Raw genomic sequence first — 56969 nt, 5'->3', positions numbered from 1 at the left:
GACAAGACTTGCTGGCCCGCATGTTGTACGGTGGGCGCATTTCGCTGGCCGTGGGGCTGGCCGCCATGCTGATTGCCATCACGGTGGGTGTGGTGGTGGGGGCGGTGGCGGGCATGTCCAAAGGCCCGGTCGATGTGTTCCTCATGTGGCTGACCGACTTGTTCTTGTCTTTGCCCCAACTGCCTTTGCTGCTGCTGATTTTTTACCTGTTCAATGACACGCTGAAGAAATGGGTGGGCACCGAGATGGGGGTGTTCATTTTGGTGGTGGCGGTCATTGGGGGCTTGCGCTGGATGCCGGTGGCCCGTCTGGTGCGTGCCCAGTTCTTATCGCTGCGCGAAAAAGAGTTTGTCGAGGCGGCTCGGGCTTTGGGGGCCAGCCCCTGGCGGCAGGTCACGGTGCACATCTTGCCCAATGCCATGGGGCCGGTGATTGTGGCGGCCACCATCGACGTGGCAGCGGCCATCATTGCCGAGTCCACCTTGTCGTTTTTGGGCCTGGGTTTTCCGCCCGACATCCCGACCTGGGGCCGCATTTTGTTTGACGCCAAGGACCACATGGACATTGCGCCGCACTGGGCCTTGTTTCCTGGCTTGTTGATTTTCATCACCGTGTTGGCCATCAACTACATCGGTGACGGTCTGCGCGATGCCTACGATCCGCGCCGCGTGCTTTAAAGAGGTTGACGGATGAGCCAAGCGTTGTTGAAAGTCCAGGACCTGCAGGTGCACTTTGACACCGATGACGGTGTTTTGCATGCCGTGGATGGCGTGAGTTTTCACATCGACCGCAGCGAGACGCTGGGTGTGGTGGGCGAATCCGGTTGCGGCAAAAGCGTCACGGCCATGACCATCATGAAGCTGCTGGCCATGCCACCGGGGCGCATTGCCCACGGTCAGATCTGGTTCGAAGGCCGTGACCTGGTGCAGGCCGATTCGGCGGCAATGCAAAAGATCCGCGCCCGCGAGATCGCCATGGTGTTCCAGGAGCCCATGACCTCGCTCAACCCGGTGCTCAGCGTGGGCGAACAAATCGGCGAGTCCTTGCGGCTGCACGAGGGCTTGACGGCCCAACAGGCCAAGGCCCGCGCCATCGAGATGCTGGGCCTGGTGAACATTCCCAAACCCGAGCAACGGGTTCATGACTACCCGCACCAGTTTTCGGGCGGCATGCGCCAGCGCGTGATGATTGCCATGGCTTTGTCGTGCAACCCCAAACTGCTGATTGCCGACGAGCCCACCACGGCGCTGGACGTGACGATTCAGGCGCAGATTCTGGATTTGCTCGATCGGCTCAAGTCGCAGATGGGCATGTCCATCTTGCTGATCACCCACGCCATGGGTGTGGTGGCCGAAACCTGCCAGCGGGTGGTGGTCATGTACGCGGGCCGTGTGGTCGAAGAAGCCTCGGTCGAAGACCTGTTTGGTTCGCCCGCCCACCCCTACACCCAGGGCCTGATCCGATCCATTCCCCGGCTGGACCTGGACAGTGCGCACAAGCAGCGCCTGCACGCCATTCCCGGCTCGGTGCCCAAGTTGATCCTTCCACCCCCCGGCTGCCGCTTTGCGCCCCGGTGCCCGCACGCCAACGCCCGTTGCGCGTCCGAGATGCCCGAGTTGCGCGAATTGACCCCCGGACACCGCGTGGCTTGCCACTTTGCGACATGACCCCAGACACTGCTTCCTTGTCCTCCGCTGAGCACTCATCCGGTGCGACCAGCCAAGCGCCCGACCAAGCTCCTGACCTCTTGCAGGTCAAGGGCCTGACCAAATACTTCCCGATCAAAGGGGGTCTGCTCAGCCGTGAAGTGGGCCGTGTGCACGCTGTGGATGGCGTGTCGCTCAGCATTGCGGCGGGGGAGACCCTGGGCATGGTGGGCGAGTCCGGTTGCGGCAAGTCGACCACCGGGCGCTGCATTTTGCGGCTGATCGAGCCCAGCGCGGGCGAAGTGCGCTTCAACGGGCAAGACGTCACCGCCATGAACCCGCAGGCGCTGCGCCAAGTGCGGCGCGACATGCAGATCATTTTTCAGGACCCGTTTGCCTCGCTCAATCCGCGCATGACGGTCGAGGCCATCATTGGCGAGGCGTTGACCATCCACAAGCTCACCAAGTCGGCCTCTGAATACCAGGCCCGTGTGGTGGATTTGCTGGAAACCGTGGGCCTGAACGCCGACCACATGCGGCGCTTTCCGCACGAGTTTTCTGGCGGGCAACGCCAGCGCATCGGCATTGCCCGCGCCTTGGCCGTGTCGCCCAAACTGATTGTGTGTGACGAGCCGGTGTCGGCCCTCGATGTGTCGATTCAGGCGCAGGTCATCAACCTGCTCGAAGACCTGCAGGCCAAAATGGGCCTGACCTATTTGTTCATCGCGCACGATTTGTCGGTGGTCGAACACATCAGCAACCGGGTGGCCGTGATGTACCTGGGCCGCGTGGTCGAGATCGCGCCCTCGCGCGATTTGTACACCCACCCCAAGCATCCCTACACCGAGGCCTTGCTCTCGGCCGTGCCCATTCCGGACCCCAAGGCCAAAAAGAAGCGCATTGTGCTCACCGGCGATGTGCCCAACCCCGTCAACCGGCCCACGGGCTGCCACTTTCACCCCCGCTGCCCCAAGGCCACCGAGCGCTGCAAGGTGGAAGAACCCGTGCTCAAAAACGTGGGCACGCAACACCAGGCGGCTTGCCATCTGAACGATTGATCGGATGACCATGCCAGCCCCGGTGACTTTGTTGGTGCATGGCGGTGCAGGCACCTTGACGCGTGCCAACCTGAGCCCGGCGCAAGAACTGGAATACCGCGAAGCCTTGGGTCAGGCCTTGAGGGCAGGGCAGTCACTGCTGCTGCGGGGGGCTTCGGCTGTTGATGCGGTGGTGGCAGCGGTGAGCGTGCTCGAAGACTGCCCCTTGTTCAACGCAGGCAAGGGCTCGGTCTTTACCCACGAGGGTCGCAACGAAATGGACGCCGCCGTCATGGACGGTGCCACGGGCCAAGCCGGTGCGGTGGCGGGTGTGGTGTCGGTGCGCAACCCGATTTTGGCGGCGCAGGCTGTCATGCAGCAAAGCGGCCATGTCCTGCTGATCGGCCAAGGGGCAGAAGCCTTTGCCCAGTCGCAAGGCTTGGCCATGCAAGGGCCTGAATACTTTCACACGGCGCACCGCTGGCAACAACTGCAAGCCGCTTTGGCGCACCAGCAGGTGATGCTGGACCACGACGGTCAGCACCCACAGGGCCAGCACGAACCGATTGACCGCAAATTTGGCACCGTGGGGGCCGTGGCGCTGGATGCGCACGGCCACCTGGCCGCTGCCACCTCGACGGGCGGCATGACCAACAAAATGTTTGGCCGCGTGGGCGATTCGCCCCTGATTGGCGCGGGCACTTATGCCTGCGACGCCACGGCGGCCGTGTCGGCCACCGGTGCGGGCGAATTTTTCATGCGCGGCGTGGTGGCGCACGACATCGCCGCCCGCATGGCCTACGGCGGCTTGAGCCTGGCCCAGGCCACCGAGGCCACGGTGCGCGAAAAACTCGACGCCACAGGCGGGCGCGGCGGGGTGATTGCGCTGGATCGGCATGGCCACTACCAGTTGGCCTTCAACACCGAGGGCATGTACCGGGGCGTGGTGCAAGGCGATGGCGCGCCGCAAATTTCGATTTATCGGGATTGAGCGGCCCCTCGATCTGACCTTTGTAGGAGCGGCGCCCCCGCCGCGATACCCCCCCGCAGACCACCCCTTTCTTTGTAGGAGCGGCGCCCCCGCCGCGATAGCCCCCCGCAGACCACCCCTTTCTTTGTAGGAGCGGCGCCCCCGCCGCGATAGCGCCCCGCAGACCACCCCTTTCTTTGTAGGAGCGGCGCCCTCGCCGCGATGGTCATTCAAAGCTCGCCGGTTCGACCGTGTGCTTGTCCCGTGGCAAGTCCAGTTCGATGCCGCCCAGTTGTTGGCCAATCGCCACCAAAGCTGAGCCCAAGCCGATTTTTGGGGCCACGGCATTTTCCAAAATCAGGCTAATTTCGGCCTCGGTGCTTCGGCCACGCTGGGCAGCGCGCAGCTTAAGGGCTCGGTGTGTCGCCTAGGGCAAGTTTCTGACAGTGACAGATGCCATGGCCTGTGCTCCTCAAAATGGGCCTGAATGATGTCAATCCATGGATTCGCGTCCCATTGAGCGACACCTTTCCATGGACTTAGCGTGCTTTGCTGCTTGTCGTTTTGCGTGGCTTTTTGGCAGGGCTGGCCGTCTCGGCGGGCTCCAGCATGGGGGCCAGGGCCAGTTTTTCGTAAAGCTTGAACAAATAGGCGACGCGGTGGGTGTCGTCGTTGCTTTCTTCGTAGCCATAGGCATCGTCCACGGCTTCGTCCACCGCGTCGTGCGCGGCTTGCAGGCTTTTGTTTTTGCGCAAGTTGTCGGGGTCGTACAGCCAAGCCAGGCTTTTCTCGGGGTTCTGGGCGCGGGCGTCCAGCACGGCTTGGGCAGCGGCTTCGATGTCGGCTTGCTGGGCCGCGTTGGGCGTGGGCCAGGGGTAGTTGTTGTAGACGATGGTGTTGGAGTAACGGTAATCGCTTTTGATACGACCGCAGACAGCACGGGTCCAAGCGTTGTGCATCGTTGAGTTCAACATGCCGAAGTGGTAAAGGGTAGCCTCGGGAATGAGCGAGTTGGCGTTGCTGCAGATGACGTCACTGTCAAAGAAACCCACCGGGATGAAGGAACGGTTTTCTGAGGAGTGCAAGGGCACCAACAGGTAGTTGCCCGCAGGTTGGCGAACTTCGCCAAACAAATGCGGCACGGCGGCCAGTTTTTGAGTGGGAACTTTGGGGCTGGCCAGGCGCATGGCTTTTACGCCCGCGATGCGTCTTTGCAATTCGGGCGATGCGGCCAAATCGGCGTTGGTCATGTGCGCCAGCCACAGGCAAAAGCGCGGCGTGTTGTTGATAAATTCTTCCGCGCCCAAGAAGGGCCGGATATAGCGCGCCGCAATCGGGTCGGTGCTGCGGATGGCTTGTTCGTCATCGGCGCTCAGCAGCAGGTGGCCGCCGTCGGTGGGTTGGCTTCCTTTGTTCATGGGCGACACCTTGCACAGTGGTTCGCGCCGATTGGACAGAAAAATGGCAGGCGCATCCACCAAATACGCATTGATCCGCCGCGTCTTTTGCAATTGCCCGTCACCGCCAATTTTCTGCCCGTAGTCCCACAAATCACACTTTTTGGGCTTGTCCAGACCAAAGCCCACGATCACGCAGTGGACCGCCGCCACGCCCGAGCCTTCGTTGCTCCACTTGAATGTGCGGTGCGCAAAGTGGATGTGCAGGCCTTGGTCAAACAGCGGTTGCCACAGCACCGAGACCTGTTCGCCTTGGGTGATGCTGTTGGTGGACACAAAAGCGGCTTTGATCTGCGGGTTGGCCTTGATTTGCTCAAAGGCTTTGACATACCAGGCGGTCACATAGTCCAGCACGCCGGTGCCTTGGGCTTTGCCAAAGATCAGGGCCATGTCGGCTTTTTGCTCGGCGCTTTGCTGGGTGTAGCCCAAAAACGGTGGATTGCCCACGATGAAGCTGACCTTGGGGGCCGCAATGACGGCGTTCCAGTCGACTCGCAAAGCATTGCCTTGGTGAATGTTGGCTTTGCTGGCCAGCGGGATGCGTTTGTAACCGTTGGCCCAGCGTTGGTTCATTTGGTGGTCGGTCAGCCACATGGCCACGGTGGCAATCTCGGCGGCGGTGGGGTCGATCTCGATGCCGTGAAACTGGTGTACGTTGCACAGGGGCATGGTTTGCTGTGCGCCGGGGGTGTTGTTCAGCTCCAGCAGGGTTTGCTGCTCCAGCCAGCGCAGTTCGCGGTAGGTGACCACCAAAAAGTTGCCACAACCGCAGGCGGGGTCAAAAAAGTGCAGGCTGGCCAGTTTGGTGACAAAGTTCTTGAGTTTTTTGGCGTCGCCCTTGCACAGCGCCAACTCGGCTTGCAGGGCCTCCAAAAACAGCGGATCGATGGCGCGCCGGATGTTGCGCTCGCTGGTGTAGTGGGCTCCAAAGTCACGGCGCTTTTTGGTTTTGCCTTGGGCCTCTTCGTCGTCCCAATGCATGATGTGCTGGAACAAAGTGCCAAAAATGTCAGGGCTGATCTCGGACCAGTCGATGGCGCAGCAGCCCAGCAGGGCCTGGCGCGAGGCGGCGTCAAAGTCCGGGTCTTCGATGCGCTTGGTAAAAAGGGCACCGTTCACATAAGGAAAGTCCAGCAGGTAAGCGTATTGCCCGTCCGTGCGTTGTGTGCTGGCACCGTCCTTGGCCGAAGTGTGGGGGTTGGTGTCCAGTCGCCGAAAAATGCGTTGCAGTTTGCCGCCCAAATCGTCGCCTGCGCTGTTGCTGTTTTGCACGGCCAGCTTGAAAGCGTCTTCTTTGTTGAACAGCGCGGTGTCGTCGGCAAACAGGCAAAACAACAAACGCACCAACAGGGTTTGCAGGTCTTGGCCCCGGTAGCCGGTTTGCTTGATGGCGTCGTGCAGATTGCCCAGCCGGCTGGCTGCTTCGATGCTGGCGGCGGCTTGGCGGTCTTGGTAGATGCGCTCGTAGCCGAGCAAAAAGTCCAAATCATTGACGTGGCTTTTGAAGTCGGCCAGCTTGAATTGGATGGGCGCTTGCTCGCCAGTTTCGTCGTACAGGTGCAGGTTTTGAAAGTCGCTGACCAGGATGTAGCGCGGCTGGTCTTCTTTGTTTTTGAGCTTGGGGATGTAGCCCTTGGCCTGTTCATAGGCTTCGGCCAGGTCTTTGCCCTTGGATTTCATCTCCACCAGCAGCAGGCCCGGGAAAAAGCCGTCGATGCGCAAATTGCCGATTCCGCTGTCTTTGGCCACCCGCCGTTCAAAGTCCACCGAGCGCAGGTAGTTCAGCCCATACACGCCGCACAACTCACGCACAAAGTTTTGCCCTTGGCCCATTTCGTAACTGGCGTCGGCAAACTCTTTGCTGAAGGCTTCGGCTCGGTCGTTGAGCAGGTCCTGCTGTTCTTGAGGATGAATCATTTGAATCTAGCGCTCTCGTGAAAATGAATAAGGGGGTATTCATTCGATTCTAGAGGTCAGATTTATTATTTAGTTTTCAAATTTTTAAAAAGAAGACTCTTTGATGCTGCATTTGACTTGGCGATGGATGTGTCTGCCTTGACAAAAATGCTTTCATTGCTAGCATTGCTGTCAAACCCAAAGGAGGAGCCCCATGTCAACCTTGACCATCCGCAACATCGAGACCGAGATCAAGGACAAACTGCGTTTGGCCGCAGCGGCCAACGGCCGGTCCATGGAGGAAGAGGTGCGAACCATCTTGCGCAGCGTGTTGTCGCAGCCCGCTGCGGCCAAGGGTTTGGGCAGTCGGCTGCACGCCCGGTTTGCGGCAATAGGCGGTGCGGACTTGCCACCGCCAGAACGCAGCGAGCCTGCCCGTGCGGCGGACTTTGGCAACGAGGCTTCAGGGTTCGGCCTGTGATCGTGCTGGACACGAATGTGGTCTCGGAGCTGATGCGGCCCGTACCCAACCCGGCGGTGCTGGCTTGGGTGGATGCGCAGTCGGACCGGGATTTGTGGCTGTGCAGCGTGGTGGTGTCTGAGCTGCTCTACGGACTGGCCCGTTTGCCATCTGGAACTCGCCGGTTGCAGTTGACGCAGGCCTTTGAGGCCATGCTGGCCGAAGACTTTGCTGGCCGTGTGTTGGCCTTTGATTTACCCGCAGCGGTGGTTTATGCCGATTTGGTGGCGGCGCGGGAGCAATTGAGTCAGCCATTGGCGATGGCCGACGCGCAAATTGCGGCCACCTGCTTGGCGCACGGTGCGCGATTGGCGACGCGCAACACAAGGCATTTCGAGGGTTTGGGCTTGGTTTGGTTGAACCCCTGGCAGGCCTGAGGCGGTTTCAACCTGAGGCATTCCTGCTCGAACTGATCAAACTTCACAGGATTGGATCCATACCGATCTGGCCCGAGTCAATCAGAGAGGGCCACTCTCATTCAGGCGGGTTGGGTTGGCTGGCTGTTTTTGCAGCGCCTGCCCCACCTCATCCGCCAAAAAGTCATACACAGCCCGGATGCGGGCGCTGGTGCGCAGTTCGCGGTGCACCGTGAGCCAAACAGGTAGCGTTGGCAGGGTGAGCATGGGCAGGACGGCCGTGATGGCGGCGTCGCTTTGCATCTGGTGCTCGCTCATGAAGCCGATGCCCAGCCCGGCCCGCACGGCGGCCCATTGCACATTCATATCGTCGGTGCGCAGCCCAAAATGCAGTGCGCTGGCCGGGTAGCCCATGGCTTGAAAGCCTTGCTGGATTTCGGTGTTCGTGTCGCCCGCGATCAGGTCGTGTTCGGCCAAATTTTCGGGCACTTGCGGGGTGCCCCGGCGTTGCAAGTAGTCCTTGCTGGCACAGGCGCGCAGCCGCACTTGGCCAATTTGCCGCGCCACCAAGCTGCCTTGTTCTGGCCGCACCATGCGCAAGGCGATGTCGGCTTCGCGCAGCAGCAAGTTGCTGACCGAGTTGCTCACCACCAACTCCACCGTGACCTGAGGCAGGGTTTGACGCATGCGCGCCAGGATGGGCGGCAGCAGATGAAAAGCCACTGGCTGGCTGGCCGACAGGCGCACGCTGCCTTGCACCGATTGCCCAGCCCCCGAGGCCAGCCGAGAAAAATCGGCTGCGCCCGCGTGCATGGCGCGTGCCGCTTCGGCCAGTGCCAAGGCATGGCCGGTGGCTTGCAGGCCGCGCCCGGTGCGCTCAAACAGCAGCAGGTTCAGCTGGCTTTCCAGCTCGGCGATGTGCCGCCCCAAGGTCGGCTGGCTCACGCCCGTGGCGCGCGCTGCGCCCATGAGGCTGCCGTGTTCCAGGGCGGCCAAAAAGGACTGGATCAGGGCCCAGTTGAAGTTGGATTTATTCATTTGTGAATGGCTGGTGCTTGAATTTATGCAATTGTGCAATAGCCACCGTCTCCAGACAATCGTCCTCAACCCTCACAAACCCTTGACGAACCCTCTGGAGAAACACCATGAACAGACGACAAATTTTGCGCATTGCAGGCGGCGGCTTCATCGCCGCAGCCACCGTGACCAGCTTGACCGCTTGCGACAGCAGCATGCCCGCCGAAGCCATCGCGGCCTGGCAGCCTCCGGCCGATAACCTCGACATCCGCCGCTGGGTGTTGTCACACGCTTTGTTGGCCCCACACGCGCACAACCTGCAGTCGTGGCTGGTGGACTTGGACACGCCCGATACCATCGTGCTGCGAATGGACATGAAGCGCTTGTTGCCCGAGACCGATCCGCTGTCGCGCCAACTGGTCATCAGCCAAGGCACCTTCATCGAGGTGCTGGACCTGGCCGCCCGCCAGCGCGGCTACCGCACCGAGGTCACGCCTTTCCCCGAAGGCGAGTTCAGCGCCACGGCCCCCGACGCCCGGCCGACCGCCCGCATCCGCCTGGTGCGCGATGCGCAGGTGCGGCCCGACCCGCTGTTTGCGCAAGTCTTCAAGCGCCACACGCACAAGGGCGTGTACGAAGCGCGCACGCCCGATGCCGCGGCTTTGCAGGTTGTGCGCGACAGCGTCAAAGGGTTGCCTGTCACATTGGGCCTTGTTACACGGGGAGAAGATGCGGCCATGGCTCGCCATGCGCAAATCGCCATGGACGCCTGGCGCACCGAGCTGGTCACGCCGCGTACGCTGCTGGAGTCTTACCATGTGCTGCGCATTGGCCCCCAAGAAATCGCCCAGCACCGCGACGGCATATCGCTGAACTCGCCCATGGTGCGCGCCCTGAATGCCTTGGGCTTGTTTGACCGCACCCAAGCCTCAGCGCCGGACAGCTCGGAAATCAAAGGCCAGCTGGAGCGCTTCAATGCCGCCATCGCCAGCACCCCGGCTTATTTTTGGCTGAGCACCGCGCGCAACGACCGCATCACCCAGCTGCAAACCGGGCGTGCCTATGTGCGGGCCCAATTGGCCGCCACGGCGCAGGGCTTGTCCATGCACCCCTTGTCGCAGGCCTTGCAGGAATACCCTGAGCAGGCGGCGCACTATCAGGCCGTACACCAGCTGTTGGGCGCGGCCGAACGCGGGCACACGGTGCAGATGTGGACCCGCCTGGGTCACGGCCCCGCGATTGGCCCGGCACCGCGCCGAGGGCTGGAAGCGCATGTTCGCAAGGCGTGATGAGGCTGTCGTGGCGGTGGTCTTTATCAGGCCGTGTCATGGGTGGTGTTGAGGGTTCGTGGCAACTGTTCATTTCGATCAAGTCATGCCGGGCGCATTGCCTACACTGGAGGCCATGAACGCAGACAAAGCTTTTTCCCCCGCCACCGGCCCTTTGGCCGGTCTCAAGGTCCTCGAATTGGGCCAGTTGATCGCCGGCCCTTTTGCCGCCAAAACCCTGGGCGATTTCGGGGCCGATGTGGTCAAGATCGAGCCCCCCGGCGCGGGCGACCCCTTACGCCAATGGCGCTTGATGAAAGACGGCACCTCGGTCTGGTGGCAGGTGCAGTCGCGCAACAAACAGTCTTTGGCGCTGGACCTCAAGCAGCCCGCCGCGCAGGACATCGTGCGCCAGCTGGCCGCCGAGAGCGATGTGCTGATCGAAAACTTCCGTCCCGGCGCGATGGAAGGCTGGGGCTTGGGGCCTGACGATTTGCTGGCGCTCAACCCGCGCTTGATCATGCTGCGGGTGAGCGGCTACGGCCAGACCGGCCCTTACCGCGACCGCCCGGGTTTTGGCGTGGTGGGCGAGGCCATGGGCGGCATTCGGCACCTGACGGCCGAGCCCGGCCGTGTGCCGGTGCGTGTGGGCATCAGCCTGGGCGACACGCTGGCGGCTTTGCACGGCGTGATTGGCATTTTGCTGGCCTTGCACGAGCGCCAGACTTCTGGCAAAGGGCAGGTGATTGATGTGGCTTTGTACGAGGCCATGTTCAACTGCATGGAAAGCCTGCTGCCCGAGTACAGCGCTTTTGGTGCGGTGCGTGGCCCAGCGGGCAGCGCTTTGCCGGGCATTGCGCCGAGCAACGCCTACCTGTGCAAGGACGGCGGCTACGCCCTGATCGCGGGCAATGGCGACAGCATCTTCAAGCGCCTGATGGCCGAGATTGGCCGGGACGACCTGGCGCAAGACGCGGCCCTGAAAGACAACACCGGCCGTGTGGCCCGCGTGGCCGAAATCGACGGCGTGATTGGCCAGTGGACGGCCCAGCACACGGTGGACGAGGTGCTGGCCGCACTGGACCGTGCCAGTGTGCCGGCCGGGCGCATCTACACCGTGGCCGACATTGCCCACGACCCGCACTACCAGGCGCGTGAAATGCTGCAAACCGTGCGCATGCCAGACGGCAGCGATTTGATGGTGCCCGGCATCGTGCCCAAGCTCTCGCGCACGCCCGGCGGGCACCGGCGCAACGCGCCCGGCATCGGTCAGGACAGCGACGCGGTGCTCAGTAGCATGGGCCTGAGTGCCGCACAAATTCAGGCGCTGCGCGAGCAGGGCATCGTGGCCTGAGCGCTGTTGCAGACGCCGAATACACAGAGGAGTTTTTTCAATGATCGACCACCTGGACCATCTGGTGCTGACCACCTGCGACGAGGCCGCTTGCATCGACTTTTACACCCGCGTGCTGGGCATGCAGCTCGAAACTTTTGTGGGTGGCACGCCCCCGGTTCAGCGCCAGGCCTTCAAGTTTGGCCACCAGAAAATCAACCTGCATGTGCGCGGCCGGGAGTTTGAGCCCAAAGCCCATTTGCCGGTGCCAGGTGCCTTGGACCTGTGTTTCATCGCCAGCGTGCCGTTGGATGAGGTCATGGCCCGTGTGACCGAGGCCAATTGGCCCATCGTGGAAGGCCCGGTCATGCGCACCGGTGCCACCCAAAAGATCCGCTCCATTTACCTCAGAGACCCCGACCTGAACCTGATCGAGATCTCTGAGTTGGTTGATTGATCCGGCCCTGTGACGTTTGAAGTGCAAGGCTTGCCTTGGGGGTGGTCATCAGCGATGGGGGCATTGTGGGAGCCCCGCCCTCGGGGCGATTCTTGGTGGCCTGCGGGGCTTTATCGCGACGAGGGCGTCGCTCCTACAAAAAGGCGTTCACGCCGAGGGCGTCGCTCCCACAAAAAAGCGTTCATGCAAACTTCATCGGGCCGGATCAATCCCGGCCATGTGACGTTTGAAGTGCAAGGCTTGCCTTGGGGACCGTGATCAGCGATGGGCGCATTGTGGGAGCCCCGCCCTCGGGGCGATTCTTGGTGGCCTGCGGGGCTTTATCGCGACGAGGGCGTCGCTCCCACAAAAAAGCGTTCATGCAAACTTCATCGGGCCGGGTCAATCCCGGCCCTGTGACGTTTGAAGTGCAAGGCTTGCCTTGGGGACAGCGATCAGCGATGGGGGCTTTGTGGGAGCCCCGCCCTCGGGGCGATTCTTGGTGGTCTGCGGGGCTTTATCGCGACGAGGGCGTCGCTCCTACAAAAAGGCGTTCACGCCGAGGGCGTCGCTCCCACAAAAAAGCGTTCATGCAAACTTCATCGGGCCGGGTCAATCCCGGCCCTGTGACGTTTGAAGTGCAAGGCTTGCCTTGGGGACAGCGATCAGCGATGGGGGCTTTGTGGGAGCCCCGCCCTCGGGGCGATTCTTGGTGGTCTGCGGGGCTTTATCGCGACGAGGGCGTCGCTCCTACAAAAAAGCGTTCAGGCAAACTTCATTGGGCCGGATCAAGCATTGGGCTCAGCGAGGGGTTGCTGAGCCTTTGAAGCATGCTGCATCACTGCGCCTTGGCGCCCGAGTCCTTCACCACTTTGGCCCACTTGGTGATTTCGCTGGCCTGGTAGCGGGCCAACTCAGCAGGGCTGGAGAGCACGGGGTCGAGGCCCAGGGTTTTCAGGCGCTCTTGCACTTCAGGCAGTTTGAACACGCGCAGTACCTCGGCGTTGAGCTTGTCGATCACGGGGCGGGGGACGTTGGCCGGGGCAAACATGGCAAACCAGGTGGTGGCTTCAAAGCCGGGCACCGATTCGGCCACGGTGGGCACATCGGGCGCGGCCGGTGAGCGGGTGGCGGTGGTTTGTGCCAAAGCCCGGATCTTGCCCTCTTTGGCCATGGGCAGGGCCGAGGGCATGTTGTCAAACATGACCTGGATGCTGCCGCCGATCAGGTCGGGGATGGCAAATTGACGCCCCTTGTAGGGCACATGCTCCATGGTGGTGCCGGTGAGGGACTTGAACAGTTCGCCCGAGACGTGCACCGAGGTGCCGATGCCCGGGGAGCCAAACGAGAGCTTGTTGGGGTTGGCCTTCATGTAGGCGATCAGCTCGGGCACGTTTTTGACGGGCAGGGCGTTGTTCACCACCAGCAGGTTGGGGGCCGAGGCGATCAGCGAGATGGGGCTGAAGTCCTTGACCATGTCGTACGGCATTTTTTCGTACAAAGCCCCGTTGATGGAATGCGTGCCCACGGTGCCCATGACGAGGGTGTGGCCGTCGCCGGGCGACTTGGCCACGTTGTCCGCGCCGATGTTGCCGCCTGCACCGGGGCGGTTGTCCACCACCACCGGAAATCCCAGCTGCGCTTTTTCGCTGAAGAGCCGCGCCAGGATGTCGGGCGCACCGCCCGAGGGAAAGGTCACCACCAGACGCAACGGTTTGGTGGGAAAGGCTTGGGCCACAGCGCTGGTGGCACTGAAGGCCCCCAAGCTCAGCAGCAAGAGGCTGAGACCAAGCTGCCGTTTGAGCGGTGAGGCCAGTTGGGTGAGGGTCGGGGTGTTGCGTGAACGGAAGTGTTTGATGGGCATGGTGGGTCTCCTTGGGAGTTTTCACTTTAGGACGCGTGGCCCGTGCTGTGCAGGGTGAAAACCCTTTGGACCAGGCCCCAGGCTGTCATCTGCGTGACGCGCCAAGCGGGTGCAAGCGCCCGTGCGCCTGGCCCGTTTTTTGAATCGGGCCAGCCTCAGGCCACAATAGTGGAGATTGACCGACACCCTGCCCATGCCCTCCACACCCATTACCCGTCCCCTGCAAGCCTGGCAAGTCATGTTGGGGGGCATTTGTGGCCTGGTGCTGACCATTGGCCTGGCCCGTTTTGCCTACACGCCCTTGTTGCCCGCCTTGCAGGCACAAACCGGTTTGAACGATGCCGCTGCCGGAGGCTTGGCCGCCATCAATTACGCGGGCTACATCGTGGGGGCCTTGGTCACGGCCTGGATGGACGATGTGCGTTGGCGTCACCGTTTTTACAGTGCAGGCCTGTGGATGGCCTTGCTCACCACGGCAGCCATGGCGCTGTCGAGTTGGTTGCCCGCTTGGGGGCTGTGGCGCTTTTTGGGCGGTCTGTGCGGGGCCACCGGCATGCTGCTGGGCTCGGGGCTGGTGCTGGGCTGGCTGATGCGCCAAGGCCGCAGGCCAGAGCTGGGGGTGTTGTTCATTGGTCTGGGGCTGGGCATTGTGGTGTCGGCGCTGGGTGCCTGGGTCTTGTCGGGCATCTGGACGCTGTGGTCGGACCAGTGGTTGGCCTTTGCCGCTTTGGGGTTGGTGTTTTTTGTGCCGGCCTGGTTGTGGCGACCGCCCGTGCCGCCCGCACCCATCGCTGCAGCCGCTGCTCAGGCGCAGCCTCAAGTCTCGCGCCGCTGGATGGTGACCATGGCGCTGAGCTATTTTGCGGCGGGCTGGGGATTTGTGATCAGCGCCACCTTCACCGTGGCCATTGTCGAGCGCGAACCGGCTTTGGCCGGGCAGGGCGCTTTGGCTTGGGCGCTGGTGGGGCTGGCGGCCATGCCAGCCGTGTTTTTGTGGGACCGCGTGGCCAGAAAGTTGGGCGATATCCCGGCCTTGCTGTTGGCCTTTGGCCTGCAGACCGTGTCCATCGTGCTGCCCGCTTTGTCGGGTTCACTGACCGCAGCGCTGATCGGTGCTCTGGGTTATGGGGCGACTTTCATTGGCATCGTGAGCTTGACCTTGGCCTTGGTGGGGCGGCGTGCGCCCCAAAACCCGGGCAAGGCCATGGCCCGTTTGACGCTCAGCTATGGCGCAGCGCAAATGATCGCGCCCGTTGTGGCCGGGGCCATGGCGCAGGCCACGGGCAGTTTCAAGGGGGCTTTGTGGCTGACGGCCGCCGTGATGGTTGTGGGCATGGCGCTGTTGACCACTTTGCCCAAAGACGCCGGGCCATCACTTGATTGAAAACGGCCCTGGCTGAGTTTGGCAGGCAAAATGCAAGCTCGTCCAGATGGACGCAACCCCGACAAGGCCCTTGCCGTGAATCCTCAAAGTTACATTCCTGGCAAAGACGCACCGCTGGAAGCCACGATCCAAACCCTGCAGGCCAAGCTGCAATCGATGGGCTTTCACATCGAAGAAAAAAACTGGCTCAATCCGGTCGAGGGCATTTGGTCGGTGCACATCCGCGACCGTGATTGCCCGATGTTGTTCACCCTGGGCAAGGGCACCAGCCGCCTGGCTTGCTTGGCCAGCGCTTTGGGGGCATTTGTTGAGCGCCTGTGGACCAACTCTTTCTGGACCCACTGTTACCTGGGGCCCGACATCGCCAACCACGACTTTGTGCATGACCCGCAAGAGCGCTGGTTTGATCTGCCCGAGGACGATGTGTGGCCCCCAGGCATCCTGAACCAAGAGCTGCATGCCTTCTACAACCCCGAGGGCAGCATTCCTGCCCGCAGTTTGGTTGACTTCAACTCGGGCCACGAAGAACGCGGCATTTGCACTCTCCCGTACGTGCGTCAGCGTGATGGCAGCACCGTGTACATGCCGGTCAACATCATGGGCAATTTGTATGCGAGCAATGGCATGTCGGCGGGCAACAGTGCGGCCGAGGCCCGCACGCAAGCCTTGTCCGAGGTGTTTGAACGCCACATCAAGGCCCGCATCATCGGTGAGGGCCTTTGTTTGCCCGACGTGCCCGAGGCCGTTATCAAGCGCTACCCGCGCATTGCCGCAGGCGTGGCCGCGTTGCGGGCGGAAGGCTTTGGCATTTTGGTCAAAGACGCCTCGCTGGGCGGGCAATACCCGGTGTTGAACATGACCTTGTTGCACCCGCAAGACCAAGGCTGTTTGACCAGTTTTGGGGCGCATCCGCGGTTTGAGGTGGCCCTTGAAAGGGCACTGACCGAGTTGCTGCAAGGCCGTGCGCTCGACAGCCTCAAGGGCTTTGCGCCACCCACTTTTGACCTGGAAGAGGCGGCCAGCGCCAGCAACATCGAGCGTCATTTTGTGGATTCAAGCGGCAAGATCCACTGGAACTTCCTGAGTGAAATTCCGCACCATGTGTTTGTGGACTGGAACTTTTCGACCACCACGACGCAAGACTATGTCTGGTTGATCAGCAAAATCCACGAGGAAGGCTTTGACATTTACATCTCGGATTTGGAGCACTTGGGTGTGTATGGCTGCCGCATTTTGGTGCCCGGCATGTCTGAGATTTACCCGGTGGATGACCTCGATTTTGAGAACAACAGCATGGCCAACCCGATGCGCGAGGCGATTTTGAACCTGAGCGATTTGGGCGATGACGAGTGCGAAGATTTGTTGGCCAGTCTGAACGAGTCAAGCCTGCCCGACCCAGGCCCGGTGGCCGCTGCCATCGGCATGGTGGCCGATGCCGGGACGTTTTGGGCCGATTTGCGGGTGGGTGAGCTCAAAACTCTGCTGGCGCTGGCCTCGGGCAATGAGGAGGCCACGCTCGAAGGCTGTGAGTGGATTCGCCATTTTGACCCCATCGCTGCGCAGCGGCGTGCGGTCTATGCCTGTGTCGAGACCCTGATTCAGCTGTCAGACGGGGGCAACACCGGGCCTTATTTGTCCGCTTTGCGCCAGTTGTATGGGGCCTCTGCTGTGGGGCAAGCCCAAGCCTTGATTGCACAAACTGACCGATTCATGGGCCTGTCAGCCCCGGGTTTGCAAATGGACGGCTGCGCCATGCACCAAAAACTGCTGCTCGCTTACAGCAAAGTGCAGTCCATGAAAGCCCAAGACCTCAGAGCCTGATGCTCACAGCCCCATGCTTTGCAGTTGAACCAAGCCTTTGGGGGTTTGCAGGGTGGCCACGATGTTGGCGTCACCGGCTTGAACGCTGACACCTTGCAAGCCGATCGATTCATAGGCGGCTTGCAGTTTGGTGGCGCTTGGGTGGCTCACGGTCAGGCTTTGCAAGGTCACGCCCGAGCGTGGCAGGCTGTTGCGGGGGTGCAGTCGCAGGGGTTCGGCTGAATCGGGTTTGCCCCACTGAATCAGGGTGGGCAAAGTGCCGTTGAACAAGCGCTCACCGTCATCCCGCACGGTGATTTGCCAGTTCAGGGTGCCTTTGCTGGACTTGCGGCTGGCGTGCACCACCTGACCGCGTTCGATGCCTTGGCTGCGCAACTGGTGCCTGGCGGTTTTGATGTCGTCGGTGCTGCTGACAAAATGAATCAGCCGTGGGCCTTGTTGTATGGCTTTTTGCAGCGAAACATCGTCCATGTCGAACCAGCGAGGCACTTGTGAGCGCTTGGGAATCACGGCATCGGGGTTGATGGCAATGATTTCAAAGTAGGCCAAGGGGTAGTTGGGCGTGGCGATCTTGAACAAGCGGTTGTGGGTGCCGTATTTTTCGTGTTCACCACCCGCTGCAGGGGTGATGCCCAAAGTGTCTTGGCACCACTGCACGCCAACGTCCAACGACGAGGCCATGACCACCAAGTGGTCGATTTGTGTTTTCATGGTTTTGTAGGTTCGCTGTCCAAAGGGAGCCGACGGGCCCCGTTGAAGCGTTTTTGCCAATAAGCGCTGCGCATGTCTTCAATCTTGACCGATTTGCCTGCACGGGGGGCGTGAATGAATTTGCCATCTCCGACGTACATGCCGACATGGCTGAAGGCTCGCCTCATGGTGTTGAAAAATACCAGATCACCCGGTTTGAGTTCTTCTCGCTCAATGACTTCGGTGCTGCGGGCTTGCTCTTCGGCACGACGAGGCAGCAGTTGACCGACCGATTTTTCGTAAAGGTGGCGCACAAAACCACTGCAATCAAAGCCCGAGCTTTCGCTGGAGCCACCGCGCTTGTAGGGGACGCCCAACAAGTCCATGGCCTGCATGACCATGCCTGTGGCTTTGCTGCTGGCCTTGTCTTTGGCTTGGCTCAGTTGTCCACCAAATTGGGTCACCAAACCGGTTTCAAGCGCTGCTTGCACCTCCTCATCGGACGGCGCAGACAAGGCCACGGGGCTGACCAAGCAAATAACAGTGAGGGGGATCCACCAACGCATAGTGTTCAAGCATAACTGATGTTTTTCTTTTTTTGACTCGCAAGTGGGCAACCTAGGGGATGCCCTGAATGGAAAGATGGCGGTGCTGCGACAATCCAAGCTCAAAAGCTATCGGGAAAAAACATGTTGATCAATGCAGACGAAAGCCAATTGGTGTTGGTGGATTTTCAGGCTCGCCTCAAGCCTGCAATGCTGGACGCCGATGCGGTGTGGGCCAATGCCGCTCGCTTGGCGACTTTGGCGCAGGCCTTGGAGGTGCCGACTTGGGGCACAGAGCAAAATCCGTCGCGTTTGGGTGAGATGCCCCCCGACATCCGAAGTCACTGCCGCCAGGTGCTGGCCAAAATGCAATTCAGTGCTGTTGAAGAAGGTCTGGGTGAATGGTTGCAACCCGAGCCACCCCAGGCCCCGCGTGGCAACGCCCGCAGTTTGCCGCGCCACCTGCAAAAGCCCCAAGCCGCTGCGCAGGAACGCAAAACGATTGTGTTGGCCGGTTGTGAGGCGCATATTTGCTTGATGCAAACCGCCCTGGATTTGCTGGAAGACGAGTTTGAAGTGTGGGTGGTGACCGATGCCTGCAGTTCGCGCACCGAGCGCAACCGCGATGCAGCCTATGACCGTTTGGCCGGGGCGGGGGCCGAACTGGTGACCGCTGAGATGGTGGCGTTTGAGTGGGTCCGAACGGCTGAGCACCCCGATTTCAAGCTGTTGCAATCTCTTTTCAAATGAAGTGATTTGTAGGCACCGCCCCCGGGGGGATGAGCCGTGGTCTGCGTGGCGTGATCGCGACGAGGGCGTCGTTCAACAAGTTCAGTCATTGGCCAGCGGCCCCGGCATTCACTATTTGTAGGAGCCCCGCCCCCGGGGCGATGGGCCGTGGTCTGCGAGGTTTGATCGCGACGAGGGCGTCGCTCCTACAGGTTCAGTCATTGGTCAACGGCCCTGGCATCCACTTTTTGCAGGAGCCCCGCCCCAGGGGCGATGGGCCGTGGTCTGCGAGGCTTGATCGCGACGAGGGCGTCGCTCCTACAGGTTCAGTCATTGGTCAACGGCCCCGGCATCCACTATTTGCAGGAGCCCCGCCCCCGGGGCGATGGGCCGTGGTCTGCGAGGCTTGATCGCGACGAGGGCGTCGTTTCAACAAGTTCAGTCATTGGCCAGCGACCCCGGCATCGACTTTTTGCAGGAGCCTCGCCCCCGGGGGGATGGGCCGTGGTCTGCGAGGCTTGATCGCGACGAGGGCGTCGTTTCAACAAGTTCAGTCATTGGCCAGCGGCCCCGGCATTCACTATTTGTAGGAGCCCCGCCCCCGGGGCGATGGGCCGTGGTCTGCGAGGCTTGATTGCAATCAGGGTGTCGCATCGACAGGGCAGGCGTCCTTTTTAACTTCATTGGCTGGCCGTTAAAGTCAGCTTCTTGCAAGTCCCTTGGCCATAATTATGAATTCAGAAGTGCAGGGCGGTACGTGAGCAGCGCCCCTTCCTCGGTTTCAACTTGGTGGGTTTTCAGGAGACATCCATGGGCAATTTCGCAGAATTTCACGCCCGGTCGATCAACGACCGTGACGCTTTTTGGGCCGAGCAGGCCAAACTGGTGGACTGGAAAGTTCAGCCGCAGCAAATCTGCGATTACAGCAATCCGCCCTTTGCCAAGTGGTTCGTGGGGGGCGAAACCAACCTGTGCCACAACGCCGTGGACCGCCATTTAGCCGATCGCGCCGACCAGCCTGCATTGATCTTCGTTTCGACCGAGACCGATCAGGAAAAAACCTACACCTACCGTGAACTGCATGCCGAAGTGCAGCGCATGGCTGCCATCTTGCAAGACCTGGGCGTGGTCAAGGGCGACCGCGTGCTGATTTACATGCCCATGATCGCCGAGGCGGCTTTTGCCATGCTGGCCTGTGTGCGCTTGGGGGCCATCCACTCGGTGGTGTTTGGTGGTTTTGCCTCGCACTCGCTGGCCACCCGCATCGAGGACGCTTCGCCAAAGGTCATCATCAGCGCCGATGCCGGTTCGCGCGGTGGTAAAGCCGTTTCCTACAAGCCGCTGCTTGACGAAGCCATCAAGCTCTCGGCCCACAAACCAGCCAACGTGATCATGGTGGACCGCCAACTGGTTGCTTTCACGCCCGTGGCCGGCCGCGATGTGGACTACGCCACCGAGCGTGCCAAGCACATGGATGCGGTCGTGCCTTGTGTGTGGGTCGAATCCACGCACCCCAGCTACACGCTCTACACCTCGGGCACCACCGGCAAGCCCAAGGGCGTGCAGCGCGACACCGGGGGCTACACCGTGGCCTTGGCCGCCAGCATCCCCAATGTTTTTGAAGGCAAGCCCGGCGGCACCTTTTTCTGCACCAGCGACATCGGCTGGGTGGTGGGCCACAGCTACATCATCTACGGCCCGCTGATTGGCGGCATGGCCACCATCCTCTACGAAGGCCTGCCGATTCGCCCCGACGGCGGCATCTGGTGGAGTTTGGTCGAGAAGTACAAGGTCCAGGTCATGTTCAGCGCCCCTACGGCCATCCGGGTGCTCAAAAAGCAAGACCCTGCGCTGCTCACCAAGTACGACCTGTCGAGCCTGCAGGCCTTGTTCCTGGCTGGTGAGCCGCTGGACGAGCCCACCGCCAAGTGGATTTCTGAAGGACTGAACGGCAAGGCCATCATCGACAACTACTGGCAGACCGAAACTGGCTGGCCGATTTTGAGCATTTGCAACGGCGTGGAGAAAGCGCCCAGCAAGTTCGGCTCGCCCGGCAAGGCGATTTATGGCTACAACGTCAAGCTGGTCGACGACCAGACGGGCGAAGAGTTGACCGGCGCCAATCAGAAGGGCGTGCTGACCATCGAAGGCCCACTGCCTCCCGGCAACCTGCAAACCATCTGGGGCGATGACGAGCGTTTCGTCAAGACTTACTGGAAAACCGTTCCCAACAAATTGGTCTATAGCACCTTTGACTGGGCGGTGCGTGACGAAGACGGCTACTACTTCATTCTGGGCCGCACCGACGACGTGATCAACGTCGCTGGTCACCGCCTGGGCACCCGCGAGATCGAGGAAAGCATCTCCAGCCACCCCAACGTGGCTGAAGTGGCCGTGGTCGGTGTGGCCGACCAGCTCAAAGGGCAGGTGGCCATGGCGTTTGCCATTGCCAAGGACACCTCGGGCCTGACGGATGCGGCAGCACGCTTGAAGCTTGAAGGCGAAGTCATGAAGGTGGTGGACAGCCAGCTCGGTGCGGTGGCCCGTCCGTCGCGTGTGTTCTTTGTGACCGCATTGCCCAAGACCCGCAGCGGCAAACTGCTGCGCCGCGCTATTCAGGCTGTGGCCGAAGGGCGCGATCCTGGCGACCTGACCACCATGGACGATCCTGCCGCTTTGCAGCAGATCGTCGATCAGATCAAAGGCTGATGCCCTGGGCCCCGTTTTTCGGGGCCTTTTTTTATTCTGCAAAGGTTCTCTCCAAACGCCTGTAAGTTAGACATCGGACAAGCCATGGCACAATGCGCGCTGTACTTAGGCCCTTCCCCTGCCACAGTCGCATCCGCCAACCGGTCCAGCCGTGTCGCGGAAGGTATATATCAACCAACTAATGTTTCCCAGAGGGAAACGGAGGTCAGCGAATCATGAGCGAGACAAATTCCGTCTACTCCGCCTATTCAGGCAATACCCATCTCTTCGGGGGCAACACCCCCTACGTCGAAGAGATGTATGAAAACTATTTGGCCAATCCTGGCAGCGTGCCCGATTCCTGGCGCGACTACTTTGACGCCTTGCAGCACGTTCCCGCAGTCGATGGCTCCAACGCCAAAGACGTGCCCCACCAGCCCGTCATCAATGCTTTTGCCGAACGCGCCAAAGCCGGCGGCACCAAAGTTGTCATGGCCAGCGCCGACGTTGAAATGGGCCGCAAGCGCACTGCCGTTCAGCAGCTGATCGCCGCTTACCGCAACGTGGGCCAACGCTGGGCCGACCTGGACCCGCTCAAGCGCACCGAGCGCCCCAATATTCCTGACCTCGACCCCGCTTTCTTTGGCTTCACCGATGCCGACCAGGAAACCGTGTTCGACACGAGCAACACCTTTTTTGGCAAGAACAACATGTCCTTGCGCGAGTTGCTCAATGCGCTGCGCGAGACCTATTGCGGCACCTTGGGCGCCGAGTACATGTACACCACCGACCAAGCTGAAAAGCGCTGGTGGCAGCAAAAGCTCGAAAGCATCCGCAGCAAGCCCAACTTCACATCGGACAAGAAAAAGCAGATCCTCGACCGCCTGACGGCTGCCGAAGGTCTGGAGCGTTATTTGCACACCAAATACGTCGGCCAAAAGCGATTCTCGCTCGAAGGGGGCGAGAGCTTCATCGCCGCCATGGACGAGTTGATCCAGTCGGCAGGTGCCCAAGGCGTTCAGGAAGTCGTGATCGGCATGGCCCATCGTGGCCGCTTGAACGTTTTGGTCAACACCATGGGCAAGCTGCCGGCCGACTTGTTTGCCGAGTTCGACCACACCGCCCCGGAAGAACTGCCTGCCGGTGACGTGAAATACCACCAAGGTTTCAGCTCGGACGTGAACACCGTCGGTGGTCCTGTCCACTTGTCGCTGGCCTTCAACCCCTCTCACCTGGAAATTGTGAACCCTGTGGTCGAAGGCTCGGTGCGTGCCCGCATGGACCGCCGCGATGACCCCTTGGGCAAGCAAGTGTTGCCCGTGCTGGTGCACGGCGACGCCGCTTTCGGTGGCCAGGGCGTGAACCAGGAAACCTTTGCCTTGGCCCAAACCCGTGGCTACTCCACAGGCGGCACGGTGCACATCATCATCAACAACCAGATCGGTTTCACCACCTCTGACCCGCGCGACATGCGCTCGAGCGTGTTCTGTACCGACATCGTCAAGATGGTCGAAGCACCGGTCTTGCACGTCAACGGTGACGATCCCGAGACCGTGGTCCTGGCCACTCAGCTGGCTTTGGAATACCGCATGACGTTCCAAAAAGACGTGGTGCTGGACGTGGTGTGTTTCCGCAAACTGGGTCACAACGAGCAGGACACCCCTGCGCTGACCCAGCCGCTGATGTACAAAAAAATCGGCGCACACCCTGGTACGCGCAAACTGTTTGCCGACAAACTGGCCACACAAGGCTTGGGCGAAACCATTGGCGACGACATGGCCAAGGCCTACCGCGCGGCTTTGGACGCAGGCAAGAACACCACCGAGCCGGTGTTGACCAACTTCAAAACCAAGTTCACCGTGGACTGGGCGCCCTTCATGGGCAAGAAGTGGACCGACGCAGGCGACACCTCCATCCCCTTGGCCGACTGGAAACGTCTGGCCGAGAAAATCACCACCATCCCTGAGTCGGTCACACCGCACCAGTTGGTCAAAAAGGTGTACGACGACCGCGCCGCCATGGGCCGTGGCGACATTCCAGTGGACTGGGGCATGGGCGAACACATGGCCTTCGCCTCGCTGGTGGCCAGCGGCTACCCTGTGCGTTTGTCGGGCGAAGATTGCGGCCGTGGCACCTTCACCCACCGCCACGCCGTCATTCACGACCAAAAGCGCGAAAAGTGGGACACCGGCACCTACGTCGCCCTGCAAAACGTCTCTGACAAGCAGGCCCCCTTCACCGTGATCGACTCGATCCTGTCCGAAGAAGCGGTGCTGGGTTTTGAATACGGTTACGCCTCCAACGACCCCAACACCCTGGTGATTTGGGAAGCGCAGTTCGGCGATTTTGCCAACGGCGCTCAAGTGGTGATCGACCAATTCATTGCGTCTGGCGAAGTCAAGTGGGGCCGTGTGAACGGCCTGACCTTGATGCTGCCGCACGGCTACGAAGGCCAGGGCCCTGAGCACAGCTCGGCCCGCGTCGAGCGCTTCATGCAGTTGGCGGCCGACACCAACATGCAGCTCGTGCAGCCCACCACGGCCAGCCAGATCTTCCATGTGCTGCGTCGCCAGATGGTGCGTGACCTGCGCAAGCCGCTGGTCATCTTCACGCCCAAGTCGCTCCTGCGCAACAAGGATGCCACCAGCCCGGTGTCCGAGTTCACCAAGGGCAGCTTCCAGACCGTGATTCCCGAGAACAAGGCGCTCAAGGCCGACAAGGTCAAGCGCGTCATTGCCTGCTCGGGCAAGGTGTACTACGACCTGGTCAAGCAACGCGAAGCCAAGGGTGCTGACGACACCGCGATCATCCGCGTGGAACAGCTCTATCCCTTCCCGCACAAGGCTTTCGCGGCCGAGATCAAGAAGTACCCCAACGCCACCGACATCGTGTGGTGCCAGGACGAGCCGCAGAACCAGGGCGCCTGGTTCTTCATTCAGCACAACATCCACGAGAACATGCTCGAAGGTCAAAAGCTCGGTTATGCCGGTCGCGCAGCGTCCGCGTCACCTGCGGTGGGTTACTCACACCTGCACCAAGACCAGCAAAAAGCACTGATCGAAGCGGCCTTCTCGAAGCTCAAGGGCTTCGTGCTGACCAAGTGAACCAGCGTCTGGCGCTGAGGGTTCAGCGCCAGACCCCTCGATAAACGACCAACGCATAACGGAAACATCATGGCCATCGTAGAAGTCAAAGTCCCCCAACTGTCCGAGTCAGTGGCTGAAGCCACCATGCTGCAGTGGAAAAAGAAAGTCGGTGAAGCGGTTGCTGCCGACGAAATCCTGATCGAAATCGAGACCGACAAAGTCGTGCTCGAAGTGCCCGCGCCCGCTGCTGGTGTGATCTCTGAAATCCTCGTGGCCGATGGCGGCACCGTGGCCGCAGAGCAATTGATTGCCCGCATCGACACTGACGGCAAGGTCGGTGCAGCCGCTGCACCCGCTGCAGCTGCCGCCCCCGCTGTGAGCGCAGCAGCCCCTGTGGCCGCCGCAGCCTCCACGGGTGGCAGCATGGCCGGTGTGGCCATGCCCGCCGCTGCCAAACTCATGGCTGACAACAGCTTGGCCGCTGGCTCGGTGGCCGGTTCTGGCAAAGACGGCCGCGTGACCAAGGGTGACGTGCTGGCCGCTGTGGCCGGCGGCGTCAAGTCGACCGCGGCCGTGATTCCCACAGGTGTGCCCACCAAGACGCTGCCTCAGGTGTCGGCCCCTGCGGTCAACCTGGGCGATCGCCCAGAGCAGCGCGTGCCCATGACACGTCTGCGTGCCCGTGTGGCCGAGCGTTTGCTGCAGTCGCAGTCGACCAACGCCATCCTGACCACCTTCAACGAAATCAACATGGCCCCGGTCATGGACATGCGCAAGCGCATGCAAGACCGTTTCGAGAAGGAACACGGTTGCAAGCTGGGCTTCATGAGCTTCTTCGTCAAGGCCGCTGTGCACGCCCTGAAGAAATTCCCCGTGCTCAACGCCTCGGTCGACGGCAACGACATCGTGTACCACGGCTACTTTGACATCGGTATCGCGGTGGGCTCACCTCGCGGTTTGGTGGTGCCGATTTTGCGCAACGCCGACCAGATGAGCTTTGCCGAGATCGAAAAGAAGATCGCCGAATTCGGCCAGAAGGCCAAGGACGGCAAGTTGGGCATCGAAGAGATGACCGGCGGCACTTTCTCCATCTCCAACGGCGGTACTTTTGGCTCGATGATGTCCACCCCCATCATCAACCCACCCCAGTCGGCCATTTTGGGCGTGCACGCGACCAAAGACCGCGCCATGGTGGAAAACGGCCAGGTCGTGGTTCGCCCCATGAACTACTTCGCCATGTCTTACGACCACCGCATCATTGACGGCCGCGAAGCTGTCTTGGGCTTGGTCGCCATGAAGGAAGCTCTGGAAGATCCAGCTCGCCTCTTGTTCGACATCTAAATCCCCTTGTTTTGAATGCCCCCTGCCCAGGGGGCGTTTTTCATCCAGAAGACCTATCTCATGAGCAAACAATTCGACGTCGTTGTCATCGGCGGTGGCCCCGGTGGCTACATCGCAGCCATCCGTGCTGCACAACTCGGTTTCCAAGTCGCCTGTATCGACGAATGGAAAAACGCTGCCGGTGGCCCTGCGCCCGGCGGTACCTGCACCAACGTGGGTTGCATCCCCTCCAAGGCGCTGCTGCAGTCCAGCGAGCACTTTGACCATGCCAACCACCACTTCGCCGAGCACGGCATCACTGCCACGGACGTGAAGATGGACGTGGCCAAGATGATTGCCCGCAAAGACACCGTGGTGAAGCAAAACAACGACGGTATCTTGTATTTGCTCAAGAAAAACAAGGTCACCTTCTTCCACGGTCGCGGCAGTTTTGTGGGCAAGGCCGAGGGCGGCTACACGCTGCATGTGGCGGGCAAGGCCGAAGAGGACATCACGGCCAAGCAAGTCATCATCGCCACCGGCTCCAACGCCCGTGCGCTGCCTGGCACGCCGTTTGACGAAGTCAATGTGTTGTCCAACGACGGCGCTTTGCGCGTGGGTGCTGTGCCCAAGAAGCTGGCCTTGATTGGTTCCGGCGTGATCGGCTTGGAAATGGGCTCGGTCTGGCGTCGCCTGGGTGCAGAAGTCACCATCCTCGAAGGCCTGCCCACATTCCTGGGCGCAGTGGACGAGCAAATCGCCAAAGAAGCCAAAAAGGCTTTTGACAAGCAAGGCTTGAAGATAGAGCTGGGCGTGAAAGTCGGCGAGATCGTCAACGGCAAGAAGGGCGTCACGGTCAACTACACCAACGCCAAGGGCGAAGCGGTGGTTTTGGATGCCGACAAGCTGATCATTTCGATCGGCCGTGTGCCCAACACCATCGGCTTGAACACCGAAGCCGTGGGCCTGCAGCTGGATGAGCGCGGCGCGGTGGTGGTGGACGCCGACTGCAAAACCAACTTGCCTGGCGTGTGGGCGGTGGGTGACGTGGTGCGTGGCCCGATGCTGGCGCACAAAGCCGAGGAAGAGGGCGTGGCCGTGGCCGAACGCATCGCGGGCCAACACGGGCACGTCAACTTCAACACCATCCCTTGGGTCATTTACACCAGCCCCGAGATCGCTTGGGTCGGTCGCACCGAGCAGCAGCTCAAGGCCGATGGCGTGGCTTACAAGGCCGGTTCGTTCCCGTTCCTGGCCAATGGCCGTGCACGTGCCTTGGGCGACACGACCGGCATGGTGAAGATGTTGGCCGATGCGACCACTGACGAGATTTTGGGCGTGCACATCGTGGGCCCACAAGCCTCCGAGTTGATCGCCGAAGCCGTGGTGGCCATGGAATTCCGCGCCAGCGCCGAAGACATTGCCCGCATTTGCCACGCGCACCCTTCTTTGAGCGAGTCCACCAAAGAGGCCGCTTTGGCGGTGGACAAGCGCAGCTTGAACTTCTAAGACCTTGACGCTCCCGACACTGCAGCGCCGGGTGAGTTGGGTTAAAGTTCTGCATCCCTGAAAACCCGGGCCTGGTCCCGGGTTTTCTCATTTGATTTGAAGAGCAAGCCATCCATGTCCGTTCGTGCAGTTTACGAAGAAGAACTCCTAAAACGCGGTTATCAAAGCGACCCTGCTCAGTTGCGGGCCATCGAAGCGCTGGAGCGCTGTGCCCAAGAATGGGCGGCCTACAAATCCAAACGCTCAGGTCTGCTGGGCAAGTTTCGCAGCCGACCTGAAATCCCCAAAGGGGTTTACATGTTTGGCGGCGTGGGGCGCGGCAAAAGCTTCTTGATGGACTGTTTTTTTGCCGCTGTGCCCATTCAGCGCAAAACCCGCCTGCACTTCCACGAGTTCATGCGCGAAGTGCACCGTGAACTGGCAGCCATTCAGGGTACCGTCAACCCCTTGGACGAATTGGGCAAGCGCATGGCCAAGCGCTATCGCTTGATTTGTTTTGACGAGTTCCATGTGGCCGACATCACCGACGCCATGATCTTGCACCGCTTACTGGTGGCACTGTTTGACAATGGCGTGGGCTTTGTCACCACCTCCAACTTCGAGCCGGATGGCCTGTACCCCGACGGCCTTCACCGCGACCGCATCTTGCCCGCCATCGCTTTGCTGAACCAGCGCATGCAGGTGCTCAATGTGGACAACGGCACCGACTACCGACGCCGCACCCTGGAGATGGTCAAGCTTTACCACACGCCTTTGGGTGATCAGGCCGATGCCGAGATGAACGATGCCTTCACACGGCTGGCCACTGGACCTGATGAAGAACCGGTGCTGCGCATCGAAGCGCGTGACATCACGGCCAAACGACGATCAGGCGATGTGGTTTGGTTTGATTTCCGTGCGATTTGTGGGGGCCCACGCTCGCAAAATGATTACCTTGAAATTGCCACGCAGTACCACACCGTTTTGTTGAGCAATGTGCCGCACATGCCCGTCAGCATGGCCTCTGAAGCGCGGCGCTTTACCTGGCTGATCGACGTGTTGTATGACCGCAGGGTCAAGTTGATCATGTCGGCGGCCGTGCCACCCGAGGGCCTCTACACCAGTGGACCCATGTCACATGAGTTTCCGCGCACGGTGTCTCGTTTGCATGAAATGCAGTCCAGCGAGTTCCTGGCACTTGAGCACCGCACAGTGGACACCCAACTGACATGATGCGCAGACTTGGCTGGTTCATGGTGATGGCGTTGTTGGTGCACACAGGCCATGCATGGGCCCAAAGTGCACGTTCCTTCAATGACACCGGGCTTGACACCCCTTTGCCCACAATGCAGCAGGCGCAGCCGGTGCCCGTTGATGACTTGCCTGAGGTCATGGCTCGCCAAAGAGCGCATTTGCAAGGGGAGCGAGAGGCCGTCTTGATGGTTTATGAATCGCAAAAGAAACTTTGTTGGCAAAAATTTGCGGTCAACCCTTGTCTCAACGATGCCCGTCGTCAGCGCCGGCAAGCCTTGCATCCACTGAAGGAGCAGGAGTTGTCCTTGAATGCCCAAGAGCGTTTGTGGCGCACCGAGCAGCGTAATTTGCGTTTGCAAAACAAAGCGCCAGAGCCCAAGGATCCGTCATGAGCGATGCTCGTTTTTTGGGGGTGTTGCAAGACTTGCGATCTCCCCAGCGTCAGTTGATTGAGTTGCAAATGGAGCACGCCGATCTGGACGCCCTGATCGATCAAGCGGCTTTGTCGGCCAAGCCATTGGACGATTTGAGTTTGCGCCGATTGAAAAAAAGACGTCTGGCCTTGCGTGATCACATGGCGCAATTGCAATGGCAACTCTCGCCCAAGGAGCCCGCTTGAATTTGTTGGACCAACGTGTGGCAGACACTTTGTCGGACCAGGGGGTTTTGGCCCAAGCGGTGCCTGGATTTCAGCCGCGACAAGGGCAAACCGACATGGCCATGGCCGTCAGCCGCGTGGTTCAAGAGGGGGGGCAGTTGGTGGTGGAGGCCGGCACAGGCACGGGCAAAACATACGCTTACCTGGTGCCTGTTTTGCTCAGTGGGCAAAGGGCGTTGGTCTCGACGGCCACCAAAGCCTTGCAAGACCAATTGTTTTCGCGCGACATTCCCCGTTTGGTCCAGGCCCTGGGCTTGCCCATCCGCGTGGCTTTGCTCAAAGGACGTTCCAACTATTTGTGTCTGCACCGCATGGGCCAAGCCCGGCACAGTCCCGAGTCGGTTCAGCCAGGGGCTCAACAGGCCTTGGCCAAAATTGAACTGTGGTCCCAGTCCACCCGCACGGGCGACATGGCCGAGTTGACTGGGCTCGACGAACGTTCGGGTCTGTGGCCATGGGTCACATCGACCCGGGACAATTGTTTGGGTTCAAGCTGTCCCAGTTACCGAGCTTGCCACGTCAATTTGGCCCGCAAGGAAGCCATGGCTGCCGATGTTGTGGTCATCAACCACCATTTGTTTTTCGCAGACATGGCGGTGCGTGAGTCAGGTGTTGCCGAGCTTTTGCCCACGGTGAGGGTCACGGTGTTCGATGAGGCACACCAACTCAATGAAATCGGGGTCAACTTTTTGGGCCAACAATTGTCAACGGTGCAGTTGCACGAGCTGTGTCGCGACGTGCTGGCCGCGGGCTTGCAACTGGCGCGTGGATTGGTGGATTGGCCACTGATTTGCAGCAGCTTGGAAAAGGCGACCCGTGATTTGCGCTTGGCCGCTGGCCAGCACCGAGGCTCTGTGCGATTGCGTTGGATCGGCGCTCATCCTGAGGGTTTGGAGCCTGAGGCATGGTCTTTGGCCTTGCAAGCCCTTTCTCAGGCGCTGATGAATGTGCAGCAAGGCTTGGACATGGTCACCGAGTTGGCCCCTGATTTTCAACGCTTGGCAGATCGCACCCGCGAGTTGTTGGAGCGGGCCGCTTTGTTTGCGGATTTGCCCAATCCCGAAGGGGTACGTTGGGCCGAGGTCAGCTCGAGTTTGACCTTGGTGGAGTCTCCACTGGACATTTCTCAGGCTTTTGAAGCCTTGACCCGCACCCCGACGCCTCCAGTCGACACTGCTGGGGTGCACCCATCGGCTGAATGCGAGCTGGACCCACTCGACGATGCTCTTGAGGCTGGCCAAGACCCGTCGGCCGAGACCGAGGCACCTTCCGCAGCGGCTCAGCGGGCCTGGATTTTCACATCGGCCACCTTGGGGGATGAGCCGAGCCTGCGTTGGTTCACCGAGCCTTGTGGCCTGAGCTCAGCTCAGGTTCTGCAGGTCGGCAGTCCTTTCGATTACGCTCAGCAAGCGGCCTTGTATGTGCCCACCCATTTGCCCCGACCGGGGGACCCTGGGCATGCCCAGCAAGTGGCGGAGTTGGTTTTGGCCGCCGTGCAGATTTTGGGGGGGCGCACATTGGTGTTGACCACCACCTTGAATGCCATGCGCCAAATTGGTGAGCACCTCCAGACCCATGGCGATGCGGCCAAGAACATCGAGGTGCTGGTACAAGGTCAAAGCCCCAAGCGTCGCTTGATGGAGCGCTTCAGGCAGGGCGGTGGCTCTGGCGATGCCCAAGGATTGGGTGGATGCGTTTTGGTGGCCTCTGCGTCTTTTTGGGAGGGTTTTGATGTGCCGGGAGATGCGCTGCAGTTGGTCATCATCGACAAGCTGCCCTTCCCACCCCCTGGTGACCCTCTGTTTGAGGCCCGCAGTCAGCGCATCACGCAACAAGGCCGCAGTGCATTTGCCGACCATTCATTGCCCGAAGCGGCGGTGGCGCTCAAGCAAGGGGCAGGGCGGTTGATTCGCAGTGAGACCGATCGGGGGATTTTGGTGGTTTGCGACAAGCGCTTGGTGGGCATGTCCTACGGTCGCAGGTTGGTCAAGGGCTTGCCGCCCATGCGCCGCCTGGAGGACCATGAGTCGTTCCTCGAGGCGTTGCATCAACTCACCACAGACGCCACCCACGCGCGTTCTTGACCGCGCCTTCGGACTTGAGGTAGTCCGATTGAGGGAAGCTTTTTTCAAGCACCCGTTTGGCGTCGTTGCTCAAAGCGCTCATGCCCATGGCGTTGTAGGAGCTGACAAGGATGGCCAGGGCTTCTTCGATGGCCGGCACACCTTGGTAATCGGCAATGGCTTGTTGGGCACGGTTGATGGCGGCCACATGTGCGCCTCGGCTGGCGTAATAACGGGCCACATGCACCTCGTAGGCCGCCAGCGAGTTGACGATGTGCGTCATCCGTTGACGGGCATCGGGGCTGTATTTGGATTCCGGAAAGCGTGAGCTCAACTCGCGAAAAGCCTCGAACGAGTCTTTGGCCGCCTTTTGGTCACGCTCGGACAAATCTTGCCGCGTGATGAAAGAAAAAAGGCCCAAGTTGTCGTTGAAGTTGACCAGTCCTTTGAGATAAATGGCGTAGTCGATGGCCGGGCTGGTGGGGTGCAGTCGGATGAAGCGGTCAAGCGTGGCGATGGCTTGAATTTTGTCCCCGGTTTTGTACTGTGCAAAGGCCTTGTCAATTTGGGCTTGTTGGGCCAAGACCGTGCCTGCAGCACGCCCTTCGAGCTTTTCGTAGTAGCCGATGGCCTTGTCCCAAGCCCCGGCATTGGCTTCATCACGGGCCTCGCTGTAAATTTTTTCTGGCGACCAGCCTGCTGTAGCGTCTTTGGGGGTGTTGGCGCAGCCGCTCAGAAAGAGTCCCGCAGTCAAAGCCAAGCCGACTGGAACCATCGATAATCTGAAGCTTCGCATCTGTGACACCCTTGTACTGTTGAACCCCTTGATTATATCGACCCCCCCCACGGCAGATGAGTCCCGCAACTTGCTGGACGACGGCGAACGTGTCATGGACACCCTTGATGTGGAGGTTCGCCAGATTCAGGTGCCCATGGGGCTGCACGGGCAGCGCCTGGACCGCGCATTTGCCACCTTGGTGCCCGAATTTTCCCGCAGTTATTTGCAGCAATTGATCGAGCAAGGCGATGCGCTGGTCGATGAGCGCGTTACCACCAAGGTGTCCACCAAGGTGCGTTTGGGGCATCGCCTGCAAATCACCTTGCGCGCCACCCCTCAATCGCAGGCTTTTGTGCCCGAGGAAATGCCCATTGAGGTGGTGTACGAAGATGCGCATTTGAGGGTCATCCACAAACCTGCCGGCTTGGTGGTTCATCCTGCGCCTGGCAATTGGCGTGGCACCTTGCTCAATGGTTTGTTGGCTTTGGACCCGGGGGCCTTTGACGTGCCCCGAGCTGGCATTGTTCACCGCCTGGACAAAGACACCAGTGGATTGATGGTGGTGGCCAGGACCCGTCAGGCCATGGATGCGTTGGTGACTCAGATCGCGGCGCGAGAGGTGCGAAGGCAATACCTGGCCATCGCTCACAAAGCTTGGATGGCTTCTTCACCTTTGACGGTAGAGGCCGCCATCGGGCGTGATCCTGCCAATCGCTTGCGCATGGCGGTGGTCGATCTGACATTTCAACATGGCAAAACGGCCTCGACCACCATCGATTTGCTGGCGCAATCCGAGCGGGCCTGTTTGGTGGAGTGCACTTTGCATACCGGGCGCACCCACCAAATTCGTGTTCACATGGCGCATGTGGGTCACCCCTTGTTGGCCGATGAGGTGTACGGCGGAGCCGCTGCAGCGGGCATGACCCGTCAAGCCTTGCATGCTTGGCATTTGGCCTTCAAGCACCCCATCACGGGCCAGTTGATCGATTTGACCTCCAAGCTGCCCCAAGACATGCAAACTGCGGTGCAGGTTCTGGGCCTCGGTTACAATGCCGACCTTGGTTGAAACCCTTGATGTGATTCAAGCGGATTTCATTCCTTCAAGTTTTTAGCACTTGGGGGTTTTTCAGATCGACGGCCAGCCCTGCAAGATCTGCTTTACAACGCCGTGAGGCGTTTTTTTCCGAAAGATTGACACCATGAACATGGCGCAAGCCAAGCGTGTCCTGGAAACGGCTTTGCTGACAGCGGGCCAGCCTTTGTCCTTGCGTGACATGCGCGTTTTGTTTGACGATGCCATCGGGTCTGACACCCTGAGGCAAATGCTGCAAGACCTGCAATTCGAATGGACCCACAAGGGCCTTGAATTGACCCTGGTGGCCAGTGGTTGGCGCTTCCAAAGTCGCCCGGAGTTGCGGCACCACCTGGACCGATTGCACCCCGAAAAACCGCCCAGATACACCCGGGCTGTTCTGGAGACTTTGGCCATCATCGCCTACCGTCAGCCTGTGACTCGAGGTGACATGGAAGACATTCGAGGGGTCACCATTGGGTCTCAAATCATCAAGCAACTGGAAGACAGGGGTTGGGTCGAGGTCATTGGGCACCGTGAAACGGTGGGCCGACCGAGTTTGTTTGCCACCACCCGGCAGTTTCTGGATGATCTGGGTTTGAGTTCTCTTGACCAATTGCCTTTGTTGTCACAGCCAGATGCGCAACTGCCTGATTTGGCGGGCATGATCGATGAGGCCCCTGCACAAGCCACTTTGTCTTTGGACGATGCGCTGGCTTTGTTGCCCGATCCTGTTTTGTCGCCTGCGGTGGCGCCCACGACGCCTGAGCCGGTGGATGTGCAAGCTGCCGATCATTTGCCAACCTCCTTACCCCCTACATTGCAGACAGGCCCACTGCCTGATGCACCCTCTGATCAAGAGAATTGAACAACATGAACAAGCCCACAGTCGACTCCAAGAGCCAAGCCAAAAGCGTTTACGCTGCCCGAAAAGCCGGGTCTACACCGATGGCTGCGACCCCCTACAAAGGCATTGACTTGTCAGACGTGATTTCGGGGCAATACGACGCTGAAGAGGCCGTCGATGCGCCCGAATCCGAGGGGGGCAAGCGTGTCTTGGCGCCCCAGTTTGACTCGCCCAAATTGCACAAAGTGCTGGCCCAGGCGGGCATGGGTTCCCGACTTGAAATGGAAAAGCTCATCGCCGAGGGGCGCATTTCGGTGAACAACGAGTTGGCCCATGTGGGGCAACGTGTTCAACACGGTGATCAAATCAAGGTGGATGGCAAGCCGCTTCGCATTCGCATTGATCCGCCGCCTGCTCGTGTTTTGGCTTACCACAAGCCCGCAGGTGAGATCGTCAGTCACGACGATCCACAAAATCGACCTTCGGTGTTTCGAAAATTGCCCAGATTGCAAAATGGCAAATGGCAATCAGTGGGTCGTTTGGATTTGAATACCGAAGGCTTGTTGCTGTTCACCAGTTCTGGCGAGTTGGCCAACCAGTTGATGCACCCCCGATTTGGTTTGGAGCGTGAGTATGCGGTGCGCGTTTTGGGGGCCTTGAGCAAAGACGAAAAACAAAAATTGCTCGATGGCGTGATGCTTGACGATGGTTTGGCTCAGTTTGGCTCCATCGAAGACGGCGGGGGCGAGGGCTCCAATTGCTGGTACCGGGTGACCATTTCTGAGGGACGTAACCGTGAAGTTCGCCGAATGATGGAGTCGGTCGGTCACGCCGTCAGTCGCTTGATTCGCATCCGCTACGGCGCCATGGTTTTGCCCCACGGTTTGCGTCGTGGCGCTTGGCTTGAATTGGACGAGGCAGACATTCGATCTTTGATGCGGGCAGCGGGGGGGGCAGAGCGGCCTCGGCCCGTCACTGAGTTGCCTTCCAGAACCAACCGCAACGATCGCCGACCACGCACCGGTGGTCAGGGCAGGGCAGGAACGGCGGTGCCCAGAGCCAAACCCGCAGCCAAACCCAATATGTTGCCAGGGGGCTCGGGTTTGCCTTCAACCGAAAGTGCCAAGCCGTCCAAGTCTTATATTGGTGCAGAAAGCTTCAATCGTTTGAAAAAAGCGGCCAGTGCACCTGGCCGAGGTGGTCGAGGCGGTGGTCGCAGTCGCTGATGTCAGATTTCCCTAGGTTCACTTGGGGCTTGGGGTATTTGGGGCCTTGCAGAGGGTAGAATCAAAGGCTTTGCCAAATGGCAAAAATCAGCATTAAAAACATTTTAGTTACAGGAACTCACATGGCCATCGAACGCACACTCTCCATCATCAAACCCGACGCAGTTGCCAAAAACGTGATCGGTCAGATCTATGCCCGTTTTGAAGCTGCTGGCCTGAAAGTGGTCGCCGCCAAAATGGTTCACCTGTCGCGCGGCGAAGCCGAGCAGTTTTACGCTGTGCACAGCGCACGTCCTTTCTTCAAAGACCTGGTCGATTTCATGATCTCCGGCCCCGTCATGATTCAAGCCCTGCAAGGTGAGAACGCCATCGCCAAAAACCGCGATCTGATGGGCGCAACCGACCCCAAGAAGGCCGACGCAGGCACCATCCGCGCTGACTTTGCTGACAGCATCGACGCCAACGCCGTGCACGGCTCTGACGCTCCCGAAACCGCTGCCGCTGAAGTTGCCTTCTTCTTCCCCGGCATGAACGTTTACGCACGCTGATTGCGTCGCGGCTCCAGCGCGACCTCATCTGTATGACGGCCAACCTTCTCGAATTTGACCTGGAAGGTCTGGCCGTTTTTTGTGACGGATTGGGCGAAAAGCGCTTTCGAGCCACCCAGCTGTTCCGCTGGATTCACCAGCGGGGCGCTTCTGATTTCAATCAGATGAGCGATTTGGCCAAGTCCTTGCGCCAAAAGCTGCAATCTCACGCGCACGTTTCGGCGCTGCCCGTGATCAGTCAACATATTTCTTCGGACGGCACCATCAAATGGCTGTTTGATGTGGGCGATGGCAACGCCATCGAATCGGTGTTCATTCCCGAAGACGACCGGGGCACCCTGTGTGTGTCCTCCCAAGCCGGCTGTGCCGTGGGCTGCCGGTTTTGCTCCACAGGACATCAAGGCTTCAGCCGCAATTTGACGACTGGCGAAATTCTGGCGCAGCTGTGGTTTGCTGAACATTTTCTGCGCAAGCACCTGAACACCGATGACCGCGTCATCTCCAATGTGGTGATGATGGGCATGGGCGAGCCTTTGCAAAACTATTCGGCCTTGGTGCCCGCCTTGCGCACCATGCTGGATGACCATGGCTATGGCTTGTCGCGCCGCCGTGTGACGGTGTCCACCTCGGGTGTGGTGCCCATGATCGAACGCCTGTCGGCCGATTGCCCAGTGGCCTTGGCCGTGTCCTTGCATGCGCCCAATGATGCCTTGCGTGACCACCTCGTGCCCCTGAACCGCAAATACCCATTGCATGAGTTGTTGCAGGCATGTGTGGCGTATCTGGCCTATGCGCCGCGAGACTTCATCACTTTTGAATATTGCATGCTGGACGGTGTCAACGATCAGGTTGAGCACGCAGAGCAATTGATCGATCTGGTCCAAAAATACGCGCGTCAAGGCCTGCGTTGCAAATTCAACTTGATTCCTTTTAATCCCTTTCCAGCCTCTGGTTTGTTGCGTTCCTCGGCCAGTCGTGTGCAGGCATTTGCCAAGATGCTTCAAGATGCGGGTTTGGTGACCACTGTGCGCAAAACCCGTGGTGATGACATCGATGCGGCCTGTGGCCAATTGGCCGGTGATGTCAAAGATCGAACCCAGGTTCAATCACGCATGGCGCAGCAACGGACCATTCCCTTGGTGCCGGTTCGTGCCGTGCGATCCGAGCAGCAAACCCATGACGACCCATCTTCCCTCTGAGCCCAACCCCACCATGGATGCCTTGGCCTCACCACCCCAAGAGTCAGCCTCAGCGGGTCAATTGCTCCAAGCTGCCCGTGAACAAGCTGGCGTGGATCTGTTTGTTCTTTCACAGACTTTGAAAGTGCCCGTCAAGCAATTGGAAGCGCTGGAGTCCGACAGCATTGACCCTGCCAAGGGCATTGTGTTTTTTCGCGGATTGGCCGCTGCGGTTTGTCGTCATTTGCAAATCGATGCAGCACCTGTATTGGCGCGGATGCCTTCAACGCCATTGCGTCTATCACCCCAAAAAACGGTAGGGCAATCCCCTGCACCTGTCATGCATTTGGGAACGCTTCGTTCGTCGCCCGGTCGACAAAAGCGTTCGGTCGGGGTGTGGGCAGCGGGCATGTTGGTACTGATCGCGGGACTGTTGTGGTTGCCCGCTCCGAGTCAGTGGATTTGGCTCGATGACGTGCAAGATTGGGTGGTCTCGATGAGTCAAAATGATTCAACGCCTGACAGCGTCCATCTCGACAATACGGCCCAAGCCAACAAAGACAGGGCCTTGACTGATCCGCAAGCTCCCTTGGACTCTGCGGCCTTGCCTTTGGCGCTCAGCCAAGCATCCGATGCGTCTTCCCCTGCAGCGGCTCAGAACCCCTCCGCAGTCCCCCCTTCGACTGCTGTTGCACCCACACCCTTGGGTGCCAACGCTCCAGCACCCTCGGTGCTCAAGGACAACGCAGCGGTCAAGCCAGACAAATCGACTTTGGCAGAATGGGTGTTTACCGCGTCTGCCGACAGCTGGATTGAATTGCGCAAGGGCCCGTCCCAGGTCGTCTGGAGTGGTGTGGTCAAGGCAGGGCAAAGCAAGCAAGTTCAGAGTCCTGTGCCTGTGAGCGTGGTGATTGGGCGTGCTCAGGGTGTGACTGTCACATTGCGTGGACAGCCCTTTGATCTCAAACCTCACACGCAAGTGACCGTGGCCCGATTTGAAGTGAAGGAGTGAACATGTCCTCTGCCGATTTAGCCTTTTCGCAGTCAGCGATCAACATCGCACGACCTGCCCAGCGCAAAAGCCGTCAGTCCCAAGTGGTTTGGGGTTCGCGCGTCGTCACCGTTGGCGGCGGCGCCCCGGTGCGTGTGCAGTCCATGACCAACACCGACACGGTGGACGTGATTGGCACCGCCATCCAGGTCAAAGAGCTGGCGATTGCCGGCTCCGAGATGGTGCGCATCACGGTCAATACGCCGGAAGCCGCCGAAGCCGTGCCACACATCCGCGACCAGCTTGACAAAATGGGCATCGACGTGCCCCTGATCGGCGACTTCCATTACAACGGCCACCGCTTGCTGACCGACTACCCGGCGTGTGCCGAGGCGCTGTCCAAGTACCGCATCAACCCCGGCAACGTGGGCAAAGGCGACAAGCGCGATGTGCAGTTTGGTCAGATGATCGAAGCGGCCATGCGCTGGAACAAAGCCATCCGCATCGGCGTGAACTGGGGCAGCTTGGACCAGGAACTGTTGGCCGATTTGATGGACACCAACAGCCAACGCGCTCAGCCTTGGGAAGCGCGTCAGGTCATGTACGAGGCGTTGATCTCGTCGGCCATCTCGTCAGCCCAGCGTGCCGAGGCCATGGGCCTCAATGGGAACCAAATCGCCTTGTCATGCAAGGTCTCGGGCGTTCAGGATTTGATTTCGGTCTACCGCGAATTGGGCCGCCGCACCGACTACGCCTTGCACCTGGGCCTGACCGAAGCGGGCATGGGCACCAAGGGCACGGTGGCTTCGGCGGCCGCCTTGTCGGTGTTGCTGCAAGAAGGCATTGGCGACACCATCCGCGTGTCCCTCACGCCCCAGCCGGGCGAAGCGCGCACACAAGAGGTGGTGATCGCGTCTGAAATTTTGCAGTCGCTGGGCTTGCGCATTTTTGTGCCCAGCGTCACCGCTTGCCCCGGTTGCGGCCGCACCACCAGCAGCACCTTTCAAGAGTTAGCCAAACAGATTGACGGCTTTTTGCGTGCCCAAATGCCCGTTTGGCGCGTGCGTTACCCCGGGGTGGAAAACCTCAAGGTGGCGGTGATGGGTTGCATCGTGAACGGCCCCGGCGAGAGCAAGCACGCTGACATCGGCATCAGCTTGCCCGGCACGGGCGAGGCACCTGCTGCGCCGGTGTTCATCGATGGCGAAAAACGCCTGACTTTGCGCGGTGAAGGCATTGCGCAAGAGTTCCAGGTGCTGGTTGAAAATTACATTGAGAACCGTTTTGGTTCCGGATCTGCTGAGAAAAAATGAGCGAGTCGCTGAAAGAAATGACCCCCAAAGTCGAAAAAGTGGCCAAAGCCCAGAAGCTGGTGGGCGTCAAGGGCATGAACGACATCCTGCCGCCCGACTCGGCCCGTTGGGAGTGGCTGGAGGGTCAAGTGCGCGCTTTGATGGCGCGTTATGCCTACCGCAATGTGCGCCTGCCCATCGTCGAGCCCACAGCGCTGTTTGTGCGCGGCTTGGGTGAAGTGACCGACATCGTTGAAAAGGAGATGTACTCCTTTGAAGACCGCCTGAACGGTGAGCAACTGACCCTGCGCCCCGAAGGCACGGCCGGTTTGGTGCGATCGGTGGTCGAGCACAACCTGCTGTATGAAGGCGGCAAGCGCCTGTATTACATGGGCCCGATGTTCCGCCACGAGCGCCCGCAGCGCGGCCGCTACCGCCAGTTCCACCAAATTGGCGCCGAGGTGCTGGGTTTTGGCGGTGCTGAGGTCGATGCCGAATTGATTTTGTTGGCCAATGACCTGTGGAAGGTCTTGGGTCTGAAAGACGTGCGCCTGGAACTCAACAGCCTGGGTCAACCGGCTGAGCGCCAAGCCCACCGAGCCGCGCTGATCGCGCACTTGGAAAAGCACAGCGATGTGCTCGACGAAGAAGCCAAGCGCCGTCTGCACAGCAACCCGCTGCGCATTCTGGACACCAAAAACCCGGCCATGCAAAGTGTGGTCGAGTCAGCCCCGCGCCTGCTCGACTTTTTGGGTGAAGCATCGCTGGCCCACTTCAACGCGGTCAAAGCGATTTTGGATGCCAACGGCGTGGCCTACAGCATCAACCCGCGCCTGGTGCGGGGCATGGATTACTACAACCTCACGGTGTTCGAGTTCATCACCACCAGTCTGGGCTCGCAAGGCACCATTTGTGGTGGTGGCCGCTATGACTATCTGATTGAGCAGGTCGGCGGCAAACCCGCACCCGCCGTGGGTTGGGCTCTGGGTGTTGAGCGTGTGCTCGAACTGATCAAAGAGCAGGGCGAGGCTTTGCCCGATCTGGCACCCGATGTGTACGCCATCATCCCCGAAACCGCCGCCTTGCCAGTGGCCATGCAGGTGTTGCAAACCTTGCGTGCCTGTGGCATCTCGGCCCAAATGCACGCCGGCACTGGCGAAGGCATGGGCAGCATGAAGTCTCAGTTCAAAAAGGCCGATGGCTCGGGGGCGCGTTTTGCCCTGGTTTTTGGGGCTGAAGAATTGACCCAGGGTCAGGTCACGGTGAAATCGCTGCGTGACGGCGAAGGGGCACAGCGCCGCGAGACCTTGAGCACTGTGGCCACTTGGGCCCACACCCTACAATCCACGCTTTGATGCGAACACAGCAGTAAAACCACCATGGCCAAAGCACTCGACCTTGAAGAACAAGAACAACTCGACCAGATCAAACATTTCTGGAAGAGATACGGCAACCTGATTTCCTGGATGCTGATTGCTGTCATGGGCAGTTACGCAGCCTGGAATGGTTACCAGTATTGGCAGCGTGACCAAGCGGGCAAGGCTTCCGTCATGTTTGACGAGGTCGAACGAGCAGTCACTTCGGGAGATTTGGCGAGGGTTGAGCGCAGTTTTGCCGACATGAAAGACAAATTTGGTGCCACCCATTACGCCCATCAAGCCGCATTGTTGGCTGCCAAAAGTTTGCAAACGCAAGGCAAGTCCGACGCCTCACGCGCAGCACTTTCATGGGTGGCTGAATCGGCCCCTGATTCGGCTTACCGCGATATTGCCCGCCTGCGCTTGTCGGCCTTGTTGTTGGATGCAGGATCCAACGACGAGGCCTTGAGCCAATTGACGCGTCCCTTCACACCGGCGATGCAGGGTTTGGCTGAAGATTTGCGGGGCGATGTTTTGAAGGCCCAAAGCAAAAACAGTGAAGCGGCAGCGGCCTACCAATTGGCTTGGCAGCAGCTGGCCGACAGCGCAGATTACCGTCGTTTGGTGGAAGCCAAGCTCAATGCTTTGGGGATGGACCCACAAACGGCCTCGTCAGCCTCTGTCAAAGGAGCTTCCAAGTGATCATCAAGTCGACCGTTGCCTTGCACCGCTGGTTCCTTGTGGCCCTGATGGGCGTTTTGTCGGCCTGTTCAAGCGCACCCGAAAAACCTCAACCATCGCCTCTGCCCTCGGTCAGTGGGACGCTCAAGGTGCAAAAAGTTTGGTCTGCCACAGTCGGTCCAATCAGCACGCCCTTGATGGTCTCTGTGCATGGGCAGCAAGTCGCGATCGCCTCAACTTCGGGTCAGCTGGTACTGATGGACACACAAACTGGCCGAGACGTTTGGCGTGTTTCGGTGGGCTCGTCCATCCAGGCGGGTGTAGGCGGTGATGGCCAGCGTTTTGCTATGGTGACGCAAAACAATGAATTGGTGGTGGTGGAGGCCGGAAAGATTGTTTGGCGTCAAGTGCTGTCGGCCTTGTCGTACACCCCACCCGTGGTGGCGGGAGCCCGTGTTTTTGTGCTCACTGGTGACCGAGCGGTCACGGCATTCGATGGCGCAACGGGTCAAAAACTGTGGACACAACAACGGCCGAATGACCCGCTTGTTCTGCGTCAAGCAGGCTTGCTGATGCCCTTGGGTGACAGTTTGTTGGTGGGTTGGGGTGGTCGTTTGGCTTCTTTGAATCCCTTGACGGGCGTTCCGCGTTGGGAAACTTTGGTGGGCAGCACCCGCGGAACCAACGAGGTCGAGCGCTTGGTGGATGTTGTGGCAGGGGCCAGTCGCTTGGGCAATTCGGTGTGTGTTCGTTCATTTCAGACCTCTGTGGTGTGTTTGGATGGACTCAATGGTCGAGCAGTCTGGAGTCGTTCAGCCCAAGGCCATCAAGGTGTGGACGGCGATGATCAACTGCTGTGGGGTGTTGAATCCGACGGCAAGGTGCTGGCTTGGCAGCGACAAACGGGTACCCCCGTCTGGACACTCGAGAGCTTGCGTTTTCGTGGCTTGAGCATGCCTTTGGCTTGGAGCCGAGCTTTGGTCCTGGGTGACCAAGACGGCTGGGTTCATTTCTTGTCCAAGCAAGATGGTCAGACGCTCGCGCGTGCAGCCACCGATGGCACGGCCATCGTCGGTAAACCCGTCTGGACGGGTCAAACATGGGTCGTGGTCACACGCACCGGGGGCGTGTTCGGATTTCGCCCTGAATAATGGATCGGAAAATTTTTAAGTGAAACCTGTACTGGCCCTTGTGGGCCGCCCCAATGTGGGCAAATCCACGCTCTTTAACCGTCTCACCAAGAGCCGTGATGCGATCGTGGCCGATTTTGCGGGCCTGACCCGCGACCGCCATTACGGCAATGGCAAACAAGGCCGACAAGAATTCATTGTCATTGACACGGGTGGTTTTGAGCCCGATGCCAGCGCTGGCATTTACAAGGAAATGGCCAAGCAAACGCAGCAAGCGGTGGCCGAAGCTGACGTGGTGATTTTTGTGGTCGATGCGAGGGGCGGTTTGTCGGCGCAAGACCATGACATTGCCAAATACCTGCGAAAGATTGGCAAACCCACTTTGCTGGTGGCCAACAAAGCCGAGGGCATGCTTGAAGGCATCCAGTTGACCGAGTTCTATGAACTGGGCTTGGGTGAGGTGATTGCCATTTCGGCGGCTCATGGCCAAGGCACGCGCGGCCTGGTCGAGCTGGCATTTGAATTGCTCAACTTGCCCGATGAACCTGAAGAAACCGAAGACGATCCCTCGGTCATCAAGCTTGCCGTGGCGGGGCGTCCCAATGTAGGCAAGTCCACGCTCATCAACACCTGGTTGGGTGAAGAGCGTTTGGTGGCCTTTGACATGCCGGGTACGACGCGTGATGCGATTTCGGTGCCATTTGAAAAACAAGGTCAAAAGTTCGAGTTGATCGACACCGCGGGTTTGAGGCGCAAAGGCAAAGTGTTTGAGGCCATTGAGAAGTTCTCAGTGGTCAAAACCTTGCAAGCCATCGAGTCGGCCAATGTGGTGCTGTTGTTGCTCGATGCCGAGCAAGGTGTGACCGACCAGGATGCACACATCGCCGGTTACGCCCTCGAAAGCGGTCGTGCCATGGTTTTGGCCGTGAACAAATGGGAGTCAGTGGACGAGTACCAACGCCAGTTGGTGCAGCGCTCCATCGAGACGCGATTGCCGTTTTTGAGTTTTGCCAACATGCATTTCATCTCGGCCAAAAAACGCCAAGGCTTGGGTCCGGTGTGGGCTTCCATTGTTCAGGCCCACAAGGCGGCCATGTGCAAAATGAGCACGCCCATCTTGACGCGCTTGTTGCTCGAGGCTGTTCAGTTCCAAAGTCCACAGCGCGGGGGCATGTTCCGACCCAAGTTGCGTTATGCACACCAAGGGGGCATGAACCCCCCTGTGATTGTGGTGCACGGCAACTCGCTCGAGCACGTCACCGACACCTACAAGCGATTTTTGGAAGGCCGATTCCGCAAGGCCTTTAACCTGTCCGGCACACCCTTGCGTATCGAAATGAAAACTTCGACAAATCCTTTTGCTGACAAAGAATCCAGCTGATTTCGAGGAAATCATTTTTTGGCACGGTGGCTGGCTTTGGCCTGTGGTAAGGTCACATCTTCTAAACTTCTGAACACGGAGAATATCGTGAGCAACAAAGGTCAACTTTTGCAAGACCCCTTCCTGAACGCCTTGCGCCGAGAGCATGTGCCCGTTTCAATTTATTTGGTCAACGGCATCAAACTTCAAGGTCAGATTGAATCCTTTGACCAGTATGTGGTTCTTCTTCGCAATACTGTGACTCAAATGGTTTACAAACATGCCATTTCAACCATTGTTCCTGGTCGTTCGGTGACGTTCAGCACACCCGAAACAGGTGAAATCACCGCTTGATGCGGTTATTCAAGGGTCTTGGTCTCCATGCCAAGGCCGCAGGTGCTGATATTGTCTGAAACATCTTCTCATGCTCCCGCGCCGACCTTATTGGTCGGCGTTGACTTTGGGCGAGCGCATTTTGATGCCGATCTTCAAGAGCTGGGCCTGCTGGCCGAGTCTGGTGGCCTCAAGCCCGTTGCCCGTTTGACCTGCAAGCGCAAAGCGCCCGATCCTGCGTTGTTTGTGGGCAGTGGCAAAGCCGACGAAATCAAGGAGCTGGCCCTGATGCACGGTGCGGTCGAGGTCTTGTTTGACCAAGCCCTCAGCCCTGCACAGCAGCGCAATCTGGAACGCCACATTGGTTTGCCCGTGAACGACCGGACCTTGTTGATCCTTGAAATTTTTGGCCAGCGTGCGCGAAGTCATGAAGGCAAATTGCAAGTCGAATTGGCTCGTCAGCAGTATCTGAGCACCCGTTTGGTCAGGCGCTGGTCCCACCTTGAACGGCAAAGCGGCGGCATTGGCATGCGTGGTGGTCCGGGGGAAACGCAGATTGAGTTGGATCGCCGCATGATCAACGACTCGATCAAACGCATCAAAGAACGGTTGGTCAAGGTCAAGCGCCAGCGCAACACACAGCGCCGTCAGCGTGATCGCCGCGACACCTTCAACATTTCATTGGTGGGTTACACCAACGCTGGCAAATCCACTTTGTTCAATGCCCTGGTCAAGGCGCGTGCCTACGCGGCAGATCAACTTTTTGCCACCTTGGACACCACCACCCGACAGCTTTACCTGGGTGAAGCAGGGCGCTCGGTGTCCTTGTCGGACACGGTCGGGTTCATTCGCGATTTGCCGCATGGTTTGGTGGAGGCGTTTCAGGCCACCTTGCAAGAGGCCACTGACGCCGATTTGCTGCTCCATGTGGTGGACGCGGCCAACCTCGATTGGCCCGAGCAAATGGCTGAAGTGCAAAAAGTGTTGACCGAAATTGGGGCGGATGCCGTGCCGCAATTGTTGGTTTTTAACAAGCTTGACGCCATTGATGCAGAACGTTACCCCCTGCAGTTGCAAGACCAATACGAAATGGACGGTATGCCCGTGCCGCGTGTATTTTTGAGCGCTCAGTCCGGAAAAGGACTTGATTTGTTGCGCACAGCCTTATCGAAAATCGTCAAAACGGCATTGCCACCGGATGCTCTTGAAATCACAGATCCCCGTGACTTCACCCGGGAATATCCAGACGATCAGCATTGAGATGCCTTTGATTTCGGCACAATAACAACTCGTCACTCAGACAAAGACTCTTCACCATGAATTTCCACCTGCCAGCCCTGCGATGGTCTTTGCTTCCCGCAAAAATCAGAGGCATGTTCAATCTGAATGACCCACGATGGGGTCGGGATGACGATAAATCGACGACCGATTCAGGGCAAAAGCCCACAGGCGATCTGCCGCCTTCCAGCAGCTCCAAACCAGACGCTTGGCAGCAACCACCCAGTCGTGGTCCGCAGCAACAGCAAAGCGGTCCACCGGATCTTGACGAACTCTGGCGTGATTTCAACCGCAAGTTAGGTCAATTGTTCGGAGGCAAAGGGGGCCCTCAAAAACCCCAAGGCTCTGGCGGTTCGGGGGGCTCAGGCGGTCCTGGAATTCCCGTGTTTTTCAAAAACCTCGGCTTGGGCGTGATCTTGGCCGCTGCAGTGTTGGTCTGGCTTGCCACGGGATTCTTCATCGTGCAAGAGGGCCAGCAAGCGGTGATCACGCAATTCGGCAAGTACCACTCCACCGTCGGTGCGGGTTTCAATTGGCGCATGCCTTATCCCGTGCAGCGCCATGAGCTGGTGTTTGTGACCCAAATCCGCTCGGTGGACATTGGTCGCGACAACATCATCAAAGCCACAGGCCTGCGTGAATCGGCCATGTTGACCGAAGACGAGAACATTGTGGAGATCAAGTTTGCGGTGCAATACCGTTTGAACGATGCCCGCGCCTATTTGTTCGAAAGCCGCAACCCAACCGAAGCGGTGGTGCAGTCCGCCGAGACGGCCGTGCGTGAGGTGGTGGGCAAGATGAAGATGGATTCGGCCCTGGCCGAAGAACGCGACCAGATCGCCCCGCGTGTCCGCGAAAAAATGCAAACCATCCTGGACCGCTACAAAGTGGGTATTGAGGTGGTGGGCATCAATTTGCAGCAAGGTGGTGTGCGTCCACCCGAGCAGGTTCAAGCTGCGTTTGACGATGTGCTCAAAGCCGGTCAGGAGCGTGAACGCGCCAAGAACGAAGCCCAAGCTTATGCCAATGATGTGGTGCCGCGTGCCGTGGGTGCAGCGTCTCGTCTGAAGGAAGAAGCCGATGCTTACCGTGAGCGGATCGTGGCGCAAGCCGAAGGTGACGCCGAGCGTTTCAGAACCATCTTGCCGGAGTACCAAAAGTCGCCACAAGTCATGCGCGACCGCATGTACACCGACACCATGCAGCAAATTTACAGCAATGTGACCAAAGTGTTGGTGGACAGCAAGCAAGGCTCCAACCTCTTGTATTTGCCACTCGACAAAATCATGCAACAAGTCAGCAGTGTCGCGCCTCCCGCCCTGGACAGCGCAGCGGCTGTACCTGCCACAGCCAGCGGTGGCAACAATGGAGCTGTGGACACGCGTTCGCGTGACCTGCAGCGTTCGCGTGACCGCGATCCACGATAAGGAAAAACAAAATGAATCGCATTGGATTGTGGATTTCGACTTTGCTGGTGGCCTTCGTGCTGTTCAGCTCTACCGTGTTTGTGGTGGATCAGCGCCAGTTTGGCGTGGTCTATGCCTTGGGTCAGATCAAGGAAGTGATCACTGAGCCCGGCTTGCACTTCAAGCTGCCGCCCCCGCTTCAAAACGTCAACTACATCGACAAACGCCTGCTCACGCTGGACAGTCCTGACAACGAGCCCATGCTCACGGCTGAAAAGCAGCGTGTTGTGATCGACTGGTATGTGCGCTGGCGCATTGCCGATCCACAGGCTTACATTCGCAACGTGGGCTTGGACGAAAAGTCCGGCACCAACCAGCTCAACCGAGTGGTCCGCAACGCCTTCCAGGAAGAAATCAACAAGCGCACCGTCAAGGAGTTGCTGTCACTCAAACGTGAAGAGTTGATGGACGATGTCAAGGCCGCAGTGCTGCTGGTTGTCAAAGGTGCCAAGCCTTGGGGTGTGGACGTGGTCGATGTGCGCATCACCCGGGCTGACTATGTGGACACCATCACCGAGTCGGTGTATCGACGCATGGAGGCCGAGCGCAAACGGGTGGCCAACGAGTTGCGTTCAACCGGTGGTGCCGAGGGTGAAAAAATCCGTGCCGACGCTGATCGTCAGCGTGAAGTGACGATTGCCAACGCTTACCGCGAAGCGCAAAAAATCAAAGGCCAAGGCGATGCCCAAGCGGCTCGTTTGTATGCGGACTCCTTTGGCCGTGACCCCCAATTTGCGCAGTTTTACCGCAGCCTTGAAGCCTATAAATCCAGCTTCAACAGCAAGAGTGACGTGATGGTGCTCGATCCGAGCAGTTCCGAATTCTTCAAAGGCATGCGTGGCGCAGCAGGCAACGCAGCTGCTCGAAAGTAAGTCTTGCTCGATACCCTCCTGATGGCATTGGGCCTGATGCTCATCTTGGAGGGGTTGATGCCCATGGTGTCTCCTCTTCGTTGGCGCAGCTTGTTTGAGCAACTGCTCAAGCTCGAAGATGGGCAAATTCGGTTTTTCGGCATGGTCATGGTGATTGCTGGCTTGCTCTTGTTCTGGCTTGTTTCCTGATCTGATTTCAGGAAATAGGCTTGCAACCCGGTAAAATCTCGTTTTTAACAGTCCCCCCTCATCCCCATGTCTGCTTGGGTCCTCCCGGATCACATTGCCGATGTCTTGCCCTCTGAGGCTCGCCACATCGAAGAACTCCGTCGCGAATTGCTGGACACCGCCCGTGGCTATGGCTACGAGTTGGTCATGCCGCCGTTGCTGGAGTATTTGGAATCCTTGCTCACCGGCACGGGCGAAGCGCTTGATTTGCAAACTTTCAAGTTGGTGGATCAGTTGTCGGGTCGCACCCTGGGTTTGCGGGCAGACACGACCCCCCAAGTGGCCCGCATTGACGCCCATTTACTCGGCCGTGCTGGCCTGACCCGCCTGTGCTATTGCGGCCCTGTTCTGCACACCCGCCCAGCACGCCCGCACGCCACCCGCGAACCCTTGCAATTGGGGGCCGAAATTTACGGACACGCCGGGCCTGAAGCCGATCTGGAAATTTTGCAATTGGCCCTCGACAGCCTTCGCGCCGCTCGTGTGGGCAATTTGCAGGTGGACCTGGCTGATGCTCGCATCGTCAACAGCTTGCTGCAGGCCGAACCCATTTCTGACGAGCTGCGCCACAACATCCATGCTGCGCTGGCCATCAAGGACGCCAGTGGCATTGCTCGCCTGACTGCTGGCTTTGCACAGGCCCACCGCGACGGTTTGATGGCCTTGGTCAATTTGTACGGTGATGCCAGTGTGCTCGACCAAGCGGCTCAATGTTTGCCTGCAACGCCCGCTATCACAGAAGCCTTGAGTCAACTGCGTGCCCTGGCTGAACAAATTCCGGGCGCGGCCATCAGTTTTGATTTGGGTGATTCGCGTGGCTACGCTTATTACAGCGGCATGCGCTTTGCCATTTATGCCCAAGGCGCATCTGACGCTTTGGCACGGGGTGGCCGTTACGACGGCGTGGGTGCTGTGTTTGGTCACCGCATCGACCGCGACCGGCCCGCTGTGGGCTTCAGCCTTGACCTGAAAGAATTGGTGTCGGCCGTCAAGCCCCTGGCTTTGCGTGCGGCCATCCGTGCGCCGTGGGGTCAAACCGCCAGCTTGCGCGAGGCGATTGCCTCATTGCGCAGCCGGGGCGAAACCGTGGTGTGTGTCTTGCCCGGGCACGAAAGTGAAATCGACGAATTCCATTGCGACCGCGAGTTGATCGAAGCGGCAGGGCAGTGGTTGGTACAGGCTCTTTGAGAAAGAACATTTCAAGCATGAACAAGTTGCAAGGCCGTAATGTGGTCGTGGTCGGCACCCAATGGGGCGACGAGGGCAAAGGCAAACTGGTCGACTGGTTGACCGAAAGCGCCCAAGGCGTGGTGCGTTTCCAGGGGGGACACAACGCGGGTCACACCTTGGTGATCAACGGCGTGAAAACCGCTTTGCACCTGATTCCCAGCGGCATCATGCGTGCAGGCGTCAAGTGCTACATCGGTAACGGCGTGGTCTTGTCTGTGCCCAAGCTGCTCGAAGAAATTGCAGGCCTTGAAAAAGCCGGTGTCGAGGTGCGTTCGCGCTTGCGCGTGAGCGAAGCTTGCCCGCTGATCTTGCCCTACCACGTTGCTTTGGATGTGGGCCGTGAAGCCGCCAAGGAAAAAGCCGGTACCGCCAAAATCGGCACCACCGGCCGCGGCATCGGCCCCGCTTATGAAGACAAAGTGGCGCGTCGTGCCCTGCGTGTGCAAGACCTCAAATACCCCGAGCGTTTTGCCACCAAGCTGCGCGAGAACCTGGCCTTGCACAACGAGATTTTGGTCAACATTCTGGGCGCTGCGCCTGTGGACTTTGACACCACCTACAACGAAGCCATGGCCTACGCCAAACAGCTGTTGCCCATGGTGGCCGATGTCTCGCGCGAGTTGAACGACGCCCATGCTTCAGGTGCCAATTTGCTGTTCGAAGGCGCACAAGGCACTTTGCTTGACGTAGACCACGGCACCTACCCATTTGTCACGTCCAGCAACTGCGTGGCGGGCAATGCCGCTGCAGGCTCTGGCGTGGGCCCGGGCATGCTGCATTACATCTTGGGCATCACCAAGGCGTATTGCACCCGTGTGGGTGGCGGCCCATTCCCCACCGAACTCGACTGGGAAACCCCCGGCACACCCGGTTACCACATGTCCACCGTCGGCGCTGAAAAAGGCGTGACCACCGGCCGTTCACGCCGTTGTGGCTGGTTCGACGCCGCCTTGCTCAAGCGCAGTGCGCAGGTCAACGGCCTGAGCGGTTTGTGCATCACCAAGCTCGATGTGCTCGATGGCTTGAAAGAGTTGTGGTTGTGCACCGGTTATGAGCTCGATGGCGAAACCATCGACATCTTGCCCATGGGCGCGGACGAAATTGCCCGCTGCAAGCCCATTTACGAAGTCATTCCCGGATGGACCGAGACCACCGTGGGCGTGACCGAGATGGACAAGCTGCCCGCCACGGCCCGCTATTACCTGGACCGCATTGCCCAAGTGACCGGCGTGCCCGTGCATGTGGTGTCCACCAGCCCCGACCGTGACCACACCATCTTGCTGCACAACCCCTTTGCGGCCTGAGCGTTTGGCTCTGCACAACACCTCGACCTCAACCCCTGATTTTTTGGAGTGACCCCATGTTGACCGAAGACGGCAAGCACCTGTACGTGAGCTACGACGAGTACCACAACCTGATCGAAAAACTCGCGATCAAAATTCACCAGTCTGGCTGGGAATTCGACAACATCCTGTGCCTGGCCCGTGGCGGCATGCGCCCTGGCGACATCCTGTCGCGCATCTTTGACAAGCCTTTGGCCATCATGTCCACCAGCTCGTACCGCGCAGAAGCCGGCACCGTGCAAGGCCACCTGGACATTGCCCGCTACATCACCACCCCCAAGGGCGAAATCGCTGGCCGCGTGCTGTTGGTCGATGATCTGGCTGACACCGGCCACACCCTGCGTGCGGTGGTGGACCAGTTGAAAAACAACTACAAGCCCGTGACCGAATTGCGCTCGGCCGTCATCTGGACCAAAGGCGTGTCGACCTTCAAGCCCGATTACTCGGTGGAAGAGTTGCCCACCAACCCCTGGATTCACCAGCCCTTCGAGCCGTATGACAACATGCGCCCCGAAAAACTGATCGAAAAGTGGAGCGTTTGAGTCGCTTCTGACTTACCCTAACTTCCAAGCAAACAGCCTCCTTCGGGAGGCTGTTTGCATTAGGATGAGCGGATGACTAACGATGCCAACACCTCTTCATTCGCGCACATCAGCACCGGGCTGATCCATCACCCCTACACCCCGCCCGCCGGATTCGATGCGCCCCAGCCGGGCGTGTTCAAGGCCTCGACGGTGTACTTTCCCACCGTGGCCGACATGCGCCAGCGTGAGTGGAAAGACAAATCGGCCTACACCTATGGCTTGCACGGCACGCCCACCACTTATTTGCTCGAAGAGCGTTTATGCGCTCTGGAAGGTGGCTTGCAGTGCATGCTGGTGCCCAGTGGCTTGGCGGCGCTGGCCTTGGTAGCCTTGTCGGTTTTAAAGACCGGCGACGAAGTGCTCATTCCGGACAACGCCTACGGCCCCAACAAAGCACTGGCCGATGGCGAGTTGCGCCACTTTGGTATCACCCACCGTTTTTTCGACCCGATGGACCCGCAGGATCTGTCTCGCCAGATCAACGAGCGCACGCGCCTGGTGTGGCTCGAAGCGCCCGGCTCGGTGAGCATGGAGTTCCCCGATTTGCCCGAGATGGTGCGCCGCTGCCGCGAGCGTGGCGTCATGTGCGCCCTGGACAACACCTGGGGCGCTGGCCTGGCCTTCAAGCCTTTTGATTTACTGGGCGATGGCGCGGGCGGGGAGGGCAGCTTGGCGGTAGACATCAGCGCCCATGCGCTCACCAAATACCCCAGCGGCGGCGGCGACGTGCTGATGGGCAGCGTCATCACGCGCGACGCGGCCTTGCACCTCCAAATCAAGCTTTGCCACATGCGCTTGGGCCTGGGCGTGGCGGCCAACGACGCCGAAACCGTGCTGCGTTCCTTGCCCAGCATCTCGCTGCGTTATGCCGCGCACGACCAGACCGCCCGCGCCCTGGCCGCTTGGTGGCAAGCCCAGCCGCAATGCGCGCAACTGATGCACCCGGCCTTTGCAGGCGCACCCGGTCACGCCCATTGGCAGGCCCTGTGTGATCGCGAGCCCGGCACGGGCCAGGCAGCGGGCTTGTTCAGCGTCATGATCGACGCGCGTTTCAGCCAGGCTCAGGTGGACGCGTTTTGCGACGGCCTGAAACTCTTCAAGATCGGCTACAGCTGGGGTGGGCCTGTCAGCCTGGTGGTGCCCTACAACATCGCTTCGATGCGGCAGGCTTGGCCCGGTCATTTGAAGCCGGGCACGTTGGTGCGTTTTTCGACCGGTCTGGAGTCTGCGCAGGACCTGATTCTTGACCTGCATCAATCTGTGCAGGCGCATTTGCCCATGGCCTGATCACGCAGGTGACAAAGTGGGCACTTTGGTGGCCCAAGACACGCGAAGTTGGGGGTTTCCTGACTGGTCAAAGCGTACCGGTGGGGGTAATCTGAAAACCTTTGTATTTTCAGATCGACTGACATGAACGCCGACGCCAAGACGCTTGAAGCCGCCCAAGATTCAGACCTGCCCACCATGGCCACGCCCTATGTGCCGCCCCCGCCCGTGGGGCCGCGCTCGCTCATGCGGCCCTTGGGCTTTGCCGATCCTTTTCGCTGGCTGGCACGGGGCCTGAAGGACATGCGCCATCACCCGGGCATTGCGCTGTTTTATGGCCTGTGCTTTTGGGGCATGGCGCAGGTGCTGGCCTTGGTGTTCAAGCACAAGCCCGAGTACACCTTGTCGCTGGTCTCAGGCTGCTTGCTGGTGGGGCCGTTCATGGCCATGGGTTTGTATGAGGTCAGCCGCAAACGCGAGCGTGGCGAGTTGCCCGAGATGGCCACGTCACTCATGTGCTGGGACCAACACATCCGCAGCATGGCCATGCTGGTGTTGGTGCTGATGGTGCTGGAGCTGCTGTGGGGCAGGGCGTCGCTCGTGGTGTTTGCGGTGTTCTTCAACACCGGCATGCCTTCCACCACGGGAGTGATCGAGGCGGTGTTCAACCCGCAAAACATCGAGTTCTTGATGGTCTATCTGGCAGTCGGTGGCGTGTTCGCTGCGCTGGTTTATGGCCTGTCGGTGGTGTCGATTCCCATGATTTTGGACCGCGACACCGATGCCATCTCGGCGGTGATCACCAGCATGCGGGTGGTTTTTTCGCACCCGGGTGTGATGCTGCTGTGGGGCCTGCTGCTGAGCGTGTTGGTGCTCGCGGCATTGTGGCCATGGGCGCTGGGCATCATTGTGGTGGGGCCGTGGCTGGGTCATGCCAGCTGGCATGCGTACCGGGGCAGTGTCGAGTGGGAAGAAAACCCTGAAGAAGCTGTTACATTGGGCAGCTCAAATTAAAGGAGCCATCTTGGCCACACCCAACTACGGATTCGAAAAACGCCAGAAAGAACTGGCCAAGAAACGCAAAAAAGAAGACAAGCTCAAAGCCAAGTCCGACCGCAAGTCGGGCCTTTTGGCTGAAGATGGCTCTGAAATCGAGGGGGATGAGGGTGATGTCGGTACAGCAGCGCCGGGTGCGACCGAGTCACCCACGCCTGCCACCTGACACATTCGCTGAAGCCATTTGCTCTGTAGGAGCGACGCCCTCGTCGCGAAAAACCCTCGCGGACCATTTGTGTGTCTATCGCCCCGAGGGCGGGGCTCCTACAAATCTATTCCCCTTAGGGCGGGTACCTACAAATCTATCGCCCCGAGGGCGGGGCTCCTACAAAAAGTCCTGCCCTGATGAGGTTTGCACCAACTCTTTCGCCAATACCAGCATGTCCGCCATGCTGTGGCTCGCTGGGGTGATCAGGGGTGCTTGGGCGTAATGCCCAAAGTTGTGGCCCGTGGAGGTCTCGTAGCCCGGGTCGTAATGGCCTGAAAGCAACTCGGTCACCACCTCGCGCATTTCGCCCCGCTCGATGCGTTCTTGCCAGCCTTGCACCACGGCCTTGCCGCGCAGGGCCGTCAAGCGCTCCAGACGGTCGGCAAACAGGGCGCGGTCTTGTGTGAAAAACGCATAGTCTTCCAACAGCAAATTCACCCGGTTTTCCAGCGACAGGTCCACCCGCAGGCATGGGCTGGCCCGCATGGCCACCATCAACTCGGCAGGCACTGCCAAGTTGCCCACCTTCTTGCTTTCGGCTTCCACAAACACCGGGCGATCGGCGCTGAAACCGCGCAATGCGTCCCAGACCTGAGTGTCAAACGCCTTTTGTGTGGGCTGCGGCGTGCCGGGAATCAAACCCAACACCGAGCTGCGGTGGCAGGCAATGGCCTCCAGGTCCAGCACCTGCGCGCCTTCTTGCGCCAAGGCTTGCAGCAAACGCGTTTTGCCCGAACCTGTGGGCCCGCACAGCACTTTGAACTGTAGGCGTTGCGCCTGTCTGGGTGTGTCTTCCATCACCGCTTTGCGAAAAGCCTTGTAGCCACCCTCGATCAGGTGCACCTTGAAACCAATTTGCCCCAGAATCAGCGCCAGCGAGTTGCTGCGCTTGCCCCCGCGCCAGCAATACACCAGCGGCTGCCAGTTCTTGGGCTTGTCCATCACATGGGTTTCGATGTGGCTGGCGATGTTTTTAGCGACAAGCGCAGCGCCGACTTTTTGCGCCTCGAAGGGGTTGACCTGTTTGTACAGCGTGCCGACCCGGATTCGCTCTTCGTTGTTGAGAGACGGCCAGCTCAGGGCACCGGGCAAATGGTCTTCGGCGTGTTCGCCTTCCGAGCGGGCGTCGAGGATGGCATCAAACTGGTTCAGTTGGGCCATGGCTTGTTCGGCCGAGATCAGGTGAACACTCATTTCAGTTGTTTCTTCAAAGTGGGCCAGACGTTGGCCAGTAGGCGCGGCTGCGCGGCTTCATTGGGGTGGATGCGGTCGGCCTGGAACCATTTGAGCGGCTCGGGGTCGTCGCCCACGCCTTTCAAAAAGAAGGGCACCAGCGCCGCCTTTTGGCTTTTGGCCACTTGGGCATAAGCCGCTTCAAACTGGCGGGCCATGTCGGGGCCGTAGTTGGGCGGCATTTGCATGCCCAGCAGCAGCACCTTGGATCCGGCCGCTTGGGCTTGTTGCGTCATGGCCAGCAAATTGCCTTGTGTCATGGCCATGGGCAGGCCGCGCAGCGCGTCGTTGCCGCCCAGCTCGATGACCACATGGCTGGGCTGGTGGCGTTTGATCAAGGCGGGCAGCCGCGAGCGCCCGCCCGAGGTGGTGTCGCCGCTGATGCTGGCGTTGATGACTTCCACGCCAGGCTTTTCTTGCGCCAATTGTTTTTGCAACAAGGCCACCCAGCCCGTGCCCCGGGCCAGGCCGTATTCGGCGCTCAGTGAGTCGCCCAGCACCAAAATGCGCTGGGCTGAAGTGGCGTGGACCGACGCGGCAAAGCCCCAGCCGACAAGGGCCAGCAGGGTCCAGTTAAAGTGACGTCGTCTCAACAAAGGTTTGTGCATGCCTGAATCCATCATTGCCGTGCGTGGCGTTTCCAAAAGTGTGCAAGATGCCAGTGGGCAGCTGGACATTTTGCGCGATATCGATTTCTCATTGAACGCAGGGGAAACAGCCGCCATTGTCGGTGCTTCTGGCTCGGGCAAAAGCACCTTGCTGGCCATTCTTGCAGGCCTGGACACACCCAGCACCGGGCAGGTGGTGCTGGCGGGGCAGTCGCTGTTCGATTTGTCCGAAGACCAACGCGCCGCCGTGCGGGCCCAGCATGTGGGTTTTGTGTTCCAGAGCTTTCAGCTCATGCCCAACCTCACCGCGCTTGAAAACGTGATGCTGCCTCTTGAGCTGGCCGATCGGCCGGATGCCCGCAATACCGCCACGGCCATGCTGCAGCGCGTGGGCCTGGGCGAGCGCCTCAAACATTTGCCCAAAGTCTTGTCGGGTGGTGAGCAGCAGCGCGTGGCCCTGGCCCGCGCATTTGTGGTGCAACCCGATCTGCTCTTGGCCGACGAGCCCACAGGCAGCCTGGACCACGCCACGGGCGAGGCCATCATGGACTTGATGTTTGCGCTCAACCGCGAGCAGGGCACCACCTTGGTCTTGGTCACGCACGACCGGCAGTTGGCCGCCAAGTGCGAGCGCAGCCTGGTGATTCAGGCCGGGCGCTTGACAGAAACTGCAGCGGGCTATTGATTCGGCCCTTTGAGGTTTTGAATGCTCAAAGAGGTCTTAGATCGGAGGCTTCAACCCCGACATGCAGCCTGAGCCGAAGGCAGCAATGTCGGGGCTGAAGCCGCCGACCTACGAGATGTCATCGCGCACACATTTCCAACATCTGTGTTTCGGATCAATAGGCCTGATACTTGGGTTCGTTTGGGTAATGGGTCCAATTTGCAGGCTGTGACCAACGATAATCCCGGCATGTCATCCCACAAAGTGCTGTTCGGCTTTCATGCCGTGGGCGTTCGCCTCAAGATCGCCCCCCAATCCGTTGTTGAAATCCATTACGAGGTCACCCGCCGCGATGCCCGCATGCGGCAGTTCATCGACAAGGCCCGTGACTCGGGCATGCGCATGATCGAGTCGGACAACGAACGTCTGGCCAAGCTGGCCGGTGGCCACGGCCACCAGGGCGTGGTGGCCGTGGTGGCACCCTTGCCACAAAACCATTCGCTGGATGACCTTCTTGATACGGTGCAAGGCCCGCCTTTGCTTTTGGTGCTGGACGGCGTGACCGATCCGCACAACCTGGGCGCTTGCCTGCGCGTGGCCGATGGTGCGGGTG

Annotated in this window: 52 protein-coding genes (2 of these 52 cut by a window edge); 44 read left to right on the top strand and 8 right to left on the bottom strand. The window is 59.6% G+C overall.

The window, feature by feature from the left end:
* The 4 genes in view from AMM41_RS15285 to AMM41_RS15270 are tightly spaced (at most 12 nt apart) and all read left to right on the top strand, a layout consistent with a single transcriptional unit that may run on beyond the window.
* Positions 1-677, top strand: the 3' portion of a protein-coding gene (locus AMM41_RS15285; protein ID WP_089960747.1) for an ABC transporter permease. It extends 256 nt beyond the left edge of the window; 677 of the gene's 933 nt are visible here — the last part of the coding sequence; the start codon falls outside the window, past its left edge; its stop codon occupies positions 675-677.
* Positions 678-689: 12 nt separating this feature from the next.
* On the top strand, positions 690-1667 hold the full coding sequence (locus AMM41_RS15280; RefSeq protein ID WP_089960744.1) for an ABC transporter ATP-binding protein: 978 nt from the start codon (positions 690-692) through the stop codon (positions 1665-1667).
* Positions 1664-2704, top strand: coding sequence for an ABC transporter ATP-binding protein (locus AMM41_RS15275; RefSeq protein WP_089960740.1), 1041 nt, complete (start codon positions 1664-1666; stop codon positions 2702-2704). Before AMM41_RS15280 ends, AMM41_RS15275 begins: the two co-directional genes overlap by 4 nt.
* 4 nt (positions 2705-2708) lie before the next feature.
* Positions 2709-3674, top strand: coding sequence for an isoaspartyl peptidase/L-asparaginase family protein (locus AMM41_RS15270; RefSeq protein WP_228769304.1), 966 nt, complete (start codon positions 2709-2711; stop codon positions 3672-3674).
* A 518-nt stretch (positions 3675-4192) separates the two neighbouring features.
* Here AMM41_RS15270 and AMM41_RS15260 read toward each other — a convergent pair.
* Positions 4193-7027 (bottom strand): class I SAM-dependent DNA methyltransferase, encoded by a 2835-nt coding sequence (locus tag AMM41_RS15260; RefSeq protein WP_089960734.1) that lies wholly within the window; start codon positions 7025-7027, stop codon positions 4193-4195.
* 193 nt (positions 7028-7220) lie between these two features.
* On the opposite strand from AMM41_RS15260, the gene AMM41_RS15255 reads away from it, so the two are divergent.
* Both AMM41_RS15255 and AMM41_RS15250 read left to right on the top strand, forming a co-directional pair.
* A complete protein-coding gene (locus AMM41_RS15255; RefSeq protein WP_089960730.1) occupies positions 7221-7487 on the top strand; it encodes a FitA-like ribbon-helix-helix domain-containing protein in 267 nt (88 codons plus the stop codon).
* Between the two features lie 2 nt (positions 7488-7489).
* The gene (locus AMM41_RS15250) at positions 7490-7903 is read left to right on the top strand and encodes a type II toxin-antitoxin system VapC family toxin (RefSeq protein WP_228769303.1); all 414 of its coding nucleotides are present in this window, start codon (positions 7490-7492) and stop codon (positions 7901-7903) included.
* Positions 7904-7984: 81 nt separating this feature from the next.
* Here AMM41_RS15250 and AMM41_RS15245 read toward each other — a convergent pair whose 3' ends face one another.
* Positions 7985-8920 (bottom strand): LysR family transcriptional regulator, encoded by a 936-nt coding sequence (locus AMM41_RS15245; RefSeq protein ID WP_089960725.1) that lies wholly within the window; start codon positions 8918-8920, stop codon positions 7985-7987.
* A gap of 107 nt (positions 8921-9027) precedes the next feature.
* Between AMM41_RS15245 and AMM41_RS15240 the strand changes: the two genes are divergently transcribed.
* From AMM41_RS15240 to AMM41_RS15230, 3 genes are all read left to right on the top strand, one after another.
* On the top strand, positions 9028-10188 hold the full coding sequence (locus tag AMM41_RS15240) for an Acg family FMN-binding oxidoreductase (protein ID WP_089960721.1): 1161 nt from the start codon (positions 9028-9030) through the stop codon (positions 10186-10188).
* Between the two features lie 115 nt (positions 10189-10303).
* Positions 10304-11521, top strand: a complete 1218-nt coding sequence (locus tag AMM41_RS15235) for a CaiB/BaiF CoA transferase family protein (protein WP_089960784.1) — start codon at positions 10304-10306, stop codon at positions 11519-11521.
* A gap of 40 nt (positions 11522-11561) precedes the next feature.
* Positions 11562-11957, top strand: coding sequence for a VOC family protein (locus tag AMM41_RS15230; RefSeq protein ID WP_089960718.1), 396 nt, complete (start codon positions 11562-11564; stop codon positions 11955-11957).
* Between the two features lie 817 nt (positions 11958-12774).
* Here the strand turns inward: AMM41_RS15230 and AMM41_RS15225 are convergent.
* A complete protein-coding gene (locus AMM41_RS15225; RefSeq protein WP_089960714.1) occupies positions 12775-13800 on the bottom strand; it encodes a Bug family tripartite tricarboxylate transporter substrate binding protein in 1026 nt (341 codons plus the stop codon).
* Positions 13801-13993: 193 nt separating this feature from the next.
* Between AMM41_RS15225 and AMM41_RS15220 the strand changes: the two genes are divergently transcribed.
* Both AMM41_RS15220 and ycaO read left to right on the top strand, forming a co-directional pair.
* Positions 13994-15184, top strand: coding sequence for a YbfB/YjiJ family MFS transporter (locus AMM41_RS15220; RefSeq protein ID WP_089960780.1), 1191 nt, complete (start codon positions 13994-13996; stop codon positions 15182-15184).
* A 30-nt stretch (positions 15185-15214) separates the two neighbouring features.
* Positions 15215-17005, top strand: coding sequence for a 30S ribosomal protein S12 methylthiotransferase accessory factor YcaO (gene ycaO, locus AMM41_RS15215; RefSeq protein WP_194944818.1), 1791 nt, complete (start codon positions 15215-15217; stop codon positions 17003-17005).
* Positions 17006-17008: 3 nt separating this feature from the next.
* Here the strand turns inward: ycaO and AMM41_RS15210 are convergent, their stop codons facing one another.
* Complete coding sequence (locus AMM41_RS15210) at positions 17009-17716, bottom strand: VOC family protein (RefSeq protein ID WP_089960711.1); 708 nt, start codon at positions 17714-17716, stop codon at positions 17009-17011.
* Positions 17713-18261: a C40 family peptidase gene (locus tag AMM41_RS15205; protein WP_089960707.1), complete on the bottom strand. Its 549-nt coding sequence runs from the start codon at positions 18259-18261 to the stop codon at positions 17713-17715. Before AMM41_RS15205 ends, AMM41_RS15210 begins: the two co-directional genes overlap by 4 nt.
* Positions 18262-18384: 123 nt before the next feature.
* Here AMM41_RS15205 and AMM41_RS15200 point away from each other — a divergent pair, with 123 nt between their 5' ends.
* The 9 genes from AMM41_RS15200 (at position 18385) to AMM41_RS15160 (ending at position 31547) form a co-directional block, all read left to right on the top strand.
* Positions 18385-18990: an isochorismatase family protein gene (locus AMM41_RS15200; protein ID WP_089960704.1), complete on the top strand. Its 606-nt coding sequence runs from the start codon at positions 18385-18387 to the stop codon at positions 18988-18990.
* Positions 18991-19779: 789 nt separating this feature from the next.
* Positions 19780-21678 (top strand): propionate--CoA ligase, encoded by a 1899-nt coding sequence (locus tag AMM41_RS15195; RefSeq protein WP_089960700.1) that lies wholly within the window; start codon positions 19780-19782, stop codon positions 21676-21678.
* A gap of 215 nt (positions 21679-21893) precedes the next feature.
* The gene (locus AMM41_RS15190) at positions 21894-24761 is read left to right on the top strand and encodes a 2-oxoglutarate dehydrogenase E1 component (RefSeq protein WP_089960697.1); all 2868 of its coding nucleotides are present in this window, start codon (positions 21894-21896) and stop codon (positions 24759-24761) included.
* Between the two features lie 69 nt (positions 24762-24830).
* Positions 24831-26084 (top strand): 2-oxoglutarate dehydrogenase complex dihydrolipoyllysine-residue succinyltransferase, encoded by a 1254-nt coding sequence (odhB, locus tag AMM41_RS15185; RefSeq protein ID WP_089960693.1) that lies wholly within the window; start codon positions 24831-24833, stop codon positions 26082-26084.
* A 60-nt stretch (positions 26085-26144) separates the two neighbouring features.
* Positions 26145-27572, top strand: coding sequence for a dihydrolipoyl dehydrogenase (lpdA, locus tag AMM41_RS15180; RefSeq protein ID WP_089960773.1), 1428 nt, complete (start codon positions 26145-26147; stop codon positions 27570-27572).
* Between the two features lie 114 nt (positions 27573-27686).
* Positions 27687-28784, top strand: a complete 1098-nt coding sequence (gene zapE / locus AMM41_RS15175; RefSeq protein WP_089960688.1) for a cell division protein ZapE — start codon at positions 27687-27689, stop codon at positions 28782-28784.
* Positions 28781-29197 carry a hypothetical protein gene (locus AMM41_RS15170; protein WP_089960685.1) on the top strand — a complete coding sequence of 139 codons (417 nt, stop codon included), beginning with the start codon at positions 28781-28783 and terminating at the stop codon, positions 29195-29197. The genes zapE and AMM41_RS15170 overlap by 4 nt, the downstream gene beginning before the upstream one ends.
* The gene (locus AMM41_RS15165) at positions 29194-29424 is read left to right on the top strand and encodes a YdcH family protein (RefSeq protein WP_228769302.1); all 231 of its coding nucleotides are present in this window, start codon (positions 29194-29196) and stop codon (positions 29422-29424) included. The genes AMM41_RS15170 and AMM41_RS15165 overlap by 4 nt, the downstream gene beginning before the upstream one ends.
* Before the next feature lie 95 nt (positions 29425-29519).
* Positions 29520-31547: an ATP-dependent DNA helicase gene (locus AMM41_RS15160; RefSeq protein WP_228769306.1), complete on the top strand. Its 2028-nt coding sequence runs from the start codon at positions 29520-29522 to the stop codon at positions 31545-31547.
* Here AMM41_RS15160 and AMM41_RS15155 read toward each other — a convergent pair.
* A complete protein-coding gene (locus tag AMM41_RS15155; RefSeq protein WP_089960678.1) occupies positions 31516-32322 on the bottom strand; it encodes an outer membrane protein assembly factor BamD in 807 nt (268 codons plus the stop codon). The two genes, AMM41_RS15160 and AMM41_RS15155, sit on opposite strands and share 32 nt — an antisense overlap.
* 94 nt (positions 32323-32416) lie before the next feature.
* Here AMM41_RS15155 and AMM41_RS15150 point away from each other — a divergent pair, with 94 nt between their 5' ends.
* The 22 genes from AMM41_RS15150 (at position 32417) to AMM41_RS15045 (ending at position 53809) form a co-directional block, all read left to right on the top strand.
* Complete coding sequence (locus AMM41_RS15150; RefSeq protein WP_089960767.1) at positions 32417-33370, top strand: RluA family pseudouridine synthase; 954 nt, start codon at positions 32417-32419, stop codon at positions 33368-33370.
* 133 nt (positions 33371-33503) lie between these two features.
* Complete coding sequence (gene scpB / locus AMM41_RS15145; protein WP_089960675.1) at positions 33504-34244, top strand: SMC-Scp complex subunit ScpB; 741 nt, start codon at positions 33504-33506, stop codon at positions 34242-34244.
* Positions 34245-34249: 5 nt separating this feature from the next.
* The gene (locus AMM41_RS15140; RefSeq protein WP_089960671.1) at positions 34250-35449 is read left to right on the top strand and encodes a pseudouridine synthase; all 1200 of its coding nucleotides are present in this window, start codon (positions 34250-34252) and stop codon (positions 35447-35449) included.
* 122 nt (positions 35450-35571) lie between these two features.
* Positions 35572-35997 (top strand): nucleoside-diphosphate kinase, encoded by a 426-nt coding sequence (gene ndk, locus AMM41_RS15135; RefSeq protein ID WP_089960667.1) that lies wholly within the window; start codon positions 35572-35574, stop codon positions 35995-35997.
* 32 nt (positions 35998-36029) lie between these two features.
* Positions 36030-37196: a dual-specificity RNA methyltransferase RlmN gene (gene rlmN / locus AMM41_RS15130; protein ID WP_089960664.1), complete on the top strand. Its 1167-nt coding sequence runs from the start codon at positions 36030-36032 to the stop codon at positions 37194-37196.
* A complete protein-coding gene (locus AMM41_RS15125) occupies positions 37174-38187 on the top strand; it encodes a helix-turn-helix domain-containing protein (RefSeq protein ID WP_194944817.1) in 1014 nt (337 codons plus the stop codon). Before rlmN ends, AMM41_RS15125 begins: the two co-directional genes overlap by 23 nt.
* 2 nt (positions 38188-38189) lie before the next feature.
* Complete coding sequence (gene ispG, locus AMM41_RS15120) at positions 38190-39479, top strand: flavodoxin-dependent (E)-4-hydroxy-3-methylbut-2-enyl-diphosphate synthase (RefSeq protein WP_089960657.1); 1290 nt, start codon at positions 38190-38192, stop codon at positions 39477-39479.
* On the top strand, positions 39476-40813 hold the full coding sequence (hisS, locus tag AMM41_RS15115; RefSeq protein WP_228769301.1) for a histidine--tRNA ligase: 1338 nt from the start codon (positions 39476-39478) through the stop codon (positions 40811-40813). Before ispG ends, hisS begins: the two co-directional genes overlap by 4 nt.
* Positions 40814-40837: 24 nt before the next feature.
* On the top strand, positions 40838-41518 hold the full coding sequence (locus AMM41_RS15110; RefSeq protein ID WP_089960653.1) for a YfgM family protein: 681 nt from the start codon (positions 40838-40840) through the stop codon (positions 41516-41518).
* The gene (gene bamB, locus AMM41_RS15105; protein WP_089960649.1) at positions 41515-42648 is read left to right on the top strand and encodes an outer membrane protein assembly factor BamB; all 1134 of its coding nucleotides are present in this window, start codon (positions 41515-41517) and stop codon (positions 42646-42648) included. The genes AMM41_RS15110 and bamB overlap by 4 nt, the downstream gene beginning before the upstream one ends.
* 19 nt (positions 42649-42667) lie before the next feature.
* Entirely contained in the window at positions 42668-44008 is a 1341-nt protein-coding gene (der, locus tag AMM41_RS15100; protein ID WP_089960645.1) for a ribosome biogenesis GTPase Der, read from the top strand.
* A 69-nt stretch (positions 44009-44077) separates the two neighbouring features.
* The gene (hfq, locus tag AMM41_RS15095) at positions 44078-44341 is read left to right on the top strand and encodes an RNA chaperone Hfq (RefSeq protein ID WP_082431612.1); all 264 of its coding nucleotides are present in this window, start codon (positions 44078-44080) and stop codon (positions 44339-44341) included.
* A gap of 27 nt (positions 44342-44368) precedes the next feature.
* Entirely contained in the window at positions 44369-45580 is a 1212-nt protein-coding gene (gene hflX / locus AMM41_RS15090; protein WP_089960642.1) for a GTPase HflX, read from the top strand.
* Between the two features lie 56 nt (positions 45581-45636).
* Positions 45637-47025 carry an FtsH protease activity modulator HflK gene (hflK, locus tag AMM41_RS15085; protein WP_089960638.1) on the top strand — a complete coding sequence of 463 codons (1389 nt, stop codon included), beginning with the start codon at positions 45637-45639 and terminating at the stop codon, positions 47023-47025.
* 11 nt (positions 47026-47036) lie between these two features.
* The gene (hflC, locus tag AMM41_RS15080) at positions 47037-47936 is read left to right on the top strand and encodes a protease modulator HflC (protein ID WP_089960635.1); all 900 of its coding nucleotides are present in this window, start codon (positions 47037-47039) and stop codon (positions 47934-47936) included.
* Positions 47937-47939: 3 nt separating this feature from the next.
* The gene (locus AMM41_RS15075) at positions 47940-48125 is read left to right on the top strand and encodes a DUF2065 domain-containing protein (protein ID WP_089960632.1); all 186 of its coding nucleotides are present in this window, start codon (positions 47940-47942) and stop codon (positions 48123-48125) included.
* 66 nt (positions 48126-48191) lie between these two features.
* Positions 48192-49352 (top strand): ATP phosphoribosyltransferase regulatory subunit, encoded by a 1161-nt coding sequence (locus AMM41_RS15070; RefSeq protein ID WP_089960629.1) that lies wholly within the window; start codon positions 48192-48194, stop codon positions 49350-49352.
* Between the two features lie 17 nt (positions 49353-49369).
* Entirely contained in the window at positions 49370-50698 is a 1329-nt protein-coding gene (locus tag AMM41_RS15065; RefSeq protein WP_089960625.1) for an adenylosuccinate synthase, read from the top strand.
* A gap of 56 nt (positions 50699-50754) precedes the next feature.
* Positions 50755-51279 carry a phosphoribosyltransferase gene (locus AMM41_RS15060; RefSeq protein WP_089960622.1) on the top strand — a complete coding sequence of 175 codons (525 nt, stop codon included), beginning with the start codon at positions 50755-50757 and terminating at the stop codon, positions 51277-51279.
* Positions 51280-51351: 72 nt separating this feature from the next.
* On the top strand, positions 51352-52608 hold the full coding sequence (locus AMM41_RS15055; RefSeq protein WP_089960620.1) for a PLP-dependent transferase: 1257 nt from the start codon (positions 51352-51354) through the stop codon (positions 52606-52608).
* A 177-nt stretch (positions 52609-52785) separates the two neighbouring features.
* The gene (locus tag AMM41_RS15050) at positions 52786-53601 is read left to right on the top strand and encodes a DUF2189 domain-containing protein (protein WP_089960759.1); all 816 of its coding nucleotides are present in this window, start codon (positions 52786-52788) and stop codon (positions 53599-53601) included.
* 10 nt (positions 53602-53611) lie between these two features.
* The gene (locus tag AMM41_RS15045) at positions 53612-53809 is read left to right on the top strand and encodes a hypothetical protein (RefSeq protein ID WP_089960617.1); all 198 of its coding nucleotides are present in this window, start codon (positions 53612-53614) and stop codon (positions 53807-53809) included.
* Positions 53810-53968: 159 nt separating this feature from the next.
* On the opposite strand, the gene mnmH is transcribed toward AMM41_RS15045, so the two are convergent.
* A complete protein-coding gene (gene mnmH / locus AMM41_RS15040; protein ID WP_089960614.1) occupies positions 53969-55045 on the bottom strand; it encodes a tRNA 2-selenouridine(34) synthase MnmH in 1077 nt (358 codons plus the stop codon).
* The gene (locus tag AMM41_RS15035) at positions 55042-55692 is read right to left on the bottom strand and encodes an arylesterase (RefSeq protein ID WP_089960610.1); all 651 of its coding nucleotides are present in this window, start codon (positions 55690-55692) and stop codon (positions 55042-55044) included. Before AMM41_RS15035 ends, mnmH begins: the two co-directional genes overlap by 4 nt.
* Here AMM41_RS15035 and AMM41_RS15030 point away from each other — a divergent pair.
* Entirely contained in the window at positions 55691-56377 is a 687-nt protein-coding gene (locus AMM41_RS15030) for an ABC transporter ATP-binding protein (RefSeq protein WP_089960605.1), read from the top strand. The genes AMM41_RS15035 and AMM41_RS15030 overlap by 2 nt on opposite strands.
* A 228-nt stretch (positions 56378-56605) precedes the next feature.
* Positions 56606-56969, top strand: the 5' portion of a protein-coding gene (gene rlmB, locus AMM41_RS15025; protein ID WP_089960603.1) for a 23S rRNA (guanosine(2251)-2'-O)-methyltransferase RlmB. It continues 371 nt past the right edge of the window; the window shows 364 of its 735 coding nt (coding positions 1-364); its start codon is at positions 56606-56608; the stop codon falls past the right edge of the window.

The sequence above is a fragment of the Limnohabitans sp. 2KL-3 genome (assembly GCF_001269405.1).
Lineage (GTDB): Bacteria > Pseudomonadota > Gammaproteobacteria > Burkholderiales > Burkholderiaceae_C > Limnohabitans_A.
This window is presented reverse-complemented; position numbering and strand designations above follow the sequence as displayed.

Coding starts and splice junctions, on each gene's coding strand:
- AMM41_RS15260 (WP_089960734.1), bottom strand. CDS start 7,027: ATGATTCATCCTCAAGAACAGCAGGACCTGCTCAACGACCGAGCCGAA.
- rlmN (WP_089960664.1), top strand. CDS start 36,030: ATGACGGCCAACCTTCTCGAATTTGACCTGGAAGGTCTGGCCGTTTTT.
- ndk (WP_089960667.1), top strand. CDS start 35,572: ATGGCCATCGAACGCACACTCTCCATCATCAAACCCGACGCAGTTGCC.
- ycaO (WP_194944818.1), top strand. CDS start 15,215: ATGCAAGCTCGTCCAGATGGACGCAACCCCGACAAGGCCCTTGCCGTG.
- AMM41_RS15060 (WP_089960622.1), top strand. CDS start 50,755: ATGTTGACCGAAGACGGCAAGCACCTGTACGTGAGCTACGACGAGTAC.
- AMM41_RS15155 (WP_089960678.1), bottom strand. CDS start 32,322: ATGCGAAGCTTCAGATTATCGATGGTTCCAGTCGGCTTGGCTTTGACT.
- AMM41_RS15030 (WP_089960605.1), top strand. CDS start 55,691: ATGCCTGAATCCATCATTGCCGTGCGTGGCGTTTCCAAAAGTGTGCAA.
- AMM41_RS15055 (WP_089960620.1), top strand. CDS start 51,352: ATGACTAACGATGCCAACACCTCTTCATTCGCGCACATCAGCACCGGG.
- AMM41_RS15170 (WP_089960685.1), top strand. CDS start 28,781: ATGATGCGCAGACTTGGCTGGTTCATGGTGATGGCGTTGTTGGTGCAC.
- odhB (WP_089960693.1), top strand. CDS start 24,831: ATGGCCATCGTAGAAGTCAAAGTCCCCCAACTGTCCGAGTCAGTGGCT.
- AMM41_RS15210 (WP_089960711.1), bottom strand. CDS start 17,716: ATGAAAACACAAATCGACCACTTGGTGGTCATGGCCTCGTCGTTGGAC.
- AMM41_RS15050 (WP_089960759.1), top strand. CDS start 52,786: ATGGCCACGCCCTATGTGCCGCCCCCGCCCGTGGGGCCGCGCTCGCTC.
- AMM41_RS15230 (WP_089960718.1), top strand. CDS start 11,562: ATGATCGACCACCTGGACCATCTGGTGCTGACCACCTGCGACGAGGCC.
- AMM41_RS15200 (WP_089960704.1), top strand. CDS start 18,385: ATGTTGATCAATGCAGACGAAAGCCAATTGGTGTTGGTGGATTTTCAG.
- AMM41_RS15110 (WP_089960653.1), top strand. CDS start 40,838: ATGGCCAAAGCACTCGACCTTGAAGAACAAGAACAACTCGACCAGATC.
- AMM41_RS15065 (WP_089960625.1), top strand. CDS start 49,370: ATGAACAAGTTGCAAGGCCGTAATGTGGTCGTGGTCGGCACCCAATGG.
- AMM41_RS15160 (WP_228769306.1), top strand. CDS start 29,520: ATGGCCATGGCCGTCAGCCGCGTGGTTCAAGAGGGGGGGCAGTTGGTG.
- scpB (WP_089960675.1), top strand. CDS start 33,504: ATGAACATGGCGCAAGCCAAGCGTGTCCTGGAAACGGCTTTGCTGACA.
- AMM41_RS15245 (WP_089960725.1), bottom strand. CDS start 8,920: ATGAATAAATCCAACTTCAACTGGGCCCTGATCCAGTCCTTTTTGGCC.
- AMM41_RS15150 (WP_089960767.1), top strand. CDS start 32,417: ATGGACACCCTTGATGTGGAGGTTCGCCAGATTCAGGTGCCCATGGGG.
- AMM41_RS15255 (WP_089960730.1), top strand. CDS start 7,221: ATGTCAACCTTGACCATCCGCAACATCGAGACCGAGATCAAGGACAAA.
- AMM41_RS15070 (WP_089960629.1), top strand. CDS start 48,192: ATGTCTGCTTGGGTCCTCCCGGATCACATTGCCGATGTCTTGCCCTCT.
- hflK (WP_089960638.1), top strand. CDS start 45,637: ATGAATTTCCACCTGCCAGCCCTGCGATGGTCTTTGCTTCCCGCAAAA.
- AMM41_RS15220 (WP_089960780.1), top strand. CDS start 13,994: ATGCCCTCCACACCCATTACCCGTCCCCTGCAAGCCTGGCAAGTCATG.
- hflC (WP_089960635.1), top strand. CDS start 47,037: ATGAATCGCATTGGATTGTGGATTTCGACTTTGCTGGTGGCCTTCGTG.
- AMM41_RS15225 (WP_089960714.1), bottom strand. CDS start 13,800: ATGCCCATCAAACACTTCCGTTCACGCAACACCCCGACCCTCACCCAA.
- AMM41_RS15140 (WP_089960671.1), top strand. CDS start 34,250: ATGAACAAGCCCACAGTCGACTCCAAGAGCCAAGCCAAAAGCGTTTAC.
- AMM41_RS15280 (WP_089960744.1), top strand. CDS start 690: ATGAGCCAAGCGTTGTTGAAAGTCCAGGACCTGCAGGTGCACTTTGAC.
- AMM41_RS15240 (WP_089960721.1), top strand. CDS start 9,028: ATGAACAGACGACAAATTTTGCGCATTGCAGGCGGCGGCTTCATCGCC.
- zapE (WP_089960688.1), top strand. CDS start 27,687: ATGTCCGTTCGTGCAGTTTACGAAGAAGAACTCCTAAAACGCGGTTAT.
- ispG (WP_089960657.1), top strand. CDS start 38,190: ATGTCCTCTGCCGATTTAGCCTTTTCGCAGTCAGCGATCAACATCGCA.
- AMM41_RS15125 (WP_194944817.1), top strand. CDS start 37,174: ATGACGACCCATCTTCCCTCTGAGCCCAACCCCACCATGGATGCCTTG.
- hisS (WP_228769301.1), top strand. CDS start 39,476: ATGAGCGAGTCGCTGAAAGAAATGACCCCCAAAGTCGAAAAAGTGGCC.
- AMM41_RS15165 (WP_228769302.1), top strand. CDS start 29,194: ATGAGCGATGCTCGTTTTTTGGGGGTGTTGCAAGACTTGCGATCTCCC.
- hflX (WP_089960642.1), top strand. CDS start 44,369: ATGCCAAGGCCGCAGGTGCTGATATTGTCTGAAACATCTTCTCATGCT.
- AMM41_RS15275 (WP_089960740.1), top strand. CDS start 1,664: ATGACCCCAGACACTGCTTCCTTGTCCTCCGCTGAGCACTCATCCGGT.
- AMM41_RS15195 (WP_089960700.1), top strand. CDS start 19,780: ATGGGCAATTTCGCAGAATTTCACGCCCGGTCGATCAACGACCGTGAC.
- AMM41_RS15035 (WP_089960610.1), bottom strand. CDS start 55,692: ATGCACAAACCTTTGTTGAGACGACGTCACTTTAACTGGACCCTGCTG.
- AMM41_RS15190 (WP_089960697.1), top strand. CDS start 21,894: ATGAGCGAGACAAATTCCGTCTACTCCGCCTATTCAGGCAATACCCAT.
- AMM41_RS15205 (WP_089960707.1), bottom strand. CDS start 18,261: ATGCGTTGGTGGATCCCCCTCACTGTTATTTGCTTGGTCAGCCCCGTG.
- lpdA (WP_089960773.1), top strand. CDS start 26,145: ATGAGCAAACAATTCGACGTCGTTGTCATCGGCGGTGGCCCCGGTGGC.
- AMM41_RS15270 (WP_228769304.1), top strand. CDS start 2,709: ATGACCATGCCAGCCCCGGTGACTTTGTTGGTGCATGGCGGTGCAGGC.
- mnmH (WP_089960614.1), bottom strand. CDS start 55,045: ATGAGTGTTCACCTGATCTCGGCCGAACAAGCCATGGCCCAACTGAAC.
- AMM41_RS15235 (WP_089960784.1), top strand. CDS start 10,304: ATGAACGCAGACAAAGCTTTTTCCCCCGCCACCGGCCCTTTGGCCGGT.